Origin of the sequence: Micromonospora sp. NPDC023814 (assembly GCF_040639595.1) — a bacterium.
GTDB lineage: Bacteria > Actinomycetota > Actinomycetes > Mycobacteriales > Micromonosporaceae > Micromonospora.
Genome location: NZ_JBFAAF010000032.1, coordinates 1 through 55,213 on the forward strand (window position 1 = coordinate 1; position 55,213 = coordinate 55,213).

Annotated in this window: 55 protein-coding genes, 1 tRNA gene and 1 pseudogene (1 of these 57 cut by a window edge); 24 read left to right on the forward strand and 33 right to left on the reverse strand. The window is 74.1% G+C overall.

Translation table 11 applies throughout. The features are described 5' to 3' along the window. Positions 1-124: 124 nt before the first annotated feature. From AB0G14_RS18720 to AB0G14_RS18740, 5 genes are all read left to right on the forward strand, one after another. Positions 125-517, forward strand: a complete 393-nt coding sequence (locus tag AB0G14_RS18720; protein ID WP_350701749.1) for a MerR family transcriptional regulator — start codon at positions 125-127, stop codon at positions 515-517. Continuing rightward, a complete protein-coding gene (gene trxA / locus AB0G14_RS18725; RefSeq protein ID WP_357698932.1) occupies positions 487-834 on the forward strand; it encodes a thioredoxin in 348 nt (115 codons plus the stop codon). The genes AB0G14_RS18720 and trxA overlap by 31 nt, the downstream gene beginning before the upstream one ends. Before the next feature lie 156 nt (positions 835-990). Continuing rightward, complete coding sequence (locus AB0G14_RS18730; protein WP_357698934.1) at positions 991-1,671, forward strand: FKBP-type peptidyl-prolyl cis-trans isomerase; 681 nt, start codon at positions 991-993, stop codon at positions 1,669-1,671. A 196-nt stretch (positions 1,672-1,867) separates the two neighbouring features. After that, a complete protein-coding gene (locus AB0G14_RS18735; protein WP_357699047.1) occupies positions 1,868-2,692 on the forward strand; it encodes a hypothetical protein in 825 nt (274 codons plus the stop codon). Between the two features lie 163 nt (positions 2,693-2,855). Next, the gene (locus AB0G14_RS18740; protein ID WP_357698936.1) at positions 2,856-3,527 is read left to right on the forward strand and encodes an HAD family phosphatase; all 672 of its coding nucleotides are present in this window, start codon (positions 2,856-2,858) and stop codon (positions 3,525-3,527) included. A gap of 4 nt (positions 3,528-3,531) precedes the next feature. Here AB0G14_RS18740 and AB0G14_RS18745 read toward each other — a convergent pair whose 3' ends face one another. After that, positions 3,532-4,056 carry a class I SAM-dependent methyltransferase gene (locus tag AB0G14_RS18745; protein ID WP_357698938.1) on the reverse strand — a complete coding sequence of 175 codons (525 nt, stop codon included), beginning with the start codon at positions 4,054-4,056 and terminating at the stop codon, positions 3,532-3,534. Positions 4,057-4,316: 260 nt separating this feature from the next. Here AB0G14_RS18745 and AB0G14_RS18750 point away from each other — a divergent pair, with 260 nt between their 5' ends. Further along, a complete protein-coding gene (locus AB0G14_RS18750; protein ID WP_357698940.1) occupies positions 4,317-5,333 on the forward strand; it encodes an NADPH:quinone reductase in 1,017 nt (338 codons plus the stop codon). A gap of 225 nt (positions 5,334-5,558) precedes the next feature. Here AB0G14_RS18750 and AB0G14_RS18755 read toward each other — a convergent pair whose 3' ends face one another. Next, positions 5,559-7,193 (reverse strand): fatty acid--CoA ligase, encoded by a 1,635-nt coding sequence (locus AB0G14_RS18755; RefSeq protein ID WP_357699049.1) that lies wholly within the window; start codon positions 7,191-7,193, stop codon positions 5,559-5,561. Between the two features lie 98 nt (positions 7,194-7,291). On the opposite strand from AB0G14_RS18755, the gene AB0G14_RS18760 reads away from it, so the two are divergent. Continuing rightward, positions 7,292-7,783, forward strand: coding sequence for an NUDIX domain-containing protein (locus AB0G14_RS18760; RefSeq protein ID WP_357698942.1), 492 nt, complete (start codon positions 7,292-7,294; stop codon positions 7,781-7,783). Between the two features lie 95 nt (positions 7,784-7,878). Here the strand turns inward: AB0G14_RS18760 and AB0G14_RS18765 are convergent, their stop codons facing one another. Beyond that, on the reverse strand, positions 7,879-9,546 hold the full coding sequence (locus tag AB0G14_RS18765) for an MDR family MFS transporter (protein ID WP_357698944.1): 1,668 nt from the start codon (positions 9,544-9,546) through the stop codon (positions 7,879-7,881). A 107-nt stretch (positions 9,547-9,653) separates the two neighbouring features. Continuing rightward, entirely contained in the window at positions 9,654-10,214 is a 561-nt protein-coding gene (locus AB0G14_RS18770; RefSeq protein WP_357698946.1) for a type 1 glutamine amidotransferase domain-containing protein, read from the reverse strand. A 116-nt stretch (positions 10,215-10,330) separates the two neighbouring features. Here AB0G14_RS18770 and rfaE2 point away from each other — a divergent pair, with 116 nt between their 5' ends. Beyond that, the gene (gene rfaE2 / locus AB0G14_RS18775; protein WP_357698948.1) at positions 10,331-12,259 is read left to right on the forward strand and encodes a D-glycero-beta-D-manno-heptose 1-phosphate adenylyltransferase; all 1,929 of its coding nucleotides are present in this window, start codon (positions 10,331-10,333) and stop codon (positions 12,257-12,259) included. After that, positions 12,256-13,134: a glycosyltransferase family 2 protein gene (locus AB0G14_RS18780; protein WP_357698950.1), complete on the forward strand. Its 879-nt coding sequence runs from the start codon at positions 12,256-12,258 to the stop codon at positions 13,132-13,134. The genes rfaE2 and AB0G14_RS18780 overlap by 4 nt, the downstream gene beginning before the upstream one ends. 51 nt (positions 13,135-13,185) lie before the next feature. Here AB0G14_RS18780 and AB0G14_RS18785 read toward each other — a convergent pair whose 3' ends face one another. The 3 genes from AB0G14_RS18785 to AB0G14_RS18795 are packed head-to-tail and all read right to left on the reverse strand — an operon-like array spanning position 13,186 to position 15,362. Continuing rightward, positions 13,186-14,307, reverse strand: coding sequence for a glycosyltransferase family 9 protein (locus AB0G14_RS18785; protein WP_357698952.1), 1,122 nt, complete (start codon positions 14,305-14,307; stop codon positions 13,186-13,188). A 9-nt stretch (positions 14,308-14,316) separates the two neighbouring features. Beyond that, positions 14,317-14,859, reverse strand: coding sequence for an Hsp20/alpha crystallin family protein (locus AB0G14_RS18790; protein WP_357698953.1), 543 nt, complete (start codon positions 14,857-14,859; stop codon positions 14,317-14,319). Then, a complete protein-coding gene (locus AB0G14_RS18795; protein ID WP_357698954.1) occupies positions 14,856-15,362 on the reverse strand; it encodes a DUF2231 domain-containing protein in 507 nt (168 codons plus the stop codon). Before AB0G14_RS18795 ends, AB0G14_RS18790 begins: the two co-directional genes overlap by 4 nt. Before the next feature lie 148 nt (positions 15,363-15,510). Between AB0G14_RS18795 and AB0G14_RS18800 the strand changes: the two genes are divergently transcribed. The 5 genes and pseudogenes from AB0G14_RS18800 to AB0G14_RS18820 all read left to right on the forward strand — a co-directional run. Then, the gene (locus tag AB0G14_RS18800; protein ID WP_357698955.1) at positions 15,511-16,128 is read left to right on the forward strand and encodes a pyridoxamine 5'-phosphate oxidase family protein; all 618 of its coding nucleotides are present in this window, start codon (positions 15,511-15,513) and stop codon (positions 16,126-16,128) included. 109 nt (positions 16,129-16,237) lie between these two features. Further along, entirely contained in the window at positions 16,238-16,846 is a 609-nt protein-coding gene (locus AB0G14_RS18805; protein WP_357698957.1) for a helix-turn-helix domain-containing protein, read from the forward strand. Beyond that, on the forward strand, positions 16,843-18,135 hold the full coding sequence (locus AB0G14_RS18810) for an MFS transporter (protein WP_357698959.1): 1,293 nt from the start codon (positions 16,843-16,845) through the stop codon (positions 18,133-18,135). The genes AB0G14_RS18805 and AB0G14_RS18810 overlap by 4 nt, the downstream gene beginning before the upstream one ends. 112 nt (positions 18,136-18,247) lie before the next feature. Next, positions 18,248-18,871: a hypothetical protein gene (locus AB0G14_RS18815; RefSeq protein WP_357698961.1), complete on the forward strand. Its 624-nt coding sequence runs from the start codon at positions 18,248-18,250 to the stop codon at positions 18,869-18,871. Positions 18,872-19,143: 272 nt separating this feature from the next. Beyond that, positions 19,144-19,593 (forward strand): annotated as a pseudogene (locus tag AB0G14_RS18820) (SRPBCC family protein); the annotation flags it as partial. Between the two features lie 442 nt (positions 19,594-20,035). On the opposite strand, the gene AB0G14_RS18825 reads toward AB0G14_RS18820, so the two are convergent. The 3 genes from AB0G14_RS18825 to AB0G14_RS18835 form a co-directional block, all read right to left on the reverse strand. Beyond that, entirely contained in the window at positions 20,036-20,440 is a 405-nt protein-coding gene (locus tag AB0G14_RS18825; protein WP_357698963.1) for a VOC family protein, read from the reverse strand. A gap of 66 nt (positions 20,441-20,506) precedes the next feature. Further along, positions 20,507-20,923 (reverse strand): ester cyclase, encoded by a 417-nt coding sequence (locus AB0G14_RS18830; protein WP_357698965.1) that lies wholly within the window; start codon positions 20,921-20,923, stop codon positions 20,507-20,509. Positions 20,924-20,977: 54 nt separating this feature from the next. Continuing rightward, positions 20,978-21,523 carry a DUF4240 domain-containing protein gene (locus tag AB0G14_RS18835; RefSeq protein ID WP_357698967.1) on the reverse strand — a complete coding sequence of 182 codons (546 nt, stop codon included), beginning with the start codon at positions 21,521-21,523 and terminating at the stop codon, positions 20,978-20,980. Positions 21,524-21,720: 197 nt separating this feature from the next. Between AB0G14_RS18835 and AB0G14_RS18840 the strand changes: the two genes are divergently transcribed. Together AB0G14_RS18840 and AB0G14_RS18845 are read left to right on the forward strand one after the other, a co-directional pair. Beyond that, positions 21,721-22,356: a flavin reductase family protein gene (locus tag AB0G14_RS18840; protein WP_357698969.1), complete on the forward strand. Its 636-nt coding sequence runs from the start codon at positions 21,721-21,723 to the stop codon at positions 22,354-22,356. A 136-nt stretch (positions 22,357-22,492) separates the two neighbouring features. Next, positions 22,493-23,491: a hypothetical protein gene (locus tag AB0G14_RS18845; RefSeq protein ID WP_357699051.1), complete on the forward strand. Its 999-nt coding sequence runs from the start codon at positions 22,493-22,495 to the stop codon at positions 23,489-23,491. A gap of 177 nt (positions 23,492-23,668) precedes the next feature. Here AB0G14_RS18845 and AB0G14_RS18850 read toward each other — a convergent pair whose 3' ends face one another. Continuing rightward, on the reverse strand, positions 23,669-23,929 hold the full coding sequence (locus AB0G14_RS18850) for a hypothetical protein (protein ID WP_357698971.1): 261 nt from the start codon (positions 23,927-23,929) through the stop codon (positions 23,669-23,671). A gap of 347 nt (positions 23,930-24,276) precedes the next feature. On the opposite strand from AB0G14_RS18850, the gene AB0G14_RS18855 reads away from it, so the two are divergent. Then, positions 24,277-24,519, forward strand: coding sequence for a hypothetical protein (locus AB0G14_RS18855; protein WP_357698973.1), 243 nt, complete (start codon positions 24,277-24,279; stop codon positions 24,517-24,519). Positions 24,520-24,601: 82 nt separating this feature from the next. After that, a complete protein-coding gene (locus AB0G14_RS18860) occupies positions 24,602-24,763 on the forward strand; it encodes a hypothetical protein (RefSeq protein ID WP_357698975.1) in 162 nt (53 codons plus the stop codon). Between the two features lie 17 nt (positions 24,764-24,780). Here AB0G14_RS18860 and AB0G14_RS18865 read toward each other — a convergent pair. Beyond that, a tRNA-Thr gene (locus AB0G14_RS18865) sits at positions 24,781-24,854 on the reverse strand. A 138-nt stretch (positions 24,855-24,992) separates the two neighbouring features. Here AB0G14_RS18865 and AB0G14_RS18870 point away from each other — a divergent pair. After that, complete coding sequence (locus AB0G14_RS18870) at positions 24,993-26,750, forward strand: metallophosphoesterase (RefSeq protein WP_357698977.1); 1,758 nt, start codon at positions 24,993-24,995, stop codon at positions 26,748-26,750. 134 nt (positions 26,751-26,884) lie between these two features. Here the strand turns inward: AB0G14_RS18870 and ricT are convergent, their stop codons facing one another. The 6 genes from ricT to tmk form a co-directional block, all read right to left on the reverse strand. Then, positions 26,885-27,724, reverse strand: coding sequence for a regulatory iron-sulfur-containing complex subunit RicT (ricT, locus tag AB0G14_RS18875; protein ID WP_357698979.1), 840 nt, complete (start codon positions 27,722-27,724; stop codon positions 26,885-26,887). 335 nt (positions 27,725-28,059) lie between these two features. Then, entirely contained in the window at positions 28,060-28,737 is a 678-nt protein-coding gene (locus AB0G14_RS18880) for a hypothetical protein (RefSeq protein ID WP_357698981.1), read from the reverse strand. Continuing rightward, positions 28,737-29,042, reverse strand: a complete 306-nt coding sequence (locus tag AB0G14_RS18885) for a hypothetical protein (protein ID WP_357698983.1) — start codon at positions 29,040-29,042, stop codon at positions 28,737-28,739. Before AB0G14_RS18885 ends, AB0G14_RS18880 begins: the two co-directional genes overlap by 1 nt. Position 29,043: 1 nt before the next feature. Next, the gene (locus AB0G14_RS18890; protein ID WP_357698985.1) at positions 29,044-29,373 is read right to left on the reverse strand and encodes a YbaB/EbfC family nucleoid-associated protein; all 330 of its coding nucleotides are present in this window, start codon (positions 29,371-29,373) and stop codon (positions 29,044-29,046) included. Positions 29,374-29,517: 144 nt separating this feature from the next. Further along, complete coding sequence (locus AB0G14_RS18895) at positions 29,518-30,807, reverse strand: DNA polymerase III subunit delta' (protein WP_357698987.1); 1,290 nt, start codon at positions 30,805-30,807, stop codon at positions 29,518-29,520. After that, positions 30,807-32,906: a dTMP kinase gene (gene tmk / locus AB0G14_RS18900; protein WP_357699053.1), complete on the reverse strand. Its 2,100-nt coding sequence runs from the start codon at positions 32,904-32,906 to the stop codon at positions 30,807-30,809. Before tmk ends, AB0G14_RS18895 begins: the two co-directional genes overlap by 1 nt. A 299-nt stretch (positions 32,907-33,205) precedes the next feature. On the opposite strand from tmk, the gene AB0G14_RS18905 reads away from it, so the two are divergent. After that, positions 33,206-34,414: an alanine racemase gene (locus tag AB0G14_RS18905; protein ID WP_357698989.1), complete on the forward strand. Its 1,209-nt coding sequence runs from the start codon at positions 33,206-33,208 to the stop codon at positions 34,412-34,414. Between the two features lie 244 nt (positions 34,415-34,658). On the opposite strand, the gene AB0G14_RS18910 is transcribed toward AB0G14_RS18905, so the two are convergent. Continuing rightward, complete coding sequence (locus AB0G14_RS18910) at positions 34,659-35,234, reverse strand: TetR family transcriptional regulator (protein ID WP_357698991.1); 576 nt, start codon at positions 35,232-35,234, stop codon at positions 34,659-34,661. A 225-nt stretch (positions 35,235-35,459) separates the two neighbouring features. Between AB0G14_RS18910 and AB0G14_RS18915 the strand changes: the two genes are divergently transcribed. Further along, positions 35,460-36,773 carry a D-arabinono-1,4-lactone oxidase gene (locus AB0G14_RS18915; protein WP_357698993.1) on the forward strand — a complete coding sequence of 438 codons (1,314 nt, stop codon included), beginning with the start codon at positions 35,460-35,462 and terminating at the stop codon, positions 36,771-36,773. A 10-nt stretch (positions 36,774-36,783) separates the two neighbouring features. Here AB0G14_RS18915 and topA read toward each other — a convergent pair whose 3' ends face one another. From topA to AB0G14_RS18945, 6 genes are all read right to left on the reverse strand, one after another. Next, positions 36,784-39,630, reverse strand: coding sequence for a type I DNA topoisomerase (gene topA / locus AB0G14_RS18920; RefSeq protein ID WP_357698995.1), 2,847 nt, complete (start codon positions 39,628-39,630; stop codon positions 36,784-36,786). Positions 39,631-39,964: 334 nt separating this feature from the next. Further along, on the reverse strand, positions 39,965-40,669 hold the full coding sequence (locus AB0G14_RS18925) for a hypothetical protein (RefSeq protein ID WP_357699055.1): 705 nt from the start codon (positions 40,667-40,669) through the stop codon (positions 39,965-39,967). Then, positions 40,666-41,208 carry a hypothetical protein gene (locus tag AB0G14_RS18930; protein ID WP_357698997.1) on the reverse strand — a complete coding sequence of 181 codons (543 nt, stop codon included), beginning with the start codon at positions 41,206-41,208 and terminating at the stop codon, positions 40,666-40,668. Before AB0G14_RS18930 ends, AB0G14_RS18925 begins: the two co-directional genes overlap by 4 nt. A 113-nt stretch (positions 41,209-41,321) precedes the next feature. Beyond that, positions 41,322-43,676: a sodium-translocating pyrophosphatase gene (locus AB0G14_RS18935; protein WP_357698999.1), complete on the reverse strand. Its 2,355-nt coding sequence runs from the start codon at positions 43,674-43,676 to the stop codon at positions 41,322-41,324. Between the two features lie 376 nt (positions 43,677-44,052). Further along, positions 44,053-44,487 (reverse strand): ATP-binding protein, encoded by a 435-nt coding sequence (locus tag AB0G14_RS18940; protein ID WP_357699001.1) that lies wholly within the window; start codon positions 44,485-44,487, stop codon positions 44,053-44,055. Then, the gene (locus AB0G14_RS18945) at positions 44,487-44,843 is read right to left on the reverse strand and encodes an STAS domain-containing protein (protein ID WP_357699003.1); all 357 of its coding nucleotides are present in this window, start codon (positions 44,841-44,843) and stop codon (positions 44,487-44,489) included. The genes AB0G14_RS18940 and AB0G14_RS18945 overlap by 1 nt, the downstream gene beginning before the upstream one ends. Before the next feature lie 289 nt (positions 44,844-45,132). Here AB0G14_RS18945 and AB0G14_RS18950 point away from each other — a divergent pair, with 289 nt between their 5' ends. Beyond that, complete coding sequence (locus tag AB0G14_RS18950; protein WP_357699057.1) at positions 45,133-47,565, forward strand: DEAD/DEAH box helicase; 2,433 nt, start codon at positions 45,133-45,135, stop codon at positions 47,563-47,565. 145 nt (positions 47,566-47,710) lie between these two features. Further along, positions 47,711-48,289, forward strand: coding sequence for a hypothetical protein (locus AB0G14_RS18955; protein WP_357699006.1), 579 nt, complete (start codon positions 47,711-47,713; stop codon positions 48,287-48,289). 11 nt (positions 48,290-48,300) lie between these two features. Here the strand turns inward: AB0G14_RS18955 and AB0G14_RS18960 are convergent, their stop codons facing one another. The 8 genes from AB0G14_RS18960 to AB0G14_RS18995 all read right to left on the reverse strand — a co-directional run bounded on the left by AB0G14_RS18960 (position 48,301) and on the right by AB0G14_RS18995 (position 54,820). Continuing rightward, positions 48,301-48,681: an Rv3654c family TadE-like protein gene (locus AB0G14_RS18960; RefSeq protein ID WP_357699008.1), complete on the reverse strand. Its 381-nt coding sequence runs from the start codon at positions 48,679-48,681 to the stop codon at positions 48,301-48,303. Positions 48,682-48,692: 11 nt separating this feature from the next. Next, positions 48,693-49,061: a TadE family type IV pilus minor pilin gene (locus tag AB0G14_RS18965; RefSeq protein WP_357699010.1), complete on the reverse strand. Its 369-nt coding sequence runs from the start codon at positions 49,059-49,061 to the stop codon at positions 48,693-48,695. Beyond that, positions 49,058-49,225 (reverse strand): DUF4244 domain-containing protein, encoded by a 168-nt coding sequence (locus AB0G14_RS18970; RefSeq protein WP_076470820.1) that lies wholly within the window; start codon positions 49,223-49,225, stop codon positions 49,058-49,060. The genes AB0G14_RS18965 and AB0G14_RS18970 overlap by 4 nt, the downstream gene beginning before the upstream one ends. A gap of 25 nt (positions 49,226-49,250) precedes the next feature. Continuing rightward, a complete protein-coding gene (locus AB0G14_RS18975) occupies positions 49,251-49,895 on the reverse strand; it encodes a type II secretion system F family protein (RefSeq protein ID WP_357699059.1) in 645 nt (214 codons plus the stop codon). Between the two features lie 149 nt (positions 49,896-50,044). After that, a complete protein-coding gene (locus AB0G14_RS18980; RefSeq protein WP_357699012.1) occupies positions 50,045-51,355 on the reverse strand; it encodes a hypothetical protein in 1,311 nt (436 codons plus the stop codon). Then, positions 51,352-52,563, reverse strand: coding sequence for a TadA family conjugal transfer-associated ATPase (locus tag AB0G14_RS18985; RefSeq protein WP_357699014.1), 1,212 nt, complete (start codon positions 52,561-52,563; stop codon positions 51,352-51,354). Before AB0G14_RS18985 ends, AB0G14_RS18980 begins: the two co-directional genes overlap by 4 nt. Continuing rightward, complete coding sequence (gene ssd, locus AB0G14_RS18990; protein ID WP_357699016.1) at positions 52,560-53,663, reverse strand: septum site-determining protein Ssd; 1,104 nt, start codon at positions 53,661-53,663, stop codon at positions 52,560-52,562. Before ssd ends, AB0G14_RS18985 begins: the two co-directional genes overlap by 4 nt. Before the next feature lie 290 nt (positions 53,664-53,953). Then, a complete protein-coding gene (locus AB0G14_RS18995) occupies positions 53,954-54,820 on the reverse strand; it encodes a sigma-70 family RNA polymerase sigma factor (RefSeq protein WP_357699018.1) in 867 nt (288 codons plus the stop codon). 153 nt (positions 54,821-54,973) lie between these two features. Between AB0G14_RS18995 and AB0G14_RS19000 the strand changes: the two genes are divergently transcribed. After that, positions 54,974-55,213: the 5' portion of a carboxymuconolactone decarboxylase family protein gene (locus tag AB0G14_RS19000; protein ID WP_357699061.1), read on the forward strand. Its footprint extends 219 nt past the window's final position; only the first 240 of its 459 coding nucleotides appear in the window; it begins with the start codon at positions 54,974-54,976; its stop codon lies beyond the right edge, outside the window.

Below are 55,213 nucleotides of genomic sequence, written 5' to 3' on the forward strand. Positions count from 1 at the left end.
CCCAGCGACTACCCCCTTCACGCCAGCCAACGAGCCGTCAAACACACGGGCTGACCAGACCACCGATCAACCCCCGTTTAACACCAGTCACCTAGCGTCGGTCGCGTCGGACGAGGGAGGTCGGATGCTGATCGGTGAGCTGGCGGAACGCGCCGGCACGAGCACCCGGGCCCTGCGCTACTACGAGACGCACGGACTGGTCCGGGCGGCCCGCTCGGCCAACGGCTACCGGGTCTACGACGAGGCGGAGCTGCACGTCGTACGCGAGATCCGGGCCCTGCTCGCGGTGGGCTTCGGGCTCGACGACATCCGCCCGTTCGTCGCCTGCCTCCGGGCCGGCAACGCCTCCGGCCACGTCTGCCCGGACTCCGTCGCGGTGCTGCGGCGGAAGCTGGCCGAGGTGGACGCCGGCATCGACCGACTGCACGCGGTCCGGCAGGAGCTGCGGGACCAGCTCGCCCACGCCATCGCCCACCGGGAGGAAACATGCTCGAGACTGCGCCGGACGGCTCGCTGACCGCCGTCACCGACGACACCTTCGCCGCCGTGGTGCTCGCCGCCGACCGGCCGGTGGTGGTCGACTTCTGGGCCGACTGGTGCCCGCCGTGCCGGGCGATCTCCCGCAGCCTCGCCGAGCTGGCCGGGGAGTTCGCCGGGCGGATGGCCTTCGCCACGATCGACACCGACGCGAACCCGGACACCACGCGCACGTACGGGGTGCTGTCCCTGCCCACCCTCCTGGTCTTCCGCCGGGGCGAGGTGGTCGGCTCGATCGTCGGGGCCCGTCCGAAGCACCACCTGCGGCAGTCCCTGGCCCGGCACCTGGGCGACTGAGCCCGCGCGCCTCGGCCGGCCGCCGCCCTGCCTCGGGCGTTCCTGCCGGTGCTGGTGGGGCGGGGTTGGCCCGCGTGGTGGAAGCGGGACGGCCGAGGCGGCACGGTGGGCGTCGGGGCGGGTACCGTGTGCGTCGGCTTTCCCCCCGGCACTCCGATGCCGGCCACACCTTCGCAGCAGGGAGTCGACGCCGTGAGCGAGCGTACGCAGAACCGAGCCCAGAAGTCGGAGCGGCGGCTGGCCGCCCAGTTGGCGGCGCAGAAGGCGGCCGAGGCGAAGCGTCGCCGGCAGGCGTGGGCCGGCGGGCTCGCCGGCGTCGCCGTGGTCGCGGTGCTGATCACCGTCTTCGTGACGATCGGGCAGAACGACGACGACTCGAAGGAGCAGGCAGCGGGCACCCCGTCGGCGTCCGCCACCGCCCCGGCGGCCGACGCGCCCCCCGCCCCGCAGCTCCCGGCGGGTGCGGACCCGGCCCTGGGCACCAAGCCGACGGTCGCCGCCGGCAAGGGCGAGCTGAAGAAGCTCACCGTGACCCCGCTGATCAAGGGCACCGGCCCGGCGGTGCAGAAGGGCCAGACGATCACCACGAACTACGTGGGCGTGTTCTACAAGGATGGCAAGGAGTTCGACTCGTCGTGGAACGGCGGCCAGCCGGCCTCCTTCGCGATCGGCGTCGGCCAGGTCATCCCCGGCTGGGACCAGGGCCTGGTCGGGGTGACCGTCGGCAGCCGCGTGCAGCTCGACATCCCGGCCGAGCTGGCGTACGGCAACGACGCCTCCAGCGGGCGGCCGACCGGTCCGCTGCGCTTCGTCGTGGACGTGCTCGCGGCCCAGTGACCCGGGGTGGCCGGCCCGGTTCGCCCGGGTTGTCGCCCCGGTGTGATGCAGTAGCCCACAGAGGGCTTCCGGCCCTTCACCGACCAGCAGTAGGTTCAGCGTCACCCCGGGCGGCCCGCCGTCCGGGGTGACAACCGGACCGGACGCGGAGGTGCACGTGACGGCGCTGGACGACGCGGGGCGGACCGCCCGGATGATGTGGACGCACTTCGAGCCGGTCCACGCGGTCACCTACTTCCATCCCCGTGCCCGAGCCGCCTTCGAGGCGGTCGGGCTGCGCGGCTTCTGGCGCGGCTACTTCGCCGGCCGGGCGGCGCCGCTCGGGCCCGTTGACGCCGCGCCGGTGGTCGGGTCGTTCTTCAGCTTCGCCCCGCACACGGTGGCGCGGGCGCTGCCGGCCGTCTGGCGGCTCGCCACCCCGCCGGAGGCGCTGCGTGCCCGGCTCACCGGCGCGGTGCAGGCGCTGGCCGAGCTGACCTACGAGCTGCCCGAGTCGCACCTGGTCGAGGCGGCCGAGCTGCTGGAGGCGGCCGCCGCCGAGGTGGAGCCCGCCGGCCGGGTGCTCGGCGCGGCCAACGCCGCCCTGCCGCGCGGCGAATACCCGCTGGCCCGGCTGTGGCAGGCCGCCACGACGCTGCGGGAGCACCGCGGTGACGGGCACGTCGCGGCGCTGGTCGCGGCCGACCTCGACCCGGTGGAGACGCTGGCCTGGCGGGTCGCGGTCGGCATGTCCCCGCTGAACCTGACCGGGCGGGGGTGGGCCGAGGAGCAGTGGGCCGCCGCCCGTGTCCGGCTGGCCGAGCGGGGCTGGCTCACCGCCGAGGGCGAGGCGACCGCGCAGGGCCGGGCCCGGTTCCAGGCGATCGAGGACGCCACCGACGCCGCCGCCGCGCGGCCGTGGCGGGCGCTGGGCCGGGAGCGCACCGACCGGCTCCGGGAACTGCTCGAACCGATCGCCCGCGCCGGCCACTCCGTCATCCCGGACGGAAACCCGATCGGCCTGCCCGCCCCGCAGAGCTGACCGCCGCCCGCCCGGGACGGCGGGGGTCATGGCCCGCCCGGGTCCGGCGCGGGTCGCCGCCCGGCGAGTCGGCCCGGTCGGCACCCATCGGGGATGGCGCGGGTCGCCGCCCGGCGAGTCGGCCCGGTCGGCACCCGTCGGGGACGGCGCGGGTCGGTGCCCGATGGGGCAGGATGGGGCCGTGGCGGATGCGGTGATCTTCGACCTGGACGGCGTGATCGTGGATTCGGAGCCGGTCTGGGAGGAGGTGCGGCGGGCGTACGTGGCGGCGCACGGCGGGACCTGGCAGGCCGACACGCAGCGCCGGCTGATGGGCATGAGCACCGGCGAGTGGTCCCGGTACCTCAGCGGGGAGCTGGGCGTCGACCGGAGCGCCGAGCAGGTCGCCACCGAGGTGGTCGAGGAGATGATCCGGCGGTACGCGGCGCGCGTACCGCTGATCGACGGGGCCGACGAGGTGGTGCGCCGGCTGGCCGGGCGGTGGCCGCTGGGGCTCGCCAGTTCCTCGCCGACCCGGCTGATCGCGGCGGCGCTGGCCGCGACGGGCCTGACCGACGTGTTCGGCGCGACGCTGTCGACCGAGGAGACCGAGCGGGGCAAGCCGGCGCCGGACGTCTACCTGGCGGTCGCCGGGCGGCTGGGCGTCGACCCGGCCCGCTGCGTCGCCGTGGAGGACTCGTCCAACGGCGTCCGGTCGGCGGCCGCCGCCGGGATGACGGTGGTGGCGGTGCCGCACGGGTCGTACCCGCTGGACCCGGACGCCGAGCGGCTCGCGGCGGTGGTGGTGGGCGCGGTGGACGAGCTGACCCCCGCCACGGTGGACCGGCTCGGGTAGCGGCTCAGGCCGGACGGGCGACCACGTCCAGCAGCGGGGTCGGCCGGTCGACCCGGGCGATCTCCGCGACGGTCCAGCCCGCGGCGCCCACCCGGTCGGTGAGCCGGTCGACGAGCGGGGCCAGCCGGGCGGGGTGCGGCGGCTCGTAGACCAGGTGCAGCACGCCGTCGGGGGCCAGCAGGCCGGCGAGGCGGCGGAACTCGGCCGTGGGCGGCCGGGTCCAGAACAGGTTGACGTTGACCGCGAGGATCCGGTCGTAACGCTCACCGGGGGAGTCCAGGGTGGACAGGTCGGCGTGCCGGAAGACGGCCCGGCCGGCGGCGACCTGCGCGGCGTTGCGCTGGGCGGCGGCCCGCAGCGCGGTGACGGACCGGTCGACCGCGACGACCCGGGCGACCGCCGGCACCGCGCAGATGAGCGCGCCGGCCACACCGTTGCCGCAGCCGATCTCCAGCACCCGGTGGCCGGCGCGCAGGTCGAGCCGGTCCACGGCCCAGCGCAGCCGCTCCGGCACCGGCCTGGTCGCCACCCGGTCAGCGTAGCCACGCCGGGCCCGTCAGACCCGCCCGACTCGGGCCCGACCTCGGCACGTGTCGCGGAGTTGTCCCGCAACTTCCCGGTGCCGGCCGGTTCGGCGTCGGCCCCCACCCCGTCCCGCATGACCACTCCCTCCCGCCGGTCACCCGGTTGCACGGTTTCCGGCCCCGCCGGGATCGGCATGAGCGCGGGTCCGCCGGGTACGGCAGCCGACGGCGCCCCGCGCCGGGGCCGCCGGGTGAGGAGACGGGGATGAAGGCGATCGTGTACGAGCGCACCGGCGACGTCTCGGTGCTGCAACTGGTCGACCGGCCGGTGCCGGAGCCGGGTCCCGGCGAGGTCCTGGTGCGGGTGGCGGTCTCCGGGGTGAACCCGACGGACTGGAAGTCGCGCCGGCAGGGGCCGCTGCCGGACGGCTGGCAGACGCCGGGGCAGGACGGCGCGGGGGTGATCGAGTCGGTGGGCGAGGGTGTCGACCGGGAGTTGATCGGCGAGCGGGTCTGGCTGTGGGAGGCCGCCTGGCAGCGCCCGTGGGGCACCGCAGCCGAGTACACGGTGGTGCCGGTCCGGCAGGCGGTGCCCCTCGGCGACGCCTCCTTCGACGTGGGGGCCTGCCTGGGCATCCCCTTCCTCACCGCGCACCGGTGCCTGACGGCCGGGGAGTACACGCCGGACCGGCTGCACGCCGGGTCGCTCAGCGACCACACGGTGCTCGTGCAGGGTGGGGCGGGGGCGGTGGGCAACGCGGCCATCCAGCTCGCGCGGTGGGCGGACGCCTGCGTGGTCGCCACGGTCAGCAGCCCCGAGAAGGCGCAGCTCGCGGCGGCGGCCGGCGCGTCCTTCGTGGTCAACTACCGGGAGCAGGACGTGGTCGAGGAGGTCCGCAAGATCGCCCCCGACGGGGTGCACACGATCGTCGAGGTCTCCGCGGCGCGCAACGCCGCGACCGACGTGCAACTGCTCGGGCGCGGCGGCGCGGTGTGCGTCTACGCCGACGACGGCGGGGACGAGGTGACCCTGCCGATCCGGCCGTCGATGGTGCCGAACGCGCGCTGGCAGTTCGTGCTCGTCTACACGGAGCCGAAGGCGGCCAAGGCCCAGGCGGTGGTGGACGTGGCCGCCGCGGCGGCGCAGGGCGGCATCCGGGTGGGCGAGGACGCGGGCCTGCCGCTGCACCACCACCCGCTCTCGGCGGCGGCGGCCGCGCACCGGGCGGTGGAGAACTCGGTGGTCGGGAAGGTGCTCATCAGCACCAGCGCCGCGGGGTGACGGCCCGCCGGCCAGGATGGGATCAGCCGCCCGAAAACCCTCTGAGCTGGGCGAATTTCCCCATCGCCGGGACAGAGGCGAACAACTTTCGCAACAATGGTGGTGCGGGTCGCCCCGCAAGGAACGGGCGGCCCCGGCGCGGTGCGAACGCCGGGGCCGCCCCTGGGGAGGGATGTCTCAGGAGTACGTCCCTTACCCCAACAGGCGACGGTGCGCCTGAAAACGTTACGGGGCCGTCAGCTCCCGCACACTCAGCTCGCCCCCGGCGTACCTCGAGCGCACCACCTTCTTGTCGAACTTGCCGACGCTGGTCTTCGGCACCGCGTCGATGACCGCCCAGCGCTCCGGCAACTGCCAGCGGGCCACCGACCCGGCCAGGAACTCCCGCAGCTCCTCCGGGTCGGCCGACGCCCCCTCGCGGAGGACGACGGTGGCCAGGGGCCGCTCCCCCCAGCGCTCGTCGGGCACCCCGACCACGCAGGCCTCCAGCACGGCCGGGTGGGCCATCAGCGCGTTCTCCAGCTCGACCGAGGAGATCCACTCGCCGCCGGACTTGATCACGTCCTTGGACCGGTCGGTGAGGGTGATGTAGCCGTCCGGCGAGAGGGTGCCGACGTCGCCGGTGCGCAGCCAGCCGTCGCGGAACTTCTCCTCGTCCGGGGTGTCGTCGCCGAGGTAGCGAGCGGTCACCCAGGGCCCCCGGACCTCCAGCTCGCCCACGGACGACCCGTCGGCGGGCATCGGCTCGCCCAGCGGGCCGACGATCCGAGCCTCGACCCCGGCCGGCACCCGGCCCTGGGTGTAGCGGTAGCGCCAGGCGTCGTCGCCGGTCGCCCCGGCCGGCGGGCGGGCCACCGAGCCGAGCGGCGACATCTCGGTCATCCCCCAGGCGTGCACGATGTCGATGCCGTGCCGCTCGCCGAACGCGTGCATCAGCGCCGGCGGGCAGGCCGACCCGCCGACGATCACCTCCTTCAGCGAGGAGGTGTCCACCTCGTGGCCGTCCAGGTGGGCCAGCAGGTCGTTCCAGATGGTCGGCACCGCCCCGGCCAGGGTGGGCCGCTCGGCGACGATCATGTCGGCGATCGGCGCGGCCTGGAGGAACCGGTCCGGCATGATCACCGCCGCGCCGGAGATGAACGCCGCGTACGGCAGACCCCAGGCCATCGCGTGGAACATCGGCACGATGACCAGCTCGCGGGTGGTCGGGCCGAGGCCGAACGACTCCGGCATGCAGACCTGCAGCGAGTGCAGGTATATCGACCGGTGCGAGTAGGCGACGCCCTTGGGGTTCCCGGTGGTCCCGGAGGTGTAGCAGAGGGCGGCGGCGGCGCGCTCGTCCACCTCCGGCCAGTCGTAGACGTCGGGCCGATCGGCCAGCAGCGCGTCCCAGTGATGTACGGCGATCCGGTCGCCGGCCGCGGCCACCAGCGGGGCCGCGTCCCCGCGGCCGACCACGACCACGTGCCGCACCGTGGTCATCTCGCCGATCACCCGGGCCAGCAGCGGGATGAGCGTCGAGTCGACCAGCACCACCCGGTCCTCGGCGTGGTTGGCGATGTAGGCGACCTGCTCCGGGAAGAGCCGGATGTTGAGGGTGTGCAGCACCGCGCCCATGCTCGGCACCGCGAAGTAGGCCACGAGGTGCTCGTTGTTGTTCCACATGAAGGTGGCGACCCGCTCGTCGCCGGTGACCCCGCACTCGTCCCGCAGCGCGTGGGCCAGCCGGGCGGCCGTCCGCCCGACCTCGGCGTACGACATGCGGCGCGGTTCGCCGCCGGTCCACGTGACGACCTCGGCCGTGCCGTGCACGGTCGAACCGTGGGTGAGGATCCGCGCGACCTGGAGGGGGGCGTCCATCATCGTGCTACGCATGGGTAACAAATTAGTGTCGCCGGTCACACCTTGGGAACCCTGGAAAACCCGTCCGCCCCCGGCCGGCCCCGTAAATTGTCCGGGTGAGCATCTCCTGGGCCGATTCGTACGTGGGCCAGTTGCGCGCCCTGGCCGGTGACCGGACGCTGATGTTCGTCGGGGCCCGCGCCGTGGTCCGCGACAACGCCGGGCGCGTCCTGCTGATCCAGCGCTCCGACAACCACCAGTGGGCCCTGCCGGCCGGGGCGATGGAACTGGGCGAGTCGATCGCCGACTGCGCCGTCCGCGAGGTGCGCGAGGAGACCGGCCTGCGCGCCCTGCGGGTCAGCGCCTTCGCCCTCTACACCGGCCCGGACCGCACCCACACCAACATGTACGGCCACACGTACCAGATCTTCACGACCGCGTTCCGCGTCGAGGAGTGGGACGGCAACCTGGCCCGGGTCACCGACGAGACCGTCGACGCCGGCTTCTTCCACCGGGCGCAGTTCCCGGCCCCGCTCTCCACGAGCGTCCCCGAGACCCTCGCCGACCTCGACGTCTTCGAGCAGACCAACCGGCTGATCCTCAAGTGAGGTGTAAGGAAGGGCCCCTTCCTATCGTTTTTGGATAGGAAGGGGCCCTTCCTTACACCTCAGGCCTGGGCCGGGCGCTGGTTCGCGCACCCGGGTCAAAGCATGGTCTGGCTCTTCGCCTCCATCTCGGCGGCGGCCTCCTCCTTCGACTCCCGGGACAGCGGCTTGCCGCCCGGCGCCGGGGCCTCGCCGCCGAGGCCGTCCGCGCCGCCTGTGGCGCCGCCGGGGCCCGCCCCGCGCAGCTTCTCGTTCGGCAGCGCGAGGGTGACCAGCACCGCCACGATCGCGATCAGCCCGGTGGTCAGGAAGACCAGGTGCAGCGACTCGACGAACGACACCTGGACGGCCGCGCGGACGGGGGCGGGCAGGGCCAGGATGGTGGCCGGGTCGTTGACCGAGACGTCCGCTCCGCCGCTCGCCGCCACTGCGGCCTGCTGCTGCGGCGGCAACTGGGCGATCGCCCCCGGCAGCCGGCCGGCCAGCTCGGACGTGAGCCGCGACGACAGCACCGCGCCGAGGATGGCGACGCCGAACGACCCGCCCAGCGACCGGAAGAACGTCGCCGACGAGGTGCCGGCGCCTAGGTCCCGCATCGAGACGGCGTTCTGCACGGCCAGGATCAGCGACTGCATGCAGAGGCCCAGCCCGACACCGATCACCACCATGAAGCCGAAGGCCGCCCAGAGCGAGGTACCCACCTCCAGCCGGGTGAACAGCAGCATGCCGACCACCAGCACCGCCGCACCGGCCACGGGGAACCACTTGTACCGCCCGATCCGACTCATCGCCCGGCCGGTCAGCACCGAGGTGACGATGATGCCGGCCATCATCGGCAGCATCAGCAGGCCGCTGCGGGTCGGCGAGGCGCCCTTGACGATCTGGAGGTAGAGCGGGATGAAGATGATCGACCCGAACATCACCAGGCCGAGCACGAAGCCGGCGCTGTTGGCCAGGGCGAAGGTGGCGCTGCGGAACAGCCGCAGCGGCAGGATCGGCTCGGCCACCCGGGCCTCCTGGAGCACGAAGAGCACGCCGAGCACCACGCCCGCGACGAAGAGCCCGATGATCACGCCGGAGCCCCAGGCGTACTCGTTGCCGCCCCAGCTCAGCGCGAGCAGCAGGCAGCTCACCCCGGCGACCAGCAGCGCCGCGCCGAGCCAGTCGATCGCGTGGTCGCGCCGGGTGAACGGGATCAGCCGCATCACCCGGGAGCAGACCACGATCGCCAGGATCGCCAGCGGCACGTTGACGTAGAAGATCCACCGCCAGTCGGTCTCGGCGAAGTAGCCGCCGACCAGCGGCCCGGCGACCGAGGAGAGACCGAAGACCGCCCCGAACAGCCCCTGGTAGCGACCGCGTTCCCGGGGCGAGACCACGTCCGAGATGATGGTGAACGCCAGCGTCATCAGGCCGCCGGCGCCGAGACCCTGGATCCCGCGGGTGACGATGAGCTGGGTCATGTCCTGCGACAGGCCGGCCAGCAGCGAGCCGAGCAGGAACGTGCCGATGGAGAAGAGGAACACCGGGCGGCGCCCGTACAGGTCGGCCATCTTCCCGTAGAGCGGCGTCGAGGCCGTGGAGGCGAGCAGGTACGCGGTGACCACCCACGAGTAGTGGTTGATCCCGCCCAGTTCGCCGACGATCGTCGGCAGGGCGGTGCCGACGATCGTCTGGTCGAGCGCGGCCAGCAGCATGCCGGTCATCAGGCCGAACATGAGCAGCCGGATCTGCCGCCTGTTGAGCACCAGGGTTTCCGTGGTCATCCCAGGTCCTTTCCCCGCCCACCCGAAACATGCGTGCCGGCCGGTGGCCGGCCGGGTCGACCGTGAGGTGGGCCGTCGGCCCGCCGACCCGCACGGTCGACGAGGGGTCACCGGGACGGGTGCGGCCCCTCGGCGAACTTCTCGACGATCTTCGCGCAGAAGGCCGGCAGGTCGCCGGGCTTTCGGCTGCTGACCAGCCCGCCGTCCGTGACGACCTGCTCGTCGACCCAGGTCGCGCCCGCGTTGGTCAGGTCGGTGCGCAGGCTCGGCCAGGAGGTCATCCGGCGGCCCCGCACCACGTCCGCCTCGATCAGCGTCCACGGGCCGTGGCAGATCACCCCGACCGGCTTGCCGGCGTCGAAGAACCCCCTGACGAAGCGCACCGCGTCCGGGTCGGTCCGCAGGAAGTCCGGGTTCGCCACCCCGCCGGGCAGCACCAGCGCGTCGTAACCGCCCGCGTCCGCGTCGGCCACGGTCACGTCCACGTCGTACGCGGTGGACTGGTCCAGGTGGTCGAAGGACCGGATCGAGCCGGGCCTGAGCGAGACCAGCACCGCCGTGGCGCCGGCCCGCTCCACCGCCTCGCGGGGCTGGACGTACTCGACCTCCTCCACGCCGTCGGCGGCCAGGAACGCGATCCGCTTGCCCTGAAGTGTCGTCGCTGCCATGTCGGTGTCCTCTCCTCTCCGGGTACCGTCCGTCCCTTCCCGGGGCCCGGTGCCCGAAACCCGCGCCGAGGGAGCGCCCAGGTTTGACGGGGGTGCCGAGGGGGACCCCGGGAGGCATGGCAGCAGCAGCGGAACAGCGCCGGCTCGCCACCGTGGTGGAGGGCTGGCTGGGGCGTCCCGTCCTGGTCATCGGCGACGCCATGCTCGACGACTGGCGGTTCGCCGAGTCCGAACGGCTCTGCCGGGAGGCGCCCGCCCCCGTCCTCACCCTGCGCCGGCGGATCTCGGCGGCCGGCGGGGCGGCGAACACCGCGGTGAACGTCGCCGCGCTCGGGGGCCGGGCGGTGCTGGTCGCGCCGGTCGGCGCGGACGTCGCCGGGGACGAGTTGCACGACTGTCTGGACCGGGCCGGCGTCTGGGACCGTACGGTCAACCAGCCCGGCCGCCCGACGCCGGTGAAGCGGCGCATGCTGGCCGGCAACCAGATCCTGCTGCGCGAGGACTCCGGCGACCCGGACGACGCGCTCGACGACGACGGGGTGGCCCGGCTGCTCACGGCACTGGACTGCGCCACCGAGGAGCTGCGCGCCGCCGCCGGTGGCGAGGCGCCCACCCTGGTGGTCTGCGACTACGGCCTGGGCGCGCTGCCCGCTCCGGTGCGCGCCTGGCTGGTCGCCCAGCGGGAGCGGTACGCGACGGTCGCCCTGGACGCCCACGACCTGGCCGACTGGCGGGGCCTCGCCCCGACCGTGGTGACCCCGAGCTTCGCCGAGGCGACCCGGCTGCTCGCCCGGGCCGCCGGCACCCGGCCGGCCCACGCGACCGAGCTGCACCTGGACCACCCCGACGGCGATCCGGCCGACGGTCCCTCCGAACTCACGGTGGGCGCCGCGCCGGGCGGCCTCGGGCCGCTCCACGGCACCCGCCACCCCGACGCGACGGGCCTGACCGGGAACGCCGGTGGCCTGCCCGGGACCCACCTGACCGGGAACGCCGGCGGCGTGGCCGGGACCGGCCCGGCCGGCGGCGGAACGGGACCGACCGGGCACGGGGCGGGCCCCGTCCGCGGCGGTGTCGGGCCGACCGGCGAGCCGACGCCCGGCGAGGGCCGGGTGGCGATGACCGGGGACGGGCTCACCGTGACCGGCACCGGCGTCACCGTCAACGCCACGGCCGGGGAGGGCGTCGACCGGGCGGTGCTGGCCGAGTCCCGCCTCGCCGAGCTGCGCGCACACACCGGCGCCGACGTGGTGGCGGTGACCCTCGACACGGAGGGGGCGGTGGTCGGCGGGGCCGACGGCGAGCCCCGGCGCAGCCACAGCACCCCGGTGCCCGCCAGCCACGCGGTCGGGGCGGGGGACGCGTACCTGGCGGCGATGACGCTGGCGCTGGCCGCCGACGCGCCGCTGCCGACCGCCGCCCAACTGGCCCAGCTCGCCGCGACCATCACCGTCTCCGACACCGGCACCTGCGTGTGCCGCCGGGAGGACCTGTTCGCGGCCCTGGACGTGCCGGTCGACGGGGCGGGCCACCGGTCGCTGGTCGGGGCCGACGAACTGGCCGCGCTCGTCGCGGAGCACCGCCGGGCGAGCCGCTCGATCGTCTTCACGAACGGCTGCTTCGACGTGCTGCACCGCGGCCACGTGCGCTACCTGGAACAGGCCCGGGCGCTCGGCGACCTGCTGGTGGTGGCGGTCAACTCGGACGGCAGCGTACGCCGGCTCAAGGGCCCGGACCGGCCGGTGAACCCGGTCGAGGACCGGATCGCGCTGTTGGCCGCGCTGGCCTGCGTCGACCATGTGGTGGTCTTCGAGGAGGACTCCCCGGCAGGTCTCATCGAGACCGTCCGCCCCGACGTGTACGTCAAGGGCGGCGACTACCCGCCGGAGATGGTGCCGGAGGGCCCGCTGGTCCGCCGGCTCGGCGGGCAGGTCCGCACCCTCGGGTACGTGCCGGACCGGTCCACCTCGGCGATCATCGACCGGATCCGGTCGCACACCCAGGAACCCCAGGGGGACTCCTCCCTGACGAGCAAACCGTCGTGAGCCGCCCGCTCGACCTCGGCACGGCCGAGCGGTTCCGCGCCGAGCGGCTGCTCGACGTGCTGATCCCGACCCGCAACCGCCCGGCCGAGCTGGCGGTCACGCTCTCCGGGCTGGCCGCCCAGGAGGGCGTTCCCGGCTTCGGGGTGGTGGTCAGCGACCAGTCCGACGGCGACGCCGCGTACCGGCACCCGGCGTCGGCCACCATGGTCCGGGCGCTGCGCCACCGGGGGCACCCGGTGCTGCTGACCCGCAGGCTGCCCCGGCGCGGGCTGGCCGAGCACCGGGCCTATCTGCTGGCCGCCTCCGCCGCCCGGTACGTGCTCTGCCTCGACGACGACGTCTGGCTGGAACCGGGCACCCTGGGCCGGCTGGTCACCGCTATCGAGGAGCTGGGCTGCGGCTTCGTCGGCAACGCCGTGCACGGGCTGTCGTACGCCGACGACGTCCGGCCGGACACGCACCGGCACTACGAGGAGTGGACCGGGCGGCCCACGCCGGAACGGATCCGCCCGGACACCCCCGAGTGGGACCGGGCGTCGATCCACTCGGCGGCGAACCTGCTGCACGTCACGCGGAAGCTCGACCTGCCGCCGGGGGCCTGGCGGGCGTACAAGGTGTCCTGGATCGGCGGCTGCGTGCTCTACGACCGGGCCAAGCTCCTCGATTCCGGCGGGTTCGACTTCTGGCGGCGGGTGCAGGAGAAGCACCAGGGCGAGGACGTCGCCGCCCAGCTCGCCGTGCTGGCGCGCCACGGCGGCGCCGGCGTCCTGCCCAGCGGCGCGTACCACCTGGAGTCGCCGACCACCGTCACCGACCGGGACGTGGAGGCGTGGGAGGTCGTGCTCGCCGAGGAGGACGCGGCCCAGCCGGCCTGAACCCGTGACCGGCGGCCGTGCTCAGGGCGCACCGGGCTCGGGGCACCGTGCTCAGGGCGCGCCGGGCTCGGGGTGCAGCAGCTCGCGGGCCGCCTCCACCACCTCCACCACCGGCACGTCGGTGACGAACGAATCCCGGTGCGGGCACTCGCCGTCGCCGGGGCGGTGCGGGTAGATGCCGGGGGTGCAGTCCACCCCGCAGACCGGGCAGAGCACCGTCCACGAGGCGATCGGCCGGTGCCGGCCGCGCAGCAGGTTCGCCACGTTGATCAGGTTGCCGACCCAGTAGATGCCGACGGTCGCGGTGCCCACGGCGGCGGCGAGGTGCAGCGGCCCGGTGTCGTTGGAGATCACCAGTTCGCAGCCGGCGTAGCAGCCGGCCAGCCCGCCGAGGCTGAGCGTGCCCACCTGCGGGCGGACCGGCACCCCGGCCGCCGCGACCACCCGGTCGACCACCTCCTGCTCTGCGGGGGTGCCGGTGACCAGCACCTCGTACCCGTCGCCGACCAGGTCGCGGGCGACCCCGGCGAAGCGTTCGGCGGGCCAGCGCCGGCGGGTGTCCGTCGCGCCGGGGTGCAGCGCGACCCTGGGCCGCTGCGGTGGGCCGAGCACCTCGGCCGCTTCGGCCCGGTCGGCGTCGGTGACGGCCAGCGCCGGGACGACCGTGGTGGCCGGCGCGCCCACCAGCGCGGCCACCTCCAGGTAGCGGACCACCTCGTGCTGGTAGTAGACGTACCGGATCCAGCGGTCCAGCGGTGGCGCGTCCTCGGCGCGCAGCCCGGCGGTGACCCGGGCGCCGAGCGCGCCGACGAACGGGTTGGAGTTGGCGCCCCCGCCGTGCACCTGCAGCGCCAGGTCGAAGCGCTCCTTGCGCGCCGTGGCGAGGAAGTCGCCCGTCGACGACTCCGGCTCGTCCGGCTCGGGGTGGCGGATCCCGGGCGCGGGCGGCACCACCAGGACCCGGTCCACCGGGCCGGGCCGGTCGCGCCAGAGCTTCGCGTGCCACGGCGCGCCGAGCAGCACGATCTCCGCTTCCGGGTACGCGGCGCGCAGCGCTTCCAGCGCCGGCAGGACGAAGATGAAGTCGCCGAGCGCGTTGGCGCGCAGCACGGCGATCCGCTCGACGTCGGGCACGCGCCCGGCGACCGGGCCGAGCACGTCCGGGGTGACCACGGGCCCCCGCTACGGCCGGTCGGTCTCGCCGACGGCGATGTCCGGGTGGTGCATCTCCCGGTCGGCGGCCGGGTCGACGACCGTCCGCGTGCCCACGGGGGCACCGGGGCGGCCGACGGTGATGGTGCGGGGTGCGGGGCGGACGGCCCGGGGCAGCCGGACCCGGAGCAGCCCGTGGTCCATCACCGCGTCGATGGCGTCCGGGTCCACGCGGGCGGGCAGGTCGACCCGGTACTCGAAGCCCCGCGTCTCGAAGCCGCCGGGGATGCCCTGGTCGGCGTTGACCTCGGCCTCGGAGCGGGCCCGGACGCACAGCTCGCGGTCGTCCAGCTCGACCGCCACCTCCTCCGGCGCCACCCCGGGCAGCCGCACCACGACCTCCCAGCCGTCGGCGGTCTCGGCCAGCTCGACGTCCGGCGGCCCGGCCCGCCCGCCGACCAGCCGGCGCAGCTCGGAGCGCAGGGACTGCAACTCGCCCATCGGGTCCCAGCCCTGCTGCCGCCCACGCCAGCCCCGGCCGGACCCGCCACCCTGCTCGCTGCGCTCGCTCATCGCACCTCTCCGATCCGGTGGGTGGCCGCCGGGGACCGCAGTGAGCTGGGCGCGTCCAGGCCGGCGTCCCGGTCCACACCGACGCCGAGCCGGTCGACCAGTTCCCCACCGAGCCAGGCGCTGATGCCGAGGATGGCCAGCGCGACCACCTCGATGGCGATCAGCGCGCCGCCGGCGGCCCGGGAGTCGGCGTTGAGCCGCACCACCCAGATCGCCGCGAACAGCAGGATCACGGCGAGGTTGGCGGCGGCATGGCTCAGCCCCACCCGCTTGGCGCGGGTCCCCGACGGGATGGCCAGGAGGTCGAACGTCCCGGCCGCCGCGGCCAGCAGGCCGCCGACCAGGCCGACGCTGATGTTCCAGTACGCGACCTCGCCGAGGAAGTCCGGCCCGCCGACGGTGTCCACCACGTCGAACAGGACCGCGGTGACCAGCAGGGCCACCGGGAACATCACCAGCATCGGGTGGACGGGGTGGCCCAGCACCTTGAGCCGACTCTCCATCCGGGCCTCCACTGCTCGGTCTCTCCGGGCGCGTCGGGTGAGGCGGTACCCCCGCCGCCGACGGGCAAACCTCGCGCCGGCCGCCTCCCCCTAGGCTGGCGGGCGGCGGCCACGCCGCCACCGGAATCAACGCACGGGGGAGGGTCACGTGACGGTGGAGATCACGTCGCACGAGGAACTGCGCGAGCTGCTGGGGGCGCCGATGCCGCGGGCGCTGACCAAGGAACGGCCCGTCCTGCACGAACGGGACCGGCAGTGGCTCGCCGCGTCACCGTTCTGCCTGGTGGCGACGGCCGGCGCGGACGGCAGCTGCGACGTCTCGCCGAAGGGCGACCCGGCCGGCTTCGCGCTGGTGCTGGACGACCGGACCGTCGCGATCCCCGAGCGGCCGGGCAACCGGCGCGCCGACGGCTACCGCAACATCCTCGACAACCCGCACGTCGGGCTGATCTTCCTGATCCCCGGGCGCACCGACACGCTGCGGATCAACGGCCGGGCGCGGCTGGTCCGGGACGCCCCGTGGTTCGACGACATGGTGGTGAAGGGTCACCGCCCGGTCCTCGCCGTGGTGGTGGAGATCGAGCAGATCTTCTACCACTGCGCCAAGGCGTTCCTGCGCTCGCAGCTGTGGCAGCCGGAGAGCTGGCAGCCGGACGCGCTGCCGTCCCGGGCCCGGCTGATCAAGGAGGTCGAGAACCCGGCCGAGAGTCTGGCCGACCTGGAGCGTCACTACGGCCCGGGCTACGCCGCCACGATCTATTCCTGACGGCCGGTACGCCGGCGGAGTCGCCGCCCTGCGCGAGGCGTCCCGGTGCGGTACGACCGCCTCGCCTCCGATATTGCTAAAGACATCTTTATAAAGATAGCTTTAGGGTATGTCTCTACCCGAGGTGAAGCTCTCCGACCCCAAGGCCCTGCGCGGCTACGCGCACCCGCTGCGGATGGCCCTGATCGGGCTGCTGCGACAGCAGGGCCCGATGACCGCCACGCAGGCCGCCGAGCGCCTCGGCGAGAGCGTGCCGAGCTGCTCGTTCCACCTGCGACAGCTCGCCAAGTACGGGCTGGCCGAGCGCGCGCCTGGCACCGACGCCCGGGAACGGCCCTGGCGGGCCACCGCCCTCAACACCTCCTGGGACGACGCCTCCGACGACCCCCGGACGCGGGCGGCCGTCGACGAGCTGAACGCCGTCCAGCTCGCCCTCTACACCCGCCGCGCCGAGGAGTTCCTGAGCCGACGGGCCGACGAGCCGACGGAGTGGCGGGCGGTCACCGGGTTCAGCGACCGGCCGGTGCACGTCACCCCCGACGAGATGGCCGAGCTGACCGCGCGGATCGACGCCCTGCTCGCGGAGTACGACGACCGGATCACCGACCCGACGAAACGTCCGACCGGCAGCCGGAAGGTCAGTCTCATGCACCTGGCCGTCCTCACCGATCCGCCGCCGGCCGGCGCCTCCGCCGGTGAGCAGGGCGGTACGCGATGAGCGGCGAGGCGACCACCACCCCGGTCACCGCCCCACCCGGCAGCCCGCCCCGACGCGGTCCGCTGCCCCGGCTGCTGCGCGAGCGGGTGTTCCGCCGGTACTGGTCGGCGCAGACCGTGTCGTACTTCGGCGACGAGATCTCCACCCTCGCCCTGCCGCTGCTGGCCGTGCTGGTGTTCCAGGCCTCGCCCGCCGAGATGGGTTACCTGACCGCCGCCGCGCTCATCCCGAACCTGCTCTTCTCGCTGCTCGCCGGCGCCTGGGTGGACCGGTACCCGCACAAGCGCCGGCTCATGATCCTCGCCGACCTCGGCCGGGCGCTGCTGCTCACCGCCGTGCCGATCGCCTACCTGACGGACGTGCTCACGCTGGCCCAGCTCTACGTGGTGGCCTTCGCGGTCGGCACGCTCGCCGTGATCTTCGAGGTCGCCCGGGGGCCGCTCTTCGTCTCCGTCGTGGACCGCTCCGACTACGTCGAGGCGAACGCCCTGATCAACGGCAGCCGGGCGATGTCGCTGGTGGCCGGGCCGAGCATCGGCGGTGTCCTGGTGCAGGTGCTCACCGCGCCGATCGCCCTGGTCGCCGACGCGCTGTCGTACGTCGTGTCCGCGTACTTCCTGGTGCGGATCCGGCCGACGGAGCCGGCACCCGCCCGCGGCGGCGGCCTGGCCCTCGGCACCGGGCTGGGGTTCATCGCGCGGACGCCGATGATGCGCGCGATCCTGCTCGGCACCACCACGATCAACCTGTTCAACTTCATGTTCATCGCGCTGTTCGTGCTCTACGCCACACAGGACCTCGGCCTCGCGCCCGGCCTGCTGGGCGCCGTGCTGGGCGCGGGTGCGGTGGGCGGCCTGATCGGCGCGGCACTCACCGGCCGGCTGGTCCGCCGCTTCGGCATCGGCCCGACACTGCTGGCCGGGTTCGTCCTCTTCCCCGCCCCCATGCTGCTCATCCCGCTCGCCGGCGGGCCGACGCCGCTGGTGGTCGGGATGCTCTTCGCCGCCGAGTTCCTCGCCGCCGTCGGGGTGATGATGCTCGACATCACGGGCGGCTCCGTGCAGACCGCGCTCACCCCGGAGCCGCTGCTGGCCCGGATCGCCGGGGCCCGACGCACCGTCAACTACGGCGTCCGGCCGATCGGCGCGCTGCTCGGCGGCGCGCTCGGCAGCACCCTCGGCGTACGGCCGGCGCTGTGGATCGCGACGGCGGGGGCCCTCGCCGGGGTGCTCTGGGTGTTCTTCTCGCCGGTCCGCGACCTCCGTGACCTGCCGGATCGGGCCGACTGACCGGACCGGACGTTTGAGATGGCCGGCGAGGGTACTGACAACGGGGACGGCCCGGCGCGTCGAGCGGCGCCACCGCCCCCTGGAGACGGGTCGAAGGAAGGACGGACCTGCCATGCCCACGCGAAGCAACTCGGGGACGACCGCGACCAAGAACCCCCCGGGCAACCAGACGCCGAACACCCCGGACATCAACGAGAGCGAGATCGCCCGGATGAAGGTCGACGACCTGCGCGACCGGCTGCGGCGGCGCGGCGTCACCGACACCGCCGACATGAAGAAGGACGACCTGGTCGAGGCCCTGGTCACGAGCCTCCGCGACGGCCCGGGCTCCGCCGGATCCGGCTCGTCGGGCTCCTCGTCCGGCGGCGTCCGGACCGGCGCGCAGACCTCCACGTCGGTCAGGTACTCACAGGTCATCGGCTCGGTGGACGACGAGCCGGAGCGGCCGGGTCGCAGCCTGGTCACCACCGACCACGAGGTCATCCGGCAGTGGGCCGAGGCCCGCAAGGGCGTGCCGTGCACCGTCGACGGCACCGACCACGACGGGCACGCGGGCGTCCTGCGCTTCGACTTCCCCGCCAACGGCCGCGAGGACCGGCTGCGTGAGATCAGCTGGGAGGAGTGGTTCGAGGCCTTCGACAAGCGCCGGTTGAACTTCATCTACCAGGAGGAACGCGCCGACGGGCGGCAGAGCAACTTCTTCCGGCTGGACAGCCCGGACCGCCAGGACGGCTGAGCCCCTCGTACCGGACGGCAGGCCCGGGTCGGCATCCCGCCGGCCCGGGCCGCCGCGTGCCGACGGCACGTCCTCCCGACGGCACGTCCTCGCCCGGCTCGCCGACGCCGGGCTCGCTGTCCGATGTGGCCAGCAACCCGGCGGCGGCGGTGGACGGCAGTGCTCCGCCAGGTCCGGCGATTGAGCGCCATCACCGGGGGTAGGAGTTCACACGAACGAGGGACGGCTCTCCCCTCCGACGAGAGCAGTTCGACCAACGAGGAGGATCACCCGTGACCACGAAGGTCGAGAAGTCCATCGAAGTGCAGGTTCCGGTCAGCACCGCATACAACCAGTGGACGCAGTTCGAGGAGTTCCCCCAGTTCATGGGGGGCGTCCGCGAGGTGCGCCAGCTCGACGACCGGCGGATGCACTGGGTCGCCGAGATCGCGGGCGTCAAGCGTGAGTGGGACGCGACGGTCCTGGAGCAGGTGCCCGACCAGAAGGTGGCCTGGGCGGCCACTGAGGGTGCGACCAACGCCGGGGCGGTCTACTTCCAGCCCGTCGGCCCCGACCGCACCATGGTCCGGCTGCACCTGGAGTACGAGCCCGAGGGCATGCTCGAGAAGGCCGGCGACAAGCTGAACATCGTCGAGCGGCAGGCCGAGTCCGACCTGCGGAAGTTCAAGTCGTACATCGAGGAGCGCGGCGTGGAGACCGGGGCCTGGCGCGGCACGGTCGACGGCGGCCTCGGGGTCGGCACGCCGGGCGTCGAGCACGCTGCGGCCACGCGCGGTGACAGCGGCAAGGCCGGAGTGTCCGGCAAGGCCGTGGCCGCGGGCGCCGCGGCGGCCGGGGCTGCGGCGGCCGGAGCCGCCGCGGCCGCGAAGCGCCGCTCCGACACCGACGAGGACGGCCGTCCGGCCACCGGGACCGACACGGGGTACGCGGTGACCGAGGTCGAGGTGGTGCCGGAGACCGGGACCGCCGGCTACCCGCACCGCACGCTCTGAGCCTTTCCCGTACGCCCAGGAGCGCCAGCGACCGGCCCGGGTCCCCGTGACCTGGGCCGTCGCTCGTGCCCATCCCGACCCCCGCGGCCCGGCCGCCCGCCGCCCTGTCCGCGCCGGCCCGGCGGGGATGCTGGGACGGCCGCGTGGCGCGCTGCCCCTTTCGCGGGCGGCGTCAGGCCGTCTCCGCGGACACCATCCACAGGTGGCCGTCCGGATCGGCGAAGGCGCCCGAGTAGCCCCACGGCTGCTGGCCCGGCTCGACGACCACCTCCGCGCCGGCGGCCCGGGCCCGCTCGACGAGCTGGTCCGCCTCGGCCGACGTCGCCGCCGACAGGCTGAGGACGCACTCGCTCTGCCCGCGCCGGGCGACCTCGTGACGGCCGATGACCCAGCCGAAGCCGCCAGCCGGCACCAGCATCACCCGGAGGCCGTCGTTGAGCGCGAACTGCAACGGCTCGGGGATACCGTCCTCCGCCGGTTCCCCGACGGCGTCCAGGCCGAGCCCTTCCGAATAGAAGCGGTACGAGGTCGGGCGGTCGGCGATCGGCAGGCTGACGACGACCGGTGCGTACTGCATGAGGCTGCCTCCAGAGGTTGACGGACGACGTGAGTCGTCAGGGTGGACGCCGACGGGCGCGGAAACTCATCGCTCCAGTTGCGCCCGGAGGCCGTACCGGTCGATCTGGATCCAGTACTCCACGATCAGCCCGTCGACCACCCGGTAGACCGCGCTGGTCAACTGGGTCACCGGCGCCCCGGTGGGCGCGAGACCGTCGACCTCCCCGACGTGGTGCCCCCGCTGCGTCCAGCGTGCATAGACCTTATCGCCGGAGCCGAAGAGCTCGTCGACGATGAGGGTGTAGCGGCCGTACGCGTCGAGCATCTCCGTCACGTGCTCCGCGTACTGCTGGGGACTGCGCTCGACCACGGTCGGGGCCTCGGCCTGCACCTGGCGGGCCGTCACAGTCGGGGCCATGAAGCGCCCGGCCTGGGCAGGGTCGACGCCGGACCGGACCACCTCGAGGAACGACCGGACCACGCTCACCGGATCACTGTGCATCACGACAGTATTCCCGCAGGTCACCGGACTGGCGGCGCGGACCGGCCCCCTCGGTCACTCGCTCCAGCCCGCCGCGTTCGTGCAAGACTCCCGCGAGATGCCGGAGCCGGTGTCCGGCCACCCGCCGAACCGCTTGTTGTGCAGGTGGGCGAAGAAGTAGCACATGCTCTCGCACGTGCCGTCCGGCACGGCCACGGCGGGGTCGGCGTTCACCGCCTCGTAGAACTCGCGCCCGAGCGCGACGATGTGACCCCGGGCGTAGAGGAAGCCGTCGTCGGACCCGTCGGTCACCTCGTGGACGTCCGCCCGGTCGATGTCGTGCAGCTTGCGCTCGACCACCTGGTCCAGATCGGTCAGCTCCTGGCTCGACAGATCCGCCGAGAGCTGGCGGAGGTTGTCGAGGAACGGGTTGAGCCACACGTCGATGGCGTAGAGGGCGTCGTCATCGACGTCGGCTTCCGGGTCGCGCGTCAGGAGCGCCCGGCGGAGCGCGGCGGGCTCGGCGCCCAGCCGCTCCCAGGCGGACTCGACGAGAGCCCAGAACCGGGCCTCGTCGTCGGCGCTCGGCAGCTTGGCGACACCACTGGCAGGATCAGTCACGGCGGGAGCGTAGCGACCGCGACCGACAAACCTCGCCCCGCCGAGGCGACACCGCCGACCTGCCTCCCTGGTTGCCCGTGCCGCCCGTTCCCACCGGTGCTTCCGTGACCTGGTCCGCCTGCGGTCGTCTCACCTCGACCGGCCTGCGCGATCGCTTCGGCGGGTACCGAAGCGTCCCGCCCGTACCGTCGGCGACCATGACGACGACGACCAGCTCTTCCGCCGCCACCGAGCATCTGACGATCAGCCCGAAGGTCCTGTACTTCGGGACCCCGGTGGTGCTGCTGAGCACCGAGAACGACGACGCCAGCGCGAACCTCGCACCCATCTCCTCGGCGTGGGCTCTCGGCCACGTCGTGGTGCTCGGACTCGGCCGCGACGGCCAGAGCGCCGACAACCTCGCCTCGCGCCCCGAAATGGTGATCAATTTTCCCGCCGCGCACCAGTGGGAAGCCGTCGAACGCCTCGCCCCGCTGACCGGCCGGCACCCGGTACCGGTCCAGAAGCGTGACCGCTTCCGCCACGAACCGGCGAAGTTCGAGGCCGCCGGGCTGCACCCGCAGCCATCGCAACACGTGCGGCCACCCCGGGTGGCCGACTGCCCGCTGCAACTGGAGGCCCGCGCCGCGCACGTCCGCGCCGACGCAGGCGGCGACTTCCTGATCGTCGAGGCCCACGTCCTGGCCGTGCACGCCGACGCAAGCATCGTCGTGCCGGGAACCAACCACGTCGACCCGAAGTCCTGGAACCCGCTGATCTACAACTTCCGCCACTACTTCGGCCTCGGCGACCAACTCGGTCACAGCTTCCGCTCCGAGACGCCCACGGTGTGACCGCCGACGGCGTTGACGGCCCTTCTGCCCCCGCGCTCGTGGCCGGGGCCGCCTCTCATTCGCGCGGAACCGCCCCGGGGTGACGGCCGCCGCCACTAGCGTCGGGACCATGCCCGCCCGTCCGTCCCGATGGTCGATGCCGCCGCGGGTACTGGAGGCACCGTCGTACCTGCAGGCGTTCGTGCTCTCCGGGGTGGTGACGGTGCTGGTCACGCGGGCCTTCCTCCAGGCGGCCGGCTACCCGCGGCTCGGCGGCGGCGGGTTCCACATCGCGCACGTGCTCTGGGGTGGACTGCTGATGACCGCCGGCCTGGGTGTCGCGCTGGTCTTCCTCGGCAGCGCCCCGCGCATCCTGGGCGCGATCCTCGGCGGGACAGGGTTCGGGCTCTTCATCGACGAGGTGGGCAAGTTCGTCACGGCCGGAACCGACTACTTCTACGCCCCGGCCGCCGGCATCATCTACGGCGCCTTCGCCCTGCTGGTCGTGATCACCCAGGCGATCCGAGGCCGGACCCGGCTCACCGGCCCGGAGCGGACGGCCAACGCGCTCTACACGGTGGTCGGCGGGCTCCGCACGGGGCTCACCGATCGGCGTCGCACAGCGGTCATGCGTCAGGTCGACGGCTGCGGGCCGGACGTCGAGGAGGCGGTGGCGAAGCTGCTGGACGCCGTTCCCCGGCGTGAGCCACCCGGCCCCCGGTTCTGGCAGCCCTGGCTCAGCCGGGCCCGCCGGGCGGTGATCTGGGTGACCACCCACCGTTGGGTGGTGTCGCTGGTGGTGCTCTACCTGGTGGGCGAGCCGTTCGTCGTCGTGCTCACGGTCGTGCGGGACGCGGTCACCGGCCTGTTGCCCGACCAGCGGGAGTGGCGGGCGGTGGTCGGGGTCTCGATCTCCGCGCTGATCACCGCGGTGCTCGGCATCCGCGGGGCATTGCTGCTTCCACGCGACCGGGTGCGAGCCTTCCGACTATTCAAACTCGCGCTCCTCGTGGACCTGCTGTTCGGGCAGATCTTCAGCTTCACCGTCGATCAGTTCGGGGCGCTCTCCGCGCTCAGCGTGGACCTCTTCCTGCTCGCGGTGGTGACCGCCGAGCACCGCCGGCTCTGCCGGCAGGCACCGACGTCGGGCAGGTGAGGTGCGGCTGACCGGCTTTGGCTGGTCGCTCCGCCACCTGATCGGCGGCGGCCTGAAAACGGCGAAGCCGGTCGTTGCCCCCCACCGCGCCTGGACACACAGCGTGCGGCCTCCCAGTTCTGGTCGGGAGGCCGCCGCCGACTGAAATTCAAGCGTGGGGATTTTGGGATCCGGCGATCAACGGACGAGGCGAATTTCCACCGGACCGGTGAAAGCACCGCCGTCGAGATCCGAAGCTGTGGCCACGGCCATGCCCGGGTGGTACGGCATACCGCTCCGCGACTGCACGAGAATCTGGGATGTCTGCGTGGAAGAACTGCAGGTGCCGAAGAGGAAGCCGAAGCCCTCCACGAGTTGATTCCCTCTGGCCTGTGCGACGTAGACCTCGATGTTGGCGGGTTCGGAGGGGGTGCACTGATACGTGACCGAGACGGTCACGAAGACCCCTTGGGAGCTGACCTGTGCTGTCGGGGCAAGCTCGATTTGGGAGACAGCGGCTGAGGCAGGAGTGGGGAAAACCAGGACCGCAACGAGGCATACGACACCTGCCAACAGCGCCGACACTCGTCTTTTCATGATCCAACTCACCTTCCTTACGACTACCCGCCCCGTACACAATTTCGGGGCATCGGTCGGTGTCGTTCAGTCATCACGCTACTCGTGACGCTCCGTGATCGGCCTGACCAAGCAGACGGTGGTGGCTGACTGATCGGCCCGGTTGCCGCCTCCGATCTACGAGTCGTCTGGCCCCCGCCGGAGGCAGCTTTGGCTGCAACACTGTCGCGATGTTGATGTGGATTGGGCGGGCAGGGTCGTTGCTCGTGGCGCTCACCTTGGCACTCGTCGGCATGCTGTTTGTCGGCGGCGCGTGGAACGCCTGGGACCCGATGTCGCCGGATGGGCCGCCTGCCGGCGACGCTTCGCGGATCTACGAGATTTTCGTGGCCTTGTTCGGTCTGAGCCTCTTGGGCGGCGGCATCTGGCTCGCTGTCCGAGTCGCCCGCCGAATGCTTCAGCGCACATCGTGACCTGCCCAGCATTGCCGACCGGAGGTCGCCAGCAGGCCGGGGCCGGGCCGGCGCGGCCCGCCTGCGGGCCACCGCCGCGTCGATGACGCTCGACGTGCACGCGGGGCTGTTCGGTGACGACCTGGACGCGGTCGCCAACCGGCTGGACGAGGCGGTCGCGGCGCGGGATGCGGACCATTTGCGGACCGGCAGAGCCGGCGGCGGTGTCGTCGACCTTGGGAAACGGCGAAGCCCAGGTCTCTGACCTGGGCTTCTGTACCGAGCCGCCTGACGGAATCGAACCGTCGACCTACGCATTACGAGTGCGTCGCTCTAGCCGACTGAGCTAAGGCGGCAACGATCGTCAAGTGTACGGCACGACCGGCCGCCCGGCCGAGCGGGATCCCCCACCCGCCCCACCGACCCGGGCATCCGGGGCCGAACCGTCGTTCCCCGGACAGCGATGGCGGCGGGTCCGGACTACGCTGCGGCGGGTGACGGACGATCGCGCCCCCGACGACGACCCGCAGGACGGCGCGGCGGCGAGCCCGCACGCGAGCGAGGCGGCCGGCGGGCGGGCGGCGCGCCGGCCGCGCAGCACCGATCCGCGCGAGCTGGGCTTCACCCCGCGCAGGCCCGTGCCGTGGCTCGCGCCCTTCCTGCTGATCAGCACCGGAATCCGTACGCTGCTGGCGATGCTCTTCGGGGCGTACCTGGACAAGCGGGAGCTGCAGAACGCGTTCGGTGACGGGATCTTCCGCCAGGTCGGGCCGGACGGCGGGCTCTGGCTGGACTACGTGGCCGACCTGGGCGACGGCTTCAACGCCACCTACTCGGTGGCCTACCTGATCGCCCAGCGCGAGCTGGAGGTGGACGGGCACCGGCTGCCCCGGGCGCAGACCCTGGTGATGGGCGGCGACCAGGTCTACCCGTCGGCGGCGTACGAGGCGTACGAGGACCGGTGCAAGGGGCCCTACCAGGCCGCCCTGCCCGTCAGCCCGCCCGAGCGGCCGACGCTCTTCGCGGTCCCCGGCAACCACGACTGGTACGACGGCCTGACCGCCTTCCTGCGGCTGTTCGTCCGGTCCCGGGACCGGCACTTCGGCGGCTGGGACACCGGCCAGTCCCGCTCGTACTTCGCCGTCGAGCTGCCCGCCGACTGGTGGCTGCTCGGCCTCGACGACCAGTCCGGCTCGTACCTGGACGACCCGCAGCTCACCTACTTCGACAAGGTCGCCGAGCGGCTGGGCCCGCAGAGCCGGGTGATCCTGACCGTGCCCGCGCCGACGTGGGTCAAGGCCGTCGACCACCCCACGGCGTACGACTCCATCGACTACTTCATCCGCACGATCATCGCGCCCACCGGGGCGCAGGTGCGGCTGCTGATCTCCGGCGACCTGCACCACTACGCCCGGTACGCCGGCCCGGACCGGCAGTTGATCACCTGCGGCGGTGGGGGCGCGTACCTCTACCCGACGCACAAGCTCCCGGAGCGGATCGAGGTGCCCCCGCGCGACACCCTCGCCCGGCGGGCCAGCACCTCCCGCCCGTACGACCTGGCCGGCCGTTTTCCGGACGCCGCCCGCTCCCGGCGGTACGGCTGGGGGATCTTTCCCCGGCTGCCGCTGCGCAACCCGGGCTTCACCACCCTGCTCGGCACCCTGCACACGCTGCTGATGCTGGCGATGGCCGGTGTCGTGAGCAACCGGACCGGCACCGAGCAGCGACTGTTCAGCGTGCCGCTGGTGGCGATGCTGGTCGTCACGGTCCTCGCCGCGGCCTTCTTCGCCAAGCCGCCCAGCTCCGGCGGGAAGCGGCACGCGCGGCACTGGATCCTCGGCGTGGGTCACGGCCTGGCCCACGTCGGGCTGGCCGCCGCCGGCACCTGGGCCTGGCTGGCCCTGCCTCTCTACGACTGGCCGTGGCCGCTGCCGGCCGTCGCCGCGGCGGTGGTCTACGGCCCGGTGAGCGGGCTGGTGGCGAGCCAGCTCGTGGCCGCGTACCTGCTGGTGGCGGGCGCGTTCGGGGTGAACGTCAACGAACTCTTCGCCGGCCAGGGCATCGAGGACGCGAAGGCGTTCCTGCGGCTGCGCATCGACCCCGACGGCACGCTGACGATCTACCCGATCGCGGTCGACCGCGTCGCCCGCCACTGGCAGGTCAACCCCGACCAGTCCCCCGAGTCCTCCTGGCTGGCGCCGAAGCACCCCCTCCGCCCCCGCCTGGCCGAACCCCCCACCACCCTCACCTGACCACCCCACCCGGGCGACCCGCGCCTTCCGACGGCCTCGTTGATCATGAAGTTGTTGCTGCGACACGCCCCGATGCGGGTGGCAACAACGTCATGATCAACCGAGCGAGCCGGGGGGAGGGGGATGGGGGTGGGTCAGGGGTTGTAGTGCTGGTCGTGGGCCTGGCGGGGGCCGCAGACCGAGGCGCGGGAGCAGGAGCAGCGGGAGCCGTCGCCGTCCAAGCGGACGGTCACCGCGTCTCTCGGGACGCTGTGGCCGACCACGCGGCCGTCGCCCTCCGGCGTCGACACCCGCGCGCCGATCGCCGGGGCGGAATCCTGGAACCGCTGGTAGAGAGGATGCTCGTACTTGAGGCAGCACATCAGCCGGCCGCACGCGCCGGAGATGCGCAGCGGGTTGAGCGGCAGGTCCTGGTCCTTGGCCATCCGGATGGTCACCGGCTCGAAGTCGGTGAGGAAGGTGGCGCAGCAGAGGTCGCGGCCGCAGGAGCCGATGCCGCCCTGCACCCGCGCCGAGTCCCGGGCGGAGAGCTGGCGCAGCTCGACCCGGCAGTGCAGGGTGGCCCCCAGGTCACGGACCAGCGAGCGGAAGTCCACGCGGTGCGGGGCGGTGAAGTAGATGGTGCTCCGCTCGCCGCTCCCCTCGCCGGAGCCGAACACGTGGTCGACCGCCACCACCTTCATCGGCAGGCCGTGCTCCCGGATCAGCCGCTTCGCCGCGACCTTCGCCTCGGCCTTGCGCCGGCGCACCGCCTCGTCGCGGCGCAGGTCCTCGTCCTGCGCCAGCCCGGCCAGCCGGGGGAAGCCCGCCGTGTCCTCGGAGACCCACTGTGCGGCCCAGACGCACTCGGCCACCTCGGGCCCGTCGTCGGTCGGCACCAGCACCTTGTCGCCGACCTGCGGGCGCAGCTCGCCCGGGTCGAGGTAGTAGAGGCGCCCGTACCGCTGGAAGCTGACCGCGCAGAGCATGCCCATGCCTCTCACCCTACGACGGCCGGGCGGCTGCGGCCGGGCCGGCCGCAGCCGCCCGACTACGCCGTGCAGTCATCCACAGTGGTCGAACCGACCGATCCGCAGGCCACCTCGTCGTGCCGTCCCCCCTCGCCCGGACGGTTGATTCCGCTGCCCCGCACGGGACAAACGAGCACCGGAGGCGTTGAGTGGAGGCAGACCTGCGGGGGGTGCAGGGGGAAAGGCCACGGCGTCGCCGCCGGAGCCCGGCCGTACCGGGCCCTGGGCGCGACGCCGTGCGCCGTGCCGGGGTCCGTCACGGAAACGCCGGGCGCGCCGCCCGGACGGGGCGGTCGGAACTACCAGCCGATCCGGGTGGGGGCGTCGTAGCGGGGACGGTCGGCCACCGGCTCCCACCAGCGGGACTCGGCCAGGCTCGGCCCCCACTGGCGCAGCAGCGTCTCCGCCCCGTCGTACGCGACGCAGAGCACCACCAACACCCGCGCGGCGATCTCGGCGGCCTCGGCCCCGCCCGGCCTCCGGTGCCCCGGCCCGCCGCCCGGCACCGAGGTCGCCGCGACCACCGCCACCGCTTCGGCGGAGCGCAGCACGTCGGCCAGCGCCCGGGCCAGCGCCAGCCGGCTGCCCTCCACCCAGTCGGCGAGCGCGTCGGCGTAACCGGCGGTCGACTCCAGCCGCCCGACCAGGCTCTCCGGCCCCTCGTCGAGATGGCGCAGCAGGGCCGCCCGGGACTGCCCGTAGGCCGACGCTGCCGGACCGGACCAGAGCACCGGATCGGCCAGCGCGGCGGAGGCGGCGTCGTAGCCCCGGACGAGCCGGCGCGCCGCGTGGCCGGCGCCCGCCAGCGGCGCCGGGTGCAGGTCGAGGAAGTTCCGGACCGCCTCGCCGGGGAGCACCTGCATGCGGCGCAGCAGCGGCCAGACGCGGTGGCCCTCGGGCGCCCCGGCGGCGAGCAGCGTGTCGACCCGGCCCAGCAGGTCGAGCCCGGGCTCGGCGAGCCGGTCCAGCGTGTCCATCACGCCTCCCCGGTCAGCCGGTGGCGGGCGGCGCGGTCGGCGTCGGCGTAGTGGTCGGCGGCGGCCCGCACCGCCGCCGCCGCGACCGCCAACCGCTGCGCCACGGCGTGCGCCTCCCGGGCCCGGTCGCCGGTGGCCGCGATCCACTGCCGGTGCAGGGCCCGCCCGATCTCGCCGGGCCGGCCGGGGGCGTCGACGCCGAACGCGGCCTGCGGCGGGTCGCCGGCGGTGACCGTGCGGGACACGGCCGTCATGGTCTCGCTCGCCTGGTCGAGCCGGGCGGCGAGGGCGTGCAGGGTGTCCATCTCAGGCTCCCGCCAGCGGACGGTAGGCGGCGAAGGTCTCGTTGTGCAGCTTCTCCCGGGCCCACTGGGCGGCATCCGCCGCTGCGGTGACCGCGGCCTGCACCGAGCCGGCGACGTCCCGGGGGCTGCGGGTGTGCAGCGGGCCGAGGAACCGGACGTCGGTGATCCGCCCGCCGGCGGTGACCACCACCTCGACCAGCCCGTCGGGCGACCGGACGGTGACCTCGACGGTCGCCACCGCCCGTTCGAACTCGGCCTGGAGGGACTCGGTCCGGCGGTAACGCCGCACCGCCTCCTCGATCCAGGCCTCGTCGATCTCCCCCCGCGACATCGGCGGACTCCTCCCGGACAGCCATCACTGAGCGTGCCGCCACCGTCACGGTACACCGGACCGTACCGCACAGCAATTGCGGCTGTCGATGCCTGTGGACAACCGACGCGGCCGGCGGAATCCGGCCCGCACGGAACGGGCGGGTCAGCCCTTCCAGAGCGCGAGCATCATCGCCTCGACGGCGATCCGGGGCTTGACGTTCGCCTCGATCGCCGCCCGGCACTCCAGCACCGCCTCCAGGCGGCGCAGCGCCCCCTCGGCGTCCCACTTCTGCGCGCCCGCCCCGGCCAGCGCGGCGGTGTCGGTGTGCACCGGCGCCACGGGGGCGCGCAGCGCCATGGTGAGCGCGTCCCGGTAGAAGCCGGCCAGGTCGACCAGGGCGCGGTCGAGCGCGTCCCGCTGCGCCCGGGTGGCCCGCGACTTCTGCCGCTTCTCCAGGTCCTTGAGCTGGCCGGCGGCGCCCCGGATCGCGCCGGCCGCGCCCCGCCCGGTGCCGCCGGCGCCGAGGGCCGTCTCCAGCGCCGCCCGCTCGGTCGCGTCGGTCTCCGCCACCGACGCCGCCGCCTCCGCCTCCGCCGCCTCGATGAGCGCCGACGCCGCGTCGAACGCGGCCCCCACGCCGGTCAGCCGGCGCGGCACCGCGAGCACCGCCTCCCGGCGGGTGCGCGCCTCCGGGTCCCGGGCCAGGCGGCGGGCCCGGCCCACGTGCCCCTGCGCGGCCGCCGCCGCCCACTGCGCCACGTCGGGCGCCACGCCGTCGCGGCGGGCCAGCACCTCGGCCACCGCCTCGGCCGCCGGCTGCCGCAGCGGTACGACCCGACAGCGCGACCGGATGGTCACCGAGATGTCGTCCGGGTGGGTGGACGGGGCACAGAGCAGGAAGACCGTACGCGGCGGCGGCTCCTCGATGGCCTTGAGCAGCGCGTTGCCGGCGGCCTCCGTGAGCCGGTCCGCGTCCTCGATGACCACCACCTGCCACCGCCCGCCCGACGGGGTGCTGGCGGCGCGCAGCACCAGCGCCCGCATCTCGTTGACGCCGATGGAGAGCCCCTCCGGCACCACCAGCCGGACGTCGGCGTGCGTGCCGGCCATCGTGGTGTGGCAGCCGGGGCACTGGCCGCAGCCGGTGCCGTACGCGCACTGCAGGGCGGCGGCGAAGGCCCGGGCCGCCACCGACCGGCCCGACCCGGGCGGCCCGGTGAAGATCCAGGCGTGCGTCATCCCCGCCCCGGGATCGACGACGGCACCCGCCCCCGTGCCCCCGGCACCCGCGCCCTCGGCCTCCTCGGCGAGCGCGTCGAACTCGTCCCCGGCGGCGTCGGTCGTGGGCGGGACGGCGGCGGCGCGCAGCACGGCCGCCGCCGAGGCGGCGGCGCGGCGCAGCGTGTCGACCGCCTCGTCCTGCCCGACCAGGTCGGCGAAGACGTCCGGCATCAGGTCCGATGCTCCATCGTCACCAGCTCCGATTCGGATAACTCCGGCTGCACCGAGGTGTCCGGCCCCTGGGCGGGGCGCGGGTGCACGATGCCGCCCGGGGTGCCCAGCATCTCCTCGACCCGCCGGGCCACCTGCTCGGCGATCTCCTCGACCGGGCGGGACGCGTCGAGCACCAGGTAGCGCTTCGGGTCGGCGGCGGCGAGGTCGAGGAAGGCGTACCGGACCCGCTCGTGGAAGGCGACCGACTCGGCCTCCACGTGGTCGGCCGCCTCGGCGCGGGACGCCACCCGGGACAGGCCGGTGCGCGGGTCGACGTCGAGCAGCACCACCAGGTCGGGCTTGAGCCCGCCGGTGGCCCAGGAGGACAGCCAGGAGACCTCGTCGACGGGGAGCGTCCGGCCCGCCCCCTGGTACGCCAGGGACGAGTCGACGTACCGGTCGCTGATCACCACCGCGCCGCGGACGAGCGCCGGCCGGACGACGGTGGCCACGTGGTGCGCCCGGTCGGCGGCGTAGAGCAGCGCCTCGGCGCGCGGCGACGGCACGTCGGACCCGGGCGCGCCGAGCAGCAGCGACCGGATCCGCTCGCCGACGGCGGTGGCGCCCGGCTCGCGGGTGACCACCACGTCGCGCCCCTGCCCGCCCAGCCGCTCGGCGAGCGCGGCGAGCTGGGTGGACTTGCCGGCGCCCTCGCCGCCCTCGAAGACCACGAAGAGGCCGGCGGAGACGAACGGCTCGGCGGGCATCAGCGGGCGGCCCCGGATGGAGCCCCAGAGGTCGGCCAGGACGGGGACGCCCTTCTTGTCGTCCATCTGCCCGAACGCGCTGATCCCGGCGAAGATGCCGGCGGTGCCGGCGGCGAGCAGCAGCAGTCGGGTGGACGAGATCGAGACGCCCAGGTCGGCCAGCTCCAGCCGGCGCGAGCCGCCGACGCCGGCGAGCAGGCTGCTCAGGCCGATCGCCAGGATCAGCACCAGCCGGGTGCCGATCTGCACCACCGCGAAGACCCGGCCCCGCACCTCGTCGGCGATCTCCCCGCCGAGCAGGGTGGTGCCGGAGAGGAAGGCCATGCCGGCGCCCGCGCCGACCAGGATCGCGCCCACCATCGCCATGGACAGGTGGATGGCGAAGGCCAGGGTCATCACCGAGGCGCTGGCCAGCACGATGCTCATGCCGAACCAGCGCCGCCGGGACATGTCCTTGACGATCATCGGGCCGAGCCCGATGCCGAGCGCGAGACCGACGAAGATGGCGCCGAAGAGCAGGTAGAAGGCGGCGTCGCCGGCGCCGAGCGAGGTGGCGAAGAACTTCGCCGTGCCGATCACGATGCCGCCGCCGGCGAAGGCGCCGAAGATGCCGAGCACCAGGCCGCGTACCAGGGGGGTCTGCCCGATGAACCGCCAGCCCTCCTTGAACTGGCGCAGCATGCTCTGCTCGCCGCCACCCCGCTCCGCGGCCTGCCCCTGGCTGATCTCCTTGATGCCGTACGCCACCACCAGCGCGGTGGCCAGCCGGGAGAACGCGTTGAACCAGAGCGCCAGATCGGCCGGCTCGGCCCAGTCCGGCGTCGAGCCCCCGGTGGCCGCCCGTACGATGCCGTCGAGCGCGGCGAGGATCAGTGCGGCGAGGACCGGCGTGAGGCCGTACGTGGTGATGAGCGTGAGCTGGTTGGCGGCCTCCAGCCGGGCGCGCGGGATCAGGTTGGGGACCGCGGCCTCCTTGGCCGGGATCCACAGCAGCGTGATCGACTCGATCAGGAAGGTGGCGGTCGCCGCCCAGCCGACCACCACGCCGCCGGGAGCGCCGAGCAACGCGACCAGCGGGATCGAGGCGAAGAGCAGGAACCGCAGCACGTCGCAGATGACCATCGTCCAGCGCCGGTCGAACCGGTCGGCCAGCACGCCGGCGATCGGGCCGAGCACCAGCGCCGGCAGCAGCCGGATGGCGATGACGCCACCGAAGGCGGCGCCCTTGGCGGTGCTCCCCTCGACCTGGGAGGCGGCGAAGACGGAGGTGGCGAGCAGGCCGAACCAGTCGCCGAACGAGGCCGCCCCGAGCACGATCCAGAGCCGGCGGAACGGGGTGATCCGCAGCACCGACCGGATGCCGGCGTAGCCGGACAGGTCGGCCTTGGGCTGGTCGGCGGTGCCGCCGGGATTGTTCGATGACGACGACACGCCGGGCGACTCGCCGTTGAACTGGCTTTCGATGGCCGTACCTCCACGTGCCGGCCCATCGCTGGGCAGTCCCGGTGGAACACTCTAGACCCGGTGGGGGACCTTCCCCGCCGCGACATTCTCCTGCTCGCCGAGCCTAGGCCGCCGCGGCCACCGCCGTCAGCCCGGACAGACGCGAGGGTATTTCGCATTCACTCCCAGACAGTTAGCGTGCAGACGTGGCCACCGAAAGCGACAGACTCCGTGAGCGGCTCGACCGGGCGACCGCGCACCTCGACCCGCCGTACGCCGTGGTCGACCTCGCCACCTTCGACGACAACGCCGCCGCGCTGGCCGGCCGCGCCGGTGGCAAGCCGGTCCGCGTCGCCAGCAAGTCGGTCCGCGCCCGGGAGCTGATCGGCCGGGCGCTGGGGCGGCCGGGCTGGCACGGCGTGATGGCCTTCACCCTGCCCGAGGCGATCTGGCTGGTCCGCGCCGGTGTGACCGACGACGCGCTGGTGGCGTACCCCACCGCCGACCGGGGGGCGCTCGCCGAACTCGCCGCCGACCCGGCGCTCGCCGCCGCCGTCACGCTGATGGTCGACGGCACCGACCAGCTCGACCTCGTCGACGCCGTGCGCGCTCCCGGCGGGCGTCCCGAGCTGCGGGTCTGCCTCGATTTGGACGCCTCCTGGCGACCGCTGGGCGGGCGGGTGCACATCGGGGTGCGCCGCTCGCCGGTGCACAGCGCGCGGGCGGCCGGCGCGCTCGCCGCCACCGTCGCGGGCCGCGCCGGCTTCCGGCTCGTCGGGCTGATGTCGTACGAGGCGCAGATCGCCGGCCTCGGGGACGCGCCGCCCGGGCGGGCGGTGCTCGGCTCCGCGATCCGGCTGGCCCAGCGCGGGTCGTACCGCGAGTTGCTGGCCCGCCGGGCCGCGGCGGTGGCCGCCGTACGCGAACACGCCGACCTGGAGTTCGTCAACGGCGGCGGCACCGGCAGCGTGGCCGCGACCAGCGCCGATCCCGCGGTCACCGAGGTCACCGCGGGATCGGGACTGTACGGGCCGACGCTGTTCGACGCCTACCGCGCCTGGCGCCCCACCCCGGCGGCGTTCTTCGCCTGCGCCGTGGTCCGCCGCCCGGCGCCCGGCCTGGCCACCGTGCTCGGCGGCGGCTGGGTCGCCTCCGGCCCGGCGGAGGACAGCCGGCTGCCCCGCCCGTGGCTGCCCGGCGGGCTGAAGCTGGTCGGCACCGAGGGGGCCGGCGAGGTGCAGACTCCGCTGGCCGGCGCGGCGGCCGCCACCCTGCGGGTCGGCGACCGGGTCTGGTTCCGGCACGCGAAGGCCGGCGAGCTGTGCGAGCACGTCAACGAGCTGCACCTGGTCGAGGGGGATGCGGTCGTGGCCACCGTGCCCACCTACCGGGGCGAGGGCCACGCCTTCCTCTGAGACTCACCGACCCGGCGCACCCCGGGCCGTCCTGCCGTTTTCCGCCGCCCGGCGCACCCCGGGCCGTCGTGCCCTGTCCACCGGCCGGCGCACCCCGGCCGTATCGTCTCTCCGTACCTGTCGCCCGGCGCACCCCGGGTACGTCCTACGCACCGTGTCGTCCCGCGCCCCGCTTCGCGCCCGGCGCACCCCGGGCCTTCGCGTCCGGTCCCGCCGCCCACGCACCCGGGCCGGCGGGCCGGGGTCAGCCCGGCTGGCCGGCGTCGGCCGGGGCGTCGACCTGCCGGTGCAGGTACTCCCGGATCAGCGCCTTCGCCTCGGCCAGCACCCGCTCGTCACCCTCCGGCTGCCGACGGAACGCCAGCTTGATCAGCGCGTCGGCCGTCTCCACGGCGATCTCCAGGTGGAACCGGAGGTCGGGGACGTCGGTCAGGCCGAAGCGCTCACCGAGCACGCGGGCCAACTGGTCCGCGATCACCCCGTTGTTGTCCCGCTGCTCATCGAGCAGGTGCAGGTCGACCACGTCGCCGAAGTGCAGGGTACGGAATCCCGGAACGGTGCGGTGCATCGTGATGTACTCGTCGATCCCCGCGTCGACCCCGTCCCACCAGTGGGTCATGTCGTCGGAGGCGAACCGTTCGTCGAGCCGCTGGAGGTAGGACTCCATCGTGCGCAGGGTGAGCGCCTGCACGATCGCCCGCTTGTCCGGAAAGAACTGGTACACCGACCCGATCGCCACCTCGGCACGCTCGGCGAGCAGGGTCGTGGTGAGCCCCTCGTACCCCACCTCGTCAACGAGTTCGGCGCAGGCGTCCAGCATCCGCTGGACCCGAGCGACACTTCGACCCTGCACCGGTACGCGACGCAGCGGCCCGGCTGTGGCGGCTGGTGTGGACACTCGGCGCCACCCCCCTTCGACGGATGAACATATCTGCACGTCACGAGTTCGTGACTACCGGTACAACGAGCAAGACTCGATTGCGGTATTTACCTGCGACAACGTTCCTGATATGAAGTCAGTTCACATTCATGTCGAGGAGTGTGCATGGCCGGCACCGCAGCGTCCACCGCCGCCTGGTCCAACTGGGCCGGCAACCAGCGCGCCACCGCCACCGCCATCCTGCGCCCCACCTCTCTCTCCGACGTCACCGACGCCATACGCGCCGCCGCGACGGCCGGCGACCGGATCCGGGTGGTCGGCAGCGGCCACTCCTTCACCGGCGTCGCGGTCGCCGAAGGACGGCGGATGGAACTGACCGCACTGGACACCGGCGTACGCGTCGACGTCGGCCGCCGACTGGTCACCGTACCGGCCGGGATCACCCTGTGCGCGCTCAACGACCTGCTCGCCGCGCACGGTCTCGCGCTGCCCAACCTCGGCGACATCGACGCGCAGACGATCGCCGGGGCGATCTCCACCGGCACCCACGGCACCGGCGCCGCGTACGGCTGCCTGTCGACGTTCGTCGAGGCGCTCACCCTCGTCACCGGCACCGGCGAGGTGCTGCGCTGCTCCGCCGACGAGAACCCCGACGTCTTCGCCGCCGCCCGGGTCTCCCTGGGCGCTCTCGGCGTGCTGGTCGAGGTCACCCTGCGCTGCGTGGACGCCTTCGTGCTGCACGCGCACGAGCGGCCGGCGCCGCTGGACGCCGTGCTGGCCGACCTGCCGGCGCTGGTCGAGGGGCACGACCACGCGGAGTTCTACTGGTTCCCGTACACCGACCGGGTGCAGGTCAAGACCAACGACCGGGTGCCCGTCGACGACCGGCCGCTGCCCCGGTGGCGCGGGTGGCTGGACGACGACTTCCTGTCCAACACCGTCTTCGAGGGCGCCTGCCGGCTCGGCCGCGCCGTGCCGGCGCTCGCGCCGAGGATCAGCGCGGTCTCCGCGCGGGCGCTCACCGAACGCCGCTACACGGGCCGCTCCGACAAGGTGTTCTGCACCCCGCGCCGGGTCCGCTTCGTGGAGATGGAGTACGGGCTGCCTCGCGAGGCGCTCGGCGAGGCGCTCGGCGCGCTCCGGCGGATCGTGGACGGCCTGCCCTTCAAGGTGCTCTTCCCGGTGGAGGTGCGGTTCACCGCCGCCGACGACATCTGGCTCTCCCACGGGTACGGGCGCGAGTCGGCGTACGTGGCGATCCACCAGTACGTCGGCATGCCGTACGAGCCGTACTTCCGCGCGTTCGAGCAGGTCGCGGAGGGGTTGGGCGGTCGCCCGCACTGGGGCAAGCTGCACTGGCGGGACGCCGGGTCGCTGGCCCCCGCGTACCCCCGCTTCCCGGACTTCCTGGCGGTACGCGACCGCCTGGACCCCGACCGCCGCTTCACCAACCCCCACCTCACCCGAATCCTCGGCTGAGGTGGGCGGGTCAGTCTGCGCTGGTGGTGGTGGCCTTGCGGGGGGCCGCCTTCTTGGCCGGGGCCTTCTTCGCCGGGGTGGCCTTGGCCGTCGTCGTGTTCTTGGCGGCCGTGGACTTGGTCGCCGCGGCCGTCTTCTTCGTCGCCGTGGCCTTCGTCGCCGTGGCCTTCTTGGCGGGCGCCTTCTTCGCGGCAGCCTTCTTCTTCGGCGCCGGGCCCTTCGCGCGCTTCTCGGCGAGCATCTCGGAGGCTTCCTCGATGCTCAGCGCCTCCGGGGTCTGGCCCCGGCGCAGCGACGCGTTGGTCTCCCCGTCCGTGACGTACGGGCCGAATCGACCGTCCTTGATGACCAGCGGCTTCTCGGTCAGCGGGTCGACGCCCATCTCCCGCAGGGGCGGCGCGGCGGCCCGACGCTGGCGGGCCTTCGGGGCGGCCAGCAGGGCCAGCGCCTCGTCCAGCGTGACGGTGAACATCTTGTCCTCGGAGTCCAGCGAGCGGAACTCGTCGCCACGCTTGACGTACGGGCCGTAGCGGCCGTTGTTCGCGAAGACCTCGACGCCGTCCGGGGCCACGCCGACCAGCCGGGGCAGGCTGAGCAGCTTCAGCGCCTCGTCGAGGGTGAGCGAGTCCGGCGACTGCGAACGCAGCAGCGACGACTTGCGCTCACCGCTGGCCACGTACGGGCCAAAGCGACCCGACTTGAGCAGGATCGGCTCGCCGGTGGCCGGGTCGTCGCCGAGCTTCCGCTCGCCCCCGCCCCCGAGGAACAGCTCGTGCACCTTCTCCAGGGTCAGCTCGTCCGGCGCCAGCCCCTCGGGGATCGGCGCCCGGTCGCCCTGGCCGCCGCCCTCCTCGCCCTCCGCGGCGGGCGCCGGCTGCTCGCCCGGCACCGCCCGCTGGAGGTACGGGCCGTAGCGGCCGACCCGGACGACGACCTCGCGGCCGTCGTCGTCGGTGAACAGCGGGATCGAGTTGACGCTGCGCGCGTCGATCTCGCTGAGGTTCTCGGTGACCAGCTTCTTCAGGCCGCCGGAGCGGGCGATGTCCCGGTCGCCGGCGCCGTTGGCGCTGCCGAAGTAGAACGCGGTGAGGAAGTCGACCGCCGCGTGGTCGCCGCCGGCGATCTCGTCCAGCTCGTTCTCCATGCTGGCCGTGAAGTCGTAGTCGACCAGGCGCGGGTAGTGCCGCTCCAGCAGGCCGATCACGGCGAACGCCAGGAAAGACGGGATCATCGCCTGGCCGCGCTTGAAGACGTACCCGCGGTCCTGGATGGTCTGCATGATCGACGCGTACGTCGAGGGACGGCCGATGCCCAGCTCTTCGAGGGCCTTGACCAGCGACGCCTCGGTGTAGCGCGACGGCGGCTGGGTGTGGTGGCCCTGCGCGGCCAGCTCGTCGGCGGTGAGTGGCTGGTCCTTGACGAGGGTGGGCAGCCGGCGCTCGGCGTCCTCGGCCTCGGCGTTCTCGTCGTCGCTCGACTCGACGTACGCGCGCAGGAAGCCCGGGTCGGTGATGGTCTTGCCGGTGGCGCCGAAGTCGGCCTCCTCCCGCGCCGAGGAGACGGCGCGGATTCGCACCGAGACGCTGGAGCCGACGGCGTCGGTCATCTGCGAGGCGATGGTGCGCCGCCAGATCAGCTCGTAGAGCTTGAACTCCTCGGCCGACAGCTCCTTCGCCACGTCGCCCGGGGTGCGGAAGTTGTCCCCCGCCGGGCGGATCGCCTCGTGCGCCTCCTGCGCGTTCTTCACCTTGCCGGTGTAGCGGCGCGGCTCCGGCGGCACGCTGCGCTCGCCGTACAGCTCGACGATCTGCCGGCGGGCCGCCGCGATGGCGGTCTCCGACAGGTTCACCGAGTCGGTACGCATGTAGGTGATGTAGCCGTTCTCGTAGAGGCGCTGCGCGGTGCGCATCGTCTGCTGCGACGAGAACCGCAGCTTGCGGGCCGCCTCCTGCTGGAGGGTGGAGGTGATGAACGGCGCGTACGGGCGACGCCGGTAGGGCTTCTCCTCGACGCGGGTGACGGTGAACGGCCGGCCCTCCAGTCGGGCCGCGAGCCCCCGGGCCCCGCCCTCGTCCAGGTGCACCACCCCGGCGCCGGGCTTCACGCGACCCGTGGTCGGCTCGAAGTCCTTGCCGGTGGCGATGCGGTCGCCGTTCAGCGCGACCAGGGTGGCGTTGAAGTTGCGCGGCCCCTCGCCGGCGTTCGCCACGGCGAGGGTGGCCAGGATGTCCCAGTATTCCGCCGTGCGGAAGGCCATCCGCTGCCGTTCCCGCTCCACCACGATCCGGGTCGCCACGGACTGCACCCGGCCCGCCGAGAGCTTCGGCATGACCTTCTTCCACAGCACCGGGGAGACCTCGTAGCCGTAGAGCCGGTCGAGGATGCGCCGGGCCTCCTGGGCGTCGACCAGGTCCCGGTCGATCTCGCGGGGGTTGGCCACCGCCGCCTGGATCGCCGGCTTGGTGATCTCGTGGAAGACCATCCGCTTGACCGGCACCTTGGGCTTGAGGGTCTCCACCAGGTGCCAGGCGATCGCCTCGCCCTCGCGGTCCTCGTCCGTCGCCAGGAAGATCTCGTCGACCTCCTTGGCCAGCTTCACCAGCTTGCTGATCTGCTGCTTGCGGTCGGCGGAGACCACGTAGAGGGCGTGGAAGCCGTTGTCGACGTCCACCCCGAGCCGCGCCCACGGCTCGCCCTTGTACTTCGCCGGCACGTCGGCGGCGTTGCGTGGAAGGTCCCGGACGTGGCCGAAGCTGGCCTCCACGACGTATCCCGGGCCGAGGTAGCCCGAGATCGTCTTGGCCTTCGCCGGTGACTCGACGATGACCAGGCGGGTGGTTCCAGCGTTGCTCGGCACGTTTCTCCCCGACCTCACTCCTGCTCGCAGCCGCGCGGTGCCCGGTTCGGGCCCACTTCCGACCCGCCGACCCCCGGCGGCCCGGACGTCCAACGTAACGCGCCGCCCGCGTTTCGGGTTTCGCGGGCGGCAAACCGCCCCCGGCGGGGCGGCACCTTCTCTCCGGCGGTGCTGGCGGTGCCGGACGGCGCCACCGTACACCGTGCGTGTGCCGGGAGGCGGGACACTGTGACGATGGCGGACCGTCGGTCGAGGCGCCACCCGGCCGTTTTCCTGCGGATTTCCGCGTCCGGCTGTCCCGGATCGGACACCGGCGGGGCGGGGGCGGGCCGGGTCAGGGGTGGCCGGGCCAGGCCGCCGGCGGGGCGGCGGGCGGCGGGTCCCCGACCAGCTCGGCCAGGCGGGCGAGCCGGCGGCGGCCGGTGATCCGGTACGCCGGGCCGCCGTCGGCCGGCCCCAGGAGGGCCCCGGACAGGCCGACCGCGGCGAGCGCCCCGCCGACCGGCTCCCAGCACTCCTCGTCGGCCACGCCGAGCCGGAGCAGGTAGCCGGGCGGCTCGGCCACCCCCGCCGCGGCGAGCCAGAGCCGCAGCCGCCGGCCGTCGAGGTGGAAGCCGGCGGGCGGACGCTTGCCGGAGCCGCGCAGCCAGGCCACCGCGAGCGGCTTCAGGGTGCGGGCGTACGAGGTGCGCACCGCGTGCCGCCCGTCGGCGGTCGCCTCCCAGGTGGCCGCCACCCCGCGCAGCGCCAGCTCGGCGACGAGCACGTGCACGCGCCAGGCGGCGTCCACCACCACCGAGAGTCGGGCCGTCCCGCCCATCCGGACCACCTCGCCCGGACCGGCGAGCAGCCCGGCGAGGTCGGCGAGGGACGGGTCCGCCGCCTCGGCGGCGAAGAACGGCAGTTGCCGGGCGGAGTCGTCGACGTCGCCCGGCGGGGGCGGGGCGGCCCGCCGGGGCGCCGGCGCCACCCGGTCCGGCTCGGGTGCCGGGAACAGCGCGGGCGGCGTCAGGCCGTCCGACTCACCGGTCCCGCTCAGCGACACTCCGGCACCTCGTCGAAGGCCCGTTTCAACTCCTCCGAGTTGAGCCGGCTGGTGTCGAGCGCGCTGGCGTCGTACTCCTTGTTCAGGGTGTCCACGGCGGCCCGGACGCCGTCGTAGAAGGCGGCGGGCTGGCCGGTGCTCAGGCCGTCGATGGTGTCGCGGGCCCGGCCGTACGCGTCGCGCATCTTCTCCAGGGACGCGCGGAAGCCGGCGGAGACCTCCGCACCGTGCTCGGCCTCCGGGATGCCGGCCTGCTCGACCTTGCGCCGCGCGGTCTCGCTGGCCTGCTCCGCGCCGCCGAAGAGCCGCACCAGGTTCTCCTTCGCCTGCGCCGGGGTGGTCTGGGCGGTCATCTGCTGGTCGGTGCTGCTGGTCAGCTTGCTGATCTCGGCCCGCCACGGGGTGAGCGCCGAGCAGACCGACGCCGCCCACGCCTGCGGGCTGGGGCCGCCACCGCAGCCGGCGGCCACGAGGACGAGCGTGGCCAGGACCACCGTGAGCTTTCCGGCGGTTGTCGCCCGGCACGTGCGCATGCGAAGCAGCGTACGGCCTGTGTCGAGCCGGGGCACCGGTCAGGTTTGCCGCGGCGACACGGACGGTCCCCGGCCGGCCACGCGGGCCGACCGGGGACGGGATGCCGGACGGATCAGGCGTTGACCGTCTCCGGTCGCTGGTCCGGGCTGCCCGTGCCGGTGCCGGCACCGGAGTCGGACATCGCCACGCCCTTGCGCTTGCTGAACACCACCGCCGCGACGACGATCAGCGTCGCCACCACGGCGATGCCGACCCGCAGGGCGGTGTTCTTCTCGTCGCCCACGCTCCAGGCCACCACGGCCGGCGCGATCAGCAGCGAGACCAGGTTCATCACCTTGATCAGCGGGTTGATCGCCGGGCCGGCGGTGTCCTTGAACGGGTCGCCGACGGTGTCGCCGATGACGGTCGCGGCGTGCGACTCGGAGCCCTTGCCGCCGTACGCGCCGTCCTCGACGAGCTTCTTCGCGTTGTCCCAGGCGCCGCCCGAGTTGGCCAGGAAGACCGCCATCAGCGTGCCGGCCCCGATCGCCCCGGCCAGGTACGCGGCCAGCGCGCCCGGCCCGAGGCCGAAGCCCACCGCGATCGGGGCGAGGATGGCGAGCAGGCCGGGAGTCATCAGCTCGCGCTGCGCGTCCCGGGTGCAGATGTCGACGACCTTGCCGTACTCGGGGCGCTGGGTGCGGTCCATGATCCCGGGCAGCTCGCGGAACTGCCGGCGGACCTCCATCACGACCGCGCCGGCCGAGCGGGAGACCGCGTTGATGGCCAGCCCGGAGAAGAGGAAGACCACCGCCGCGCCGATGATCAGGCCGACCAGGTTGCGCGGGTTCGCCACGTTCAGCGAGTTGAGGATCTCGGCGCCGACGTCGCCCACCCCCGCGTCGGAGTACGCGGTGCGCAGCGTGTCGGTGTAGGAGCCGAAGAGCGCCGTCGCGGCGAGCACGGCCGTGGCGATCGCGATGCCCTTGGTGATCGCCTTGGTGGTGTTGCCGACCGCGTCCAGCTCGGTCAGCGTCCGGGCGCCGTGCTCGTCGATGTCGCCGGACATCTCCGCCACGCCCTGGGCGTTGTCGGAGATCGGGCCGAACGTGTCCATCGCGACGATCACACCGACCGTGGTGAGCAGGCCGGTGCCGGCCAGCGCCACGGCGAACAGCGAGAGCGTGATGGAGCTGCCGCCGAGCAGGAACGCGCCGAACACGCCGGCGCCGATCAGCAGCGCCGAGTAGACCGCCGACTCCAGGCCGACGCTGATGCCGGCGAGGATGACGGTGGCGGGGCCGGTCTGGGAGCTCTTGCCGATGTCCTGCACCGGGCGCCGGTCGGTCTCGGTGAAGTAGCCGGTCAGCGCCTGGATCGCGGCGGCCAGCACGATGCCGATGACGACCGCGCCGATGGCGACGACCCGCGGGTTCTCGTCGACGTCGGTGAGCCCGCCCTCCAGCTCGGCGAAGGTGGCCGGCAGGTACGCGTACGTGGCGGCCGCGACCAGCACCGCGGACAGCAGCGCGGAGATGTAGAAGGCCCGGTTGATCGCGGTCAGACCGTTGCGGTCGGCGGCACGCAGCCGGGTGATGAAGACGCCGACGATCGCGATGAGCACACCGATGGTGGAGATGATCAGCGGGAACACCAGGCCCTGCTCGCCGAAGGCGGCGCGGCCGAGGATCAGCGCGGCGACCAGGGTCACGGCGTACGACTCGAAGAGGTCGGCGGCCATGCCGGCGCAGTCGCCGACGTTGTCGCCCACGTTGTCGGCGATGGTGGCGGCGTTGCGCGGGTCGTCCTCGGGGATGCCCTGCTCGACCTTGCCGACCAGGTCGGCGCCCACGTCGGCGGCCTTGGTGAAGATGCCGCCGCCGACCCGCATGAACATGGCGAGCAGCGCGGCGCCGAAGCCGAAGCCCTCCAGCACGGTCGGCGCGTCGCCCCGGAAGAAGAGCACGACCAGCGCGGCGCCGAAGAGGCCGAGCCCGACGGTGAGGAAGCCGACCACGCCACCGGTGCGGAAGGCGATCTTCATGGCGGCCTCGCGGCCGCCCTGCCGTTCCCGGGCGGCGGCGGCGACCCGCAGGTTGGCCCGGGTGGCCAACCACATGCCGGCGCCGCCGATGAACGCGCTGAACAACGCGCCGACGACGAAGAAGGCGGAGCGCCCGATCTTCACCGCCGTCTCGTTGCCGTCGGTGTCGTGCACCGGCAGCAGGAAGAGCAGCACCACGGCGATGACCACGAAGATCGCCAGGGTGCGGAACTGCCGGAGCAGGTAGGCCGAGGCGCCCTCCTGGACCGCGCCGGAGATCTCCTGCATGTTGGTGGTGCCCTTGCCGGCGGCCAGTACGGCCTTCGTCAGTGCGGCGGCGAAGGCGAGCGCCACCAGCGCGATCACCGCGGCGATGACGACGTACGTGACATTGTTTCCGGTGAGGGAGATCCCGCCGCCCTCGGCGGCCAAGGTGTCGGACATCTGTGTCCTCCTGTACCGAACGCTCGCGCCGGCCGGTGGAGACGCACCGACCCGGCGCCTGGATGCGGATTCGCAAGCGCGCGCCAACCCACCCCGGCGGACCAGCGATGACACCGTTCCCGCTGGTTGCGGGATGCGATCACTTGCTGACAACCCGCGTACTGTAGCCCTCCGCAGTGTCGGAGGTCACACCGAGGGGGCACCCTGTCTCGATGATCTTCGTCGCTGTGTTATGAGGAAAAATCTGATATAGGAGTCCGTCCATGACAAGGAGGCCGCGTCCCTTCCCGGGACGCGGCCTGACGGCGTGCGACGCCCTCTGCCGGAGGGCGGTGGAGGAGCGGCTCGACCCTCGCCGGGGCCGGGCGGATCAGCTTCAGCGGCCCACGGGCCAGACCATCCGCACCTCGGTGCCGATGCCCTCGTCGACCGGGCGGACCTGCAGGTCCTCGACGAAGCCGGCGAGCAGCGCGAAGCCGACGCCGGTGGTGAGGTCGTCCTCGTTCAGCGACTCGTTGGCGAGCTGGTCGGCGTCCAGCGCGGCCAGGCCGAGGCCGGCCTCGATCGGCGCGCGGTCGACCACCCGCACCGCGTACGCCCCGGTGTCGGACATCTCGACGAGCACCGGGTCGGGCACGCCGTACTGGCGGTGCAGGGCGACCGCGCGCGTGCACGCCTCGCCGATGGCCAGACGCACCTCGTCGAGCAGGTCCTCGCGGACCCCGGCGCGCCGGGCGACCGCCACACCGACCAGGCGCGCGGTGCGCACGTGCACCGGAGCCGGCGAGAAGGAGAGCCGGACCGTGGCCATCACGCGCCAGCGCCGGCCTGGCCCGCGCCGACCGCCGCGTCGACCGTGGGATGCAACGGGAAGACCTGGTCGAGCGCGGTGATCCGGAAGATCTTGAGCAGCGGCTCCTTGTCGCAGACCAACGCGAACGAACCGCCGGCCGAGCGCAGCCGCTTGAGCGCGCCCACCAGCACGCCCAGGCCGGTGGAGTCGAGGAAGTCCACCCGGCCGAGGTCGACCACGACGTGGCGGGCCCCGCCGTCGATCAGTTCGAGGAGCCGTTCCCGCAGCCGGGGGGCGGTGTAGACGTCCACCTCACCGCCGACCTCAAGCACTGTGTGCTCGCCCACGGTGCGGGTCGCCAGCGACAGCTCCATCGGTCCTCCCTCGCAAGAGCCGTAAACTCTCCTGGGCATCTAACCATCCCCGCCGGATACGGCTCTGCTCACCGGCGAAGGCATCCCCATACCCCGCTTCTCATCTCCGAACACCAGTGCGAGAGTGCAGGACGTGACCTCCGACAGCTTCAGCTCGGCGCGTCTGACGCCGCGCGACGACCTGAAGCCGTCGTCCGACAGCTCCGGCTCGACGCCCCCAACGCCGCGCGACGACCTGAAGCCGTCGTCCGACAGCTCCGGCTCGACGCGTCTGACGCCACACCACGACCTGAAGCCGTCGTCCGCAGCCACCGTATCCGTGGGCACCGGCACCGGGCGATCGCCGGCCGACCTGCTGGGCCGGCTGCGCGCCCGCAACGGCGTCGATCCGGTCACCCACGTCGAACGGGTCCCGGCCCGGGCCGGCGAGCCCGCCCCGTGGCCGGGCTGGGCGCCGGAGGAGCTGCGCGCGGCGTTCGCCCGGCGCGGCGTGGTCGCGCCCTGGCGGCATCAGGCCGAGGCCGCCACCCTGGCGTACGACGGCCAGCACGTGGTGGTCGCCACCGGCACCGCGTCCGGCAAGTCCCTGGCCTACCAGCTTCCCGCGCTGGCCACCCTGCTCGCCGACCCCCGGGCCACCGTGCTCTACCTGGCGCCGACGAAGGCGCTCGCCGCCGACCAGTTGCGCGCCGTCGCCGCGCTGGAGTTGGAGGGCGTACGCCCCGCCTGCTACGACGGCGACACCCCGCGCGCCGAGCGGGAGTGGATCCGACGGCACTCGCGGTTCGTGCTGACCAACCCGGACATGCTGCACCACGGCATCCTGCCTGGCCACGCCCAGTGGTCCGGGTTCCTGCGCCGGCTCGCGTACGTGGTGATCGACGAGTGCCACACCTACCGGGGAGTCTTCGGCTCGCACGTCGCGCACGTGCTGCGCCGGCTGCGTAGGCAGTGCGCCCGGTTCAGGCGTACCCCCGTCTTCGTGCTGGCCTCGGCGACCTCCGGTGACCCGGCGGCGGCCGCCGGGCGGCTCACCGGGCTGCCCGTCGCCGCCGTCACGGAGGACACCTCGCCGCGCGGCGGCGTGACCTTCGCGCTCTGGGAGCCGCCGCTGCTGCCGCCGGACTCCCACGCGGACCAGCAGGCGGACCTCACCCAGGTCCGCCGGTCGGCCCTGCGGGAGACGGCCGACCTGCTCGCCGACACGGTCGCCGAGGGGGTACGCACACTGGCCTTCGTGCGCTCCCGGCGCGGAGCCGAGGTGGTCGCCGCGAACACCCGCCGCGCCCTCGACGAGGCGGTGCCCGGCCTCGGCGACCGGGTGGCCGCCTACCGGGCCGGCTACCTGCGCGAGGAGCGACGCGAGCTGGAACGCGCGCTGCTGCACGGCGACCTGCTCGGGCTGGCCTCGACCAACGCGCTGGAGCTGGGCGTCGACCTGATCGGGCTCGACGCGGTGCTGATCTGCGGTTACCCGGGCACGCGGGCCTCGCTGTGGCAGCAGGCCGGCCGGGCCGGGCGCTCCGGGCAGGAGGCACTCGCCGTGCTGGTCGCCCGGGACGACCCGCTCGACACCTATCTGGTGCACCACCCGGAGGCGCTGTTCGGCCGGCCGGTGGAGGCGACCGTGCTCGACCCCGCCAACCCGTACGTGCTGGCCCCGCAGCTCGCCTGCGCGGCGGTCGAAGCGCCGCTGACCCCGGCCGACCTGGAACTCTTCGGCGACGGGGCAAAGGAGGCGGTGGACCAGCTCGTGGCGGCGGGGGCGCTGCGGCAGCGGCCGACCGGCTGGTACTGGCGGCACCGGGAACGGCCGGAGGTGGACCTGCGCGGCGAGGGCGGCGCGCCGGTCTGCGTGGTGGAGGCGGCGACCGGGCGGCTGCTCGGCACCGTCGACGGCGGCTCGTCGCACTTCCTGCTCCACCCCGGCGCGGTCTACCTGCACCAGGGCGTCTCGTACGTGGTCGACTCGCTCGACCTGGCCGACGGGTGCGCGCTGGTGCACCCCGAGGAGCCGGACTGGTCGACCCACGCCCGGGACGTCACGTCGCTGTCGGTGGTGTCGGTCCGCTCGTACGTGGACGCCGGGCCCGTCGGCCTCTTCCTCGGCGAGGTCGACGTGACCAGCCAGGTGGTGTCGTACCAGCGACGACGGATCGCCTCCGGCGAGGTCATCGACACCCGTCCGCTGGACCTACCGGCCCGGGAGCTGCGCACCGTGGCGGTCTGGTTCACCCTGTCGCCGCAGTCCCTGGCGTCCGCCGGCGTGGAGCCGGCCGACGTGCCGGGCGCGCTGCACGCCGCCGAGCACGCCGCGATCGGGCTGCTGCCGCTCACCGCCACCTGCGACCGCTGGGACATCGGCGGGCTCTCCACCGCCGTGCACCCGGACACCGAGGCGCCGACGGTCTTCGTCTACGACGGGCACCCCGGCGGGGCGGGGTTCGCTGAGCGCGCGTACGGCACGGCCGCGGCCTGGCTGCGGGCCACCCGGGACGCGATCGCGGAGTGCGGCTGCGAGGCGGGCTGCCCGTCCTGCGTGCAGTCCCCGAAGTGCGGCAACGGCAACAACCCGCTCTCGAAGCCGGACGCGGTGAAGGTGCTGGACGTGGTACTCGCCAACCTGCCCGACGGCGTACCTGCGCCCCGCCGGTCCGGGGATGCCGGCGGCACCCCGGATCCTCGCGCCGCTGCTCCGGGTGACGCTGCCGTCCGGGACTGACCAGCCCGCCGCCTACGCTGCCGTCCCGTGCGGCGGGCTCGCGGTGGCGGAGGCGCGGGTGACGACGAGGGCCGCTCGCTACCTGAGGGCCGGCGGGGCGGTTGAGCCTGTGCGACACTCCGGCCCACCCCTCGAAGGAGATCCCATGCAGCCCGACACCTTGCAGTCCCAGCAGCAGTTCCACATCCGGCAGCGGATCCGGATGATGGTCAACCAGTACGAGGTCCACGCCGTCGCACCGGACGGCTCCGAAGGCGGGATGCTGGCGTTCGCCCAGCAGAAGCGGCTCGCCTTCAAGGAGCAGGTGACGATCTACACCGACGACTCGAAGCAGCAGCCGCTGCTCGGCTTCAAGGCCCGCCAGCGCCTCGACATCGGCGCCACGTACGACGTGACCGACCACGCCGGCAACCCGATCGGCCTGTTCCGCAAGGACTTCGCTCAGTCGCTGCTCCGGTCCACGTGGCACGTGGAGCAGGCCGGCCTGCCGCAGATCACCGGCCAGGAACGCAGCATGCCGGTGGCGCTGCTGCGGCGCTTCGTCGACTCGCTGTCCTGGCTGCCGTACCACTTCGACTTCGTCGCCGACGGCCAGCCCGTCTTCTCGGTGATCAAGCAGTGGGGCCTGCGTGACCGGTACGTCGTCCAGGTGCAGCACCCGCAGATCGACCGCCGACTCGTGATCGCGATGGCCGTCGCCCTCGACGCCCTCCAGGCACGCTGACCCTCTCCCGGTCAGTCCCTCTCCTGATCAGCCCGGACCGGTCCGGCGCGGGCGGTCGCCGTGGCGGCCCGCGCCAGGCCGGGCAGCGGGGTGACGGCCACCTCCGCGGTCACCAGGAGGTCGAGGCCGTCGAGCCGGCAGTCCAGCAGTGAGCCGCCGTTGGCGTCGGCGATCTCGGCTGCCCGACCGCACGCCGCTGTTTCGCCACCGAGGGCCTGCCCGGCACCAGCGAGCGCGCCGAAGTCCGCCGCGACCCGGGCCCGCTGCCGGGCGGTCTGGGCGGCACCGACGGCCGCCCCGAACAGGCCGACCACGACGAACACCAGCCCGACCGCGAGCAGGCAGACCGTCGCTCCGCCACGTTCCCCGCCGGTTCCTCCGGGGCGAGGCACTGACGGGCCGGTCACGGTCGGGCCGCCGGGACGCCGGGTTCCACGGCCGCGACCGCGGTCGCGGCCACGGTGATCCGGGGCAGCCGCGTGCCGAGTGCGCGTACGGGCCCTCGGACGGTGGCGGTGACCCGCTGGCCGTCGACCGTGACCGTGACCTCGGCGCCCGCCGGGGCCGCCCGGCCGGCGGCGGCCACCCCGTCCTCGCCCCGGGAGGCGGCGAGCGCCGCCTCCCGGGCCGCGTGCAGGCAGCCCGCCCTCGTGCCGACGGCGTTCACCGCGGTCAGCCCGGTAAGCAGGAGCAGCAGGAGCGCCGGCAGGCCGGCCGCCAGTTCGGCGGTGAAGGAACCCCGGTCGCGGCCGGCCGACCGGCGCCGGCTCACTTGAGCGCCCGGTCGATGACGGCGGTCAACGCGGACTGCACGTTGCCGGAGGTCAGCACCTTGAGCAGGATCCCGGCGAAGGCGACGGCGGCGAGCGTGCCGACGGCGTACTCGGCTGTGTTCATCCCGGCGTCCCCGCGCAGGCGGGCGAGAAGTTTGCGCATGTGTTCGTCCTTTCTGAAGGGTGGGTCAGAGCACGTCGCCGAGAACGGCGACGATCACCGGCACCAGGCCGGCGAGAATGAAGGCCGGCAGGAAGCAAAGCCCCAGCGGCAGCACGATGAGGACGCCGGCGCGGCGGGCGGCCGCCTCGGCAGCCGTGGACCGGTCGGCGCGCAGGTCGTCGGCGAGCCGGGTCAGCGCGCCGGCCAGCGCCCCGCCGCTGTTCGAGGAGCGCAGGACGGCCGCCGTCAGCCGCTCGGCGCCCGGCACCGACGCGAGCGGCTCCCACGCCTCCTCGGGGCCGCCGCCGAGCCGCAGCAGCCGGCCCACCCGGGCGAGCCGGTCGGCGAGGGGCCCGTCGAGCGCGTCCGCCACGGCCAGGACGGACCTGTCCACCGGCGCCCCCGCCCGCATCGCCGCCGCGAGAAGGTCGGCGGCGAGCGGGAGGTCGGCGGCCTCCTGCAGCCGCCGTCTGCGGACGGCCGGCGGCTCGATCCGGCGCAGCAACCGGTCGAGCAGCAGCGCCGCAGGCACGGCTGTCAGCAACCCGGGCCAGCCGCCGACCACGACGGCCACGGCCAGACCACCCAGCCCGGCGGCGAGCCGGATCGCATCCGGCCGTCGCCGGGACCGCGCACCCTCCGGCGCCTCGTCGCCGGTGCCGGGCGCCACCGGTCGGTGAGCCGAGCCGGCCGGACGTACGCCGGGCGGCGCCCCGCGCAGGGCGTGCAGGCGGCGCAGAGGCCGCCGGCCGGCTAGGAACGCGACGGCGAGCAGAGCCACCGCCGCCAGGCAGCCCGCGACCAGCACCGCCCGGAGCATCAGCTCGCCCGCCCCGGTGTCGCGCCGAGCCGCTCGGCCCAGAACAGGCCCGCGACCTGGAGGGCGACGGCGGCGACCGCGCACGCACCACCGACGGGGGTGTGCAGCAGCACCGCCACGGGGTCGACGCCAATGCCGTAGCCGAGCCCGATGCCGCCGAGCGGCAGAGCGGCGAGCAGCAACGCGGTGGCGCGCGCCCCGGCCGCCTGGGCGTCCGCGGCGGCCAGTCCCCGGTCGGTGGAGCGGGCGTCGGCCTCGATGCGCTCCAGCAGCTCGGCCAGCGGCGCGCCCGTCCGGTCGGCGAGGCGTACGGCCGCGCGCGCCAGCCGCTCCAGCCGGTCCGGGCCGTTGCCGGCGGGTCGCCGGGGCGGCTTGTGCAGCGTGTCCGCTCCGGCGTCGGAGGCCCGCCCGTCGCCGGGCGCCGCGTCCTCCCGACCGATCCCGGCGGAGGTTCCGGTCCGTCCGAGGGTGAGTTGCTCGGCGGCGACCGGCACCGGCAGGCCGGCCCGCAGATCGGCGGCCAGCCCACAGAGTTCGTCCAGCCGACGTCGCCGGGCCCGGTCCGCCAGCTGGCCGGACTGCCGTCGGAGCAGCGCGCGGGCGGCCAGCGGGCCGTAGGCGCCGACCGCCACCGCCGCCACCGGCCCGGCCAGCAGCAGTCCGGCCGCGACGCCGGCCAGCCCCACCAGCAGCAGGGTGCGCCTCGGCGACGTGGTCAGCACGCCCGACCAGTCTCGCCGTCCCGCGCCGGCAGGACGGGCCGCCCGCACGTCGGGTCGACGGGTGGGTGCAGCGGTCGGGGCCGGCGCGCCGGCGGGACGTCGCGCGTCCCGCCGGACAGGTGGTCGGGCGGGTCCCGGCGGTCGGGACGGGCCGGGGTGACCACCGGCGGGCCACGGCCAGGACGGCCGGTCCGCGACGTCCCGCGGCGGCCACTGCGCCGCGCCGCCCGGTCCGCGCCCGCCCGGAGGCACCCGGCGGACCGAGGCGGCCTGGGCGACGGCCGGCAGGCGCGCCGGCGCGGTCACCTCGGACATCTCACCAGGCTGCCGGCCGGTCGGCGCCGCAGCGGCCGGGCCGGGAAACGTCTCGGCGGGACGATCCGGCGGGGCGGGACGGAGGTCCGGCTCCGACGTTCGACGCAGCTCGGTGATCCAGTCGACGAGCGGATCGTCCGCTCCGGTCGACGCGTTCCCTTGTGCCTCGCCCGCGAGGGCGCGCCGCCTGCTCCGAAGGCCGCCCACCAGATTGGCCACGACGACCGCCGACGCGATCGACAGCAGCGCCACCAGCGCGTACGGGGCGCTCACTTCGGGCCCGCCGATCCGGGCCACGGCTCGCTGAGGATCGGCGGCACCGGCACGCCGCGCTCCCGCAGCAGCGCTCCGAGCGCGCGGGCGGCCGGACCGAGGCCGCGCCCGCGTACCCAGGCGGGAACCGCGGCGACCAGGCGGTCCGGGCCCTCGGGCAGGAGCAGGCACACCGACTCCAGCACCCGCCCCTGTTCGCCCCGGCGCACCTGGAGCAGCACCTGAAGCGCGGCGGCCACCTGGGCGTGGAGCGCGGGGCGGGGCAGCCCACCAAGCATCCCGAGCGCCTCCAGCCGGGCCGGCACGTCGGAGGGGGCGTTGGCGTGCAGGGTGCCGGCACCGCCGTCGTGACCGGTGTTCAGGGCGGCGAGCAGGTCGACCACCTCCCCGCCCCGGCACTCGCCGACGACCAGCCGGTCGGGCCGCATCCGCAGTGCCTGCCGGACCAGGTCGGTCAGCCCGACCGCGCCGGAGCCCTCCACGTTGGCAGTCCTGGCCTGCAATCCGACCACGTGCGGGTGCCGGGGGTGCAGCTCGGCCGCGTCCTCCACCAACACGATCCGCTCGGTCGACGGCACCAGCCCGAGCAGCGTGTTCAGCAGAGTCGTCTTGCCCGAACCGGTGCCGCCGGTCACCAGGTACGCCAGCCGGGCCGCCACCACGGCGGAGAGCACCGGCGCCATCGGCCGGGGCACCGTTCCCTGACGTACCAGCTCGTCGAGGGTGAACGGCCGCTGCCGGAACGTCCGCAGGGACAGGTAGGGACCGTCGGTCGCCACCGGCGGCAGCACGGCGTGCAGCCGGGTGCCGTCGGGGAGCCGGGCGTCCGCGTACGGCGAGCCGTCGTCGAGCCGCCGGCCGGCGCTGGCGGTGAGCCGCTGGGCGAGCCGGCGAACATCGTCGACCGTGCCGATCGGCACCGCGACCTGGTGCAGGCCCTGCCCCCGGTCCACCCAGACCCGGACGCCGTTGACCAGCACGTCGGTGACCTCCGGGTCGGCCAACAGCGGCGCGAGCGGACCGGCGCCCACCAGGTCGTCGTGCACCCGGTCGGCCATCCGCAGCAGGGCGGTGTCGCCCAGCACGGCGGCGGCGGGTTCCGCGCGTACGGCGGACACGATCGCGGCGGGGGTGACCGGGGTCGCCGTGGCCGCGATCCGCTGCCGCACCCGGGAGGCGAGGGTGTCGCCCTCGGACGGTCCGGTCATGCCGCACCCGCCGTGGACGTGCCGGTCAGGTCGGCGACGATGCGTTGGCAGAGGGCCGCCAGCGGCCCCCGGCCGTGGGCGGCCGGTGCCTCGCCCCGCTCCAGCCCACGGGCCAACGCCGGCTCCGGCCGCAGCGTGCCGGCGAGCGGCAGCCCGAGCGCGCGGGCCACCTCGGCGGCCCCGAGCCGGCCCGGTGCCGGACCGCGCACGATCACCGACATCGCGGCGCAGTGCGGTGCGGCGGCCGCAACCACCCGGGCGGCTGCGGCGGTGGCCCGCAGTTCGGCCGGTACGACGACGAACACCTGGTCGGCCGCCTGGAGTGCGGTGACGGCCGCGTCGTCCAGTTGCCGGGGCAGGTCCACCACCACGAAGTCCCGGCCCCGCCGGGCAGCGTCGACCGTGGCCGCCATCGCCTGGGCGGGCAGGGCAAGCAGGTCGCCCCGGTCCCAGGAGAGCACCACCAGGTCGCCCCGGCTCGGCAGGGCCCGCACCAGCGCCGGCGCGTCCACCCGGCCGTCGGCGTCGGTCAGCGCCGGCCAGCGCAGCCCCTCCAACTGCTCCCAACCCAGCACCAGGTCGAGCCCACCGCCGAGCGGGTCGGCATCGACGAGCAGGGTGCGCAGCCGGGCACGGGCGGCCGTGACCGCGAGCCCGCCGGCCAGGATGCTCGCCCCGGCACCGCCACGCCCGCCCAGCACGGCGGTGATCCGGGCCACGCCCCGATCGGCGCCCTCCGGCCCGCACTCGGCGAACCGGTCCACCAGCCACGGCTCGGCGGCCGGCAGGACCGCCACGTGCTCGGCGCCGATCAGCTCGGCGACCTGGAAGCCGGGATCGGGCTCCCCGGACCGGCCGACCAGCACCATCCGTGGCCGCTGCGGCAGCCGCGCCCGCAGGCACGGCTGGGCCTGGTCGGCGCCGACCAGCACGAGCGGGGCGGGCAGCCAGCGGGTCCGGGCCGCCGCCGGGTCGGCGGCGAGCTCCACCTCGACGCCGCCCGCCGCGGCGAGCCGGAGCAGGTCGTCGAGCAGGTCGCCGTCCGAGGTGACGAGCAGCGGCAGGCGCCGGTGCGGCGGGACGGAGGTACGGGGTGGCATCGCGGCCTCCAGCGGTCGGGCTCCGGGGTTGCTGACCCGAGACCCTCCTCCCGATCCGCCACCGGGCGCCGCCCCGCGTCGCCAGCCTGTGGACAACTTCGGCGCCTGTGGACAACGCCCACCGCGCGAGTCGATCTGCTATGTCCGTCGGCTCGCGGCACGCACTCATGCCCCGCGACCCGCAGAGGCCCGAGGTTGGCGGCAGCGGAGAGCCCGTGCACGGCGGCGCGACGTCGGGAGCCACGCCGCCGGCGAACCCCAGGTCCTTCGCGGGAGACCGTCCGCGTCGGTCAGTCGATGACCAGGTCGAGGGCGGCGATCTGGTCCGGGTCGGCGACCACCTCGACGCCGACGATCCGGTCGGTGACCACGAAACTGATCACGATGTGGGTACGGCCGCCGACGACCACCACCGCGCCCGGCGCGCCGTCGACGAACGCCGGCACAGCGCCCTGCGCCCGCCCGGAGAAGAAGGCGGCCACGACGGACGAGCCGCGTGCCTCGCCCGTTCCGCCCATCTTGACGGCCGTGGCGTCGGAGCGCAGGACGACGTGCGGGTCGAGCAGGCTGAGCAGGTCGTCGAAGCGCCCCTCCCGGGACGCGGCGAGGAACGCCTCGACGACCCCACGATGCCGGTTCCGGTCCGTCTCCGGCATCGGGGGTCCGCTCTGCACCCGACGGCGGGCCCGGCTGGCGATCTGCCGTACGGCGGCCGGGCTGCGGTCGACAACGGGGGCGAGTTCGTCGAAGGACACCGCGAACATGTCATGCAGCACGAAGACCAGCCGTTCGGTGGGGCCGAGGGTCCGCAGCACGACGTCCAGCGCCCGTCCGACCGACTCGGTGAGCAGCGCCTCCCGCTCGGGATCGACCTCGCCGGGCCCCGCCGTGGCCGGCTCGTCCTCGGCGACATCGGCGGGCTGCTCGTGGCGGGCCGTGCTCGACCCCAGCCGATCGAGGCATACCCGCCCGAGGGTGGTGGTGAGCCACCCCGGCAGGTTGTCGATGCCGTCGACCTCGGCGCGGCTGAGCCGCAGCCAGGTGTCCTGGACCGCGTCGTCGGCCTCGGCCCGGGAGCCGAGCATCCGCTGGGCCACGGACCGCAGGCGGGGACGCTGCTCCTCGAAGCGCAGGGCCAGCAGATCGGTGTCGCTCATGGCATCGCAATCCTGGCCGACGTCCGGCCTCCACGTGACCGCGGTCACATCTGTCACGCCGCCCGTCCCCCTGTCGACATCAGGGTGACGGACGAGAACGCTGCGGCGAGAAACGCCAGCGAGCGTAACAGGAAGGGCAGGGACGAGATGACCATGCAGGCCCGCATCCAGAACCCCGCGATGCTGCTCCCCGACGCGGTGAAGGCGATCAACCTGCTCTACAAGGCGGCGCACTCCGCCGGTGTCCCCACCAGCACGCTGGAGTTGGTCCACCTGCGGGCCAGCCAGATCAACGGATGCAGCGCGTGCGTCGACTCCGGCGCGCGCAGCGCACGGAAGGCCGGAGAGACCGAGGAGAGGCTCTTCGCGCTGGCCGCTTGGCGGGAGACGCCG

Excerpts from the sequence above, each read along its gene's own strand:
- rfaE2 (WP_357698948.1), top strand. The coding sequence starts at position 10,331 with ATGGCAGCAGCAGCGGAACAGCGCCGGCTCGCCACCGTGGTGGAGGGC.
- trxA (WP_357698932.1), top strand. The coding sequence starts at position 487 with ATGCTCGAGACTGCGCCGGACGGCTCGCTGACCGCCGTCACCGACGAC.
- AB0G14_RS18720 (WP_350701749.1), top strand. The coding sequence starts at position 125 with ATGCTGATCGGTGAGCTGGCGGAACGCGCCGGCACGAGCACCCGGGCC.
- AB0G14_RS18770 (WP_357698946.1), bottom strand. The coding sequence starts at position 10,214 with ATGGCAGCGACGACACTTCAGGGCAAGCGGATCGCGTTCCTGGCCGCC.
- ricT (WP_357698979.1), bottom strand. The coding sequence starts at position 27,724 with ATGGGCATGCTCTGCGCGGTCAGCTTCCAGCGGTACGGGCGCCTCTAC.
- AB0G14_RS18845 (WP_357699051.1), top strand. The coding sequence starts at position 22,493 with ATGCCGCCGCGGGTACTGGAGGCACCGTCGTACCTGCAGGCGTTCGTG.
- AB0G14_RS18730 (WP_357698934.1), top strand. The coding sequence starts at position 991 with ATGCCGGCCACACCTTCGCAGCAGGGAGTCGACGCCGTGAGCGAGCGT.
- AB0G14_RS18830 (WP_357698965.1), bottom strand. The coding sequence starts at position 20,923 with ATGCACAGTGATCCGGTGAGCGTGGTCCGGTCGTTCCTCGAGGTGGTC.
- AB0G14_RS18895 (WP_357698987.1), bottom strand. The coding sequence starts at position 30,807 with ATGCCGGACGTCTTCGCCGACCTGGTCGGGCAGGACGAGGCGGTCGAC.
- AB0G14_RS18945 (WP_357699003.1), bottom strand. The coding sequence starts at position 44,843 with ATGGAGCTGTCGCTGGCGACCCGCACCGTGGGCGAGCACACAGTGCTT.
- AB0G14_RS18970 (WP_076470820.1), bottom strand. The coding sequence starts at position 49,225 with ATGCGCAAACTTCTCGCCCGCCTGCGCGGGGACGCCGGGATGAACACA.
- AB0G14_RS18740 (WP_357698936.1), top strand. The coding sequence starts at position 2,856 with ATGGGGCAGGATGGGGCCGTGGCGGATGCGGTGATCTTCGACCTGGAC.
- AB0G14_RS18985 (WP_357699014.1), bottom strand. The coding sequence starts at position 52,563 with ATGACCGGACCGTCCGAGGGCGACACCCTCGCCTCCCGGGTGCGGCAG.
- AB0G14_RS18755 (WP_357699049.1), bottom strand. The coding sequence starts at position 7,193 with ATGGACGCCCCCCTCCAGGTCGCGCGGATCCTCACCCACGGTTCGACC.
- AB0G14_RS18805 (WP_357698957.1), top strand. The coding sequence starts at position 16,238 with ATGTCTCTACCCGAGGTGAAGCTCTCCGACCCCAAGGCCCTGCGCGGC.
- AB0G14_RS18815 (WP_357698961.1), top strand. The coding sequence starts at position 18,248 with ATGCCCACGCGAAGCAACTCGGGGACGACCGCGACCAAGAACCCCCCG.
- AB0G14_RS18765 (WP_357698944.1), bottom strand. The coding sequence starts at position 9,546 with ATGACCACGGAAACCCTGGTGCTCAACAGGCGGCAGATCCGGCTGCTC.
- AB0G14_RS18825 (WP_357698963.1), bottom strand. The coding sequence starts at position 20,440 with ATGCAGTACGCACCGGTCGTCGTCAGCCTGCCGATCGCCGACCGCCCG.
- AB0G14_RS18750 (WP_357698940.1), top strand. The coding sequence starts at position 4,317 with ATGAAGGCGATCGTGTACGAGCGCACCGGCGACGTCTCGGTGCTGCAA.
- AB0G14_RS18910 (WP_357698991.1), bottom strand. The coding sequence starts at position 35,234 with ATGCTGGACGCCTGCGCCGAACTCGTTGACGAGGTGGGGTACGAGGGG.
- AB0G14_RS18995 (WP_357699018.1), bottom strand. The coding sequence starts at position 54,820 with ATGAGCGACACCGATCTGCTGGCCCTGCGCTTCGAGGAGCAGCGTCCC.
- AB0G14_RS18855 (WP_357698973.1), top strand. The coding sequence starts at position 24,277 with ATGTTGATGTGGATTGGGCGGGCAGGGTCGTTGCTCGTGGCGCTCACC.
- AB0G14_RS18955 (WP_357699006.1), top strand. The coding sequence starts at position 47,711 with ATGCAGCCCGACACCTTGCAGTCCCAGCAGCAGTTCCACATCCGGCAG.
- AB0G14_RS18795 (WP_357698954.1), bottom strand. The coding sequence starts at position 15,362 with ATGGAGAGTCGGCTCAAGGTGCTGGGCCACCCCGTCCACCCGATGCTG.
- ssd (WP_357699016.1), bottom strand. The coding sequence starts at position 53,663 with ATGCCACCCCGTACCTCCGTCCCGCCGCACCGGCGCCTGCCGCTGCTC.
- AB0G14_RS18840 (WP_357698969.1), top strand. The coding sequence starts at position 21,721 with ATGACGACGACGACCAGCTCTTCCGCCGCCACCGAGCATCTGACGATC.
- AB0G14_RS18790 (WP_357698953.1), bottom strand. The coding sequence starts at position 14,859 with ATGAGCGAGCGCAGCGAGCAGGGTGGCGGGTCCGGCCGGGGCTGGCGT.
- AB0G14_RS18860 (WP_357698975.1), top strand. The coding sequence starts at position 24,602 with ATGACGCTCGACGTGCACGCGGGGCTGTTCGGTGACGACCTGGACGCG.
- AB0G14_RS18915 (WP_357698993.1), top strand. The coding sequence starts at position 35,460 with ATGGCCGGCACCGCAGCGTCCACCGCCGCCTGGTCCAACTGGGCCGGC.
- AB0G14_RS18735 (WP_357699047.1), top strand. The coding sequence starts at position 1,868 with ATGTGGACGCACTTCGAGCCGGTCCACGCGGTCACCTACTTCCATCCC.
- AB0G14_RS18890 (WP_357698985.1), bottom strand. The coding sequence starts at position 29,373 with ATGTCGCGGGGGGAGATCGACGAGGCCTGGATCGAGGAGGCGGTGCGG.
- AB0G14_RS18880 (WP_357698981.1), bottom strand. The coding sequence starts at position 28,737 with ATGGACACGCTGGACCGGCTCGCCGAGCCCGGGCTCGACCTGCTGGGC.
- AB0G14_RS18935 (WP_357698999.1), bottom strand. The coding sequence starts at position 43,676 with ATGTCCGACACCTTGGCCGCCGAGGGCGGCGGGATCTCCCTCACCGGA.
- AB0G14_RS18940 (WP_357699001.1), bottom strand. The coding sequence starts at position 44,487 with ATGGCCACGGTCCGGCTCTCCTTCTCGCCGGCTCCGGTGCACGTGCGC.
- AB0G14_RS18885 (WP_357698983.1), bottom strand. The coding sequence starts at position 29,042 with ATGGACACCCTGCACGCCCTCGCCGCCCGGCTCGACCAGGCGAGCGAG.
- AB0G14_RS18810 (WP_357698959.1), top strand. The coding sequence starts at position 16,843 with ATGAGCGGCGAGGCGACCACCACCCCGGTCACCGCCCCACCCGGCAGC.
- AB0G14_RS18930 (WP_357698997.1), bottom strand. The coding sequence starts at position 41,208 with ATGCGCACGTGCCGGGCGACAACCGCCGGAAAGCTCACGGTGGTCCTG.